60 protein-coding genes, 1 pseudogene and 1 riboswitch (2 of these 62 only partly in view) are annotated in these 57,671 nt (G+C 39.6%); of the genes and pseudogenes, 18 read left to right on the top strand and 43 right to left on the bottom strand.

The genetic code is table 11. The annotated features are described in order from the left end of the window. From BMZ04_RS08330 to speE, 17 genes are all read right to left on the bottom strand, one after another. A protein-coding gene (locus tag BMZ04_RS08330; protein WP_093267793.1) for a hypothetical protein crosses the window boundary here: on the bottom strand, positions 1 to 329 show its 5' end (the start). It extends 334 nt beyond the left edge of the window; 329 of the gene's 663 nt are visible here — the first part of the coding sequence; its start codon is at positions 327 to 329; its stop codon lies beyond the left edge, outside the window. Further along, the gene (locus BMZ04_RS08325) at positions 322 to 804 is read right to left on the bottom strand and encodes an ECF transporter S component (RefSeq protein WP_255367854.1); all 483 of its coding nucleotides are present in this window, start codon (positions 802 to 804) and stop codon (positions 322 to 324) included. Before BMZ04_RS08325 ends, BMZ04_RS08330 begins: the two co-directional genes overlap by 8 nt. A gap of 5 nt (positions 805 to 809) precedes the next feature. Further along, positions 810 to 1,400, bottom strand: a complete 591-nt coding sequence (locus tag BMZ04_RS08320) for a cob(I)yrinic acid a,c-diamide adenosyltransferase (RefSeq protein WP_093267790.1) — start codon at positions 1,398 to 1,400, stop codon at positions 810 to 812. After that, a complete protein-coding gene (locus tag BMZ04_RS08315; protein ID WP_093267787.1) occupies positions 1,397 to 1,786 on the bottom strand; it encodes a bifunctional adenosylcobinamide kinase/adenosylcobinamide-phosphate guanylyltransferase in 390 nt (129 codons plus the stop codon). Before BMZ04_RS08315 ends, BMZ04_RS08320 begins: the two co-directional genes overlap by 4 nt. Next, positions 1,738 to 2,337 (bottom strand): histidine phosphatase family protein, encoded by a 600-nt coding sequence (locus tag BMZ04_RS08310; protein ID WP_093267784.1) that lies wholly within the window; start codon positions 2,335 to 2,337, stop codon positions 1,738 to 1,740. Before BMZ04_RS08310 ends, BMZ04_RS08315 begins: the two co-directional genes overlap by 49 nt. Continuing rightward, on the bottom strand, positions 2,307 to 3,056 hold the full coding sequence (gene cobS / locus BMZ04_RS08305; protein WP_177184379.1) for an adenosylcobinamide-GDP ribazoletransferase: 750 nt from the start codon (positions 3,054 to 3,056) through the stop codon (positions 2,307 to 2,309). The genes BMZ04_RS08310 and cobS overlap by 31 nt, the downstream gene beginning before the upstream one ends. Then, on the bottom strand, positions 3,053 to 3,877 hold the full coding sequence (locus tag BMZ04_RS08300) for a cobyric acid synthase (RefSeq protein WP_093267778.1): 825 nt from the start codon (positions 3,875 to 3,877) through the stop codon (positions 3,053 to 3,055). The genes cobS and BMZ04_RS08300 overlap by 4 nt, the downstream gene beginning before the upstream one ends. A gap of 9 nt (positions 3,878 to 3,886) precedes the next feature. Then, complete coding sequence (locus BMZ04_RS08295; RefSeq protein ID WP_093267775.1) at positions 3,887 to 4,417, bottom strand: bifunctional adenosylcobinamide kinase/adenosylcobinamide-phosphate guanylyltransferase; 531 nt, start codon at positions 4,415 to 4,417, stop codon at positions 3,887 to 3,889. Continuing rightward, positions 4,390 to 5,466 (bottom strand): pyridoxal phosphate-dependent aminotransferase, encoded by a 1,077-nt coding sequence (locus BMZ04_RS08290; RefSeq protein WP_093267772.1) that lies wholly within the window; start codon positions 5,464 to 5,466, stop codon positions 4,390 to 4,392. Before BMZ04_RS08290 ends, BMZ04_RS08295 begins: the two co-directional genes overlap by 28 nt. Further along, positions 5,453 to 6,412, bottom strand: a complete 960-nt coding sequence (cbiB, locus tag BMZ04_RS08285; protein ID WP_093267770.1) for an adenosylcobinamide-phosphate synthase CbiB — start codon at positions 6,410 to 6,412, stop codon at positions 5,453 to 5,455. The genes BMZ04_RS08290 and cbiB overlap by 14 nt, the downstream gene beginning before the upstream one ends. Positions 6,413 to 6,414: 2 nt before the next feature. After that, positions 6,415 to 7,884: an adenosylcobinamide amidohydrolase gene (locus BMZ04_RS08280; RefSeq protein WP_093267767.1), complete on the bottom strand. Its 1,470-nt coding sequence runs from the start codon at positions 7,882 to 7,884 to the stop codon at positions 6,415 to 6,417. A gap of 1 nt (position 7,885) precedes the next feature. Then, positions 7,886 to 8,869 (bottom strand): FecCD family ABC transporter permease, encoded by a 984-nt coding sequence (locus BMZ04_RS08275; RefSeq protein WP_093268123.1) that lies wholly within the window; start codon positions 8,867 to 8,869, stop codon positions 7,886 to 7,888. A 4-nt stretch (positions 8,870 to 8,873) separates the two neighbouring features. Next, the gene (locus BMZ04_RS08270; protein ID WP_093267764.1) at positions 8,874 to 9,848 is read right to left on the bottom strand and encodes an ABC transporter substrate-binding protein; all 975 of its coding nucleotides are present in this window, start codon (positions 9,846 to 9,848) and stop codon (positions 8,874 to 8,876) included. 128 nt (positions 9,849 to 9,976) lie between these two features. Continuing rightward, positions 9,977 to 10,117: riboswitch (cobalamin riboswitch) on the bottom strand. A gap of 1,156 nt (positions 10,118 to 11,273) precedes the next feature. Next, positions 11,274 to 12,941 (bottom strand): arginine--tRNA ligase, encoded by a 1,668-nt coding sequence (gene argS / locus BMZ04_RS08265; RefSeq protein WP_093267761.1) that lies wholly within the window; start codon positions 12,939 to 12,941, stop codon positions 11,274 to 11,276. Further along, a complete protein-coding gene (locus BMZ04_RS08260; RefSeq protein ID WP_177184378.1) occupies positions 12,942 to 13,361 on the bottom strand; it encodes a YwiB family protein in 420 nt (139 codons plus the stop codon). Between the two features lie 814 nt (positions 13,362 to 14,175). Next, a complete protein-coding gene (speB, locus tag BMZ04_RS08255; protein WP_093267751.1) occupies positions 14,176 to 15,048 on the bottom strand; it encodes an agmatinase in 873 nt (290 codons plus the stop codon). Positions 15,049 to 15,052: 4 nt separating this feature from the next. Continuing rightward, entirely contained in the window at positions 15,053 to 15,886 is an 834-nt protein-coding gene (gene speE, locus BMZ04_RS08250; protein WP_093267749.1) for a spermidine synthase, read from the bottom strand. A gap of 216 nt (positions 15,887 to 16,102) precedes the next feature. Here speE and BMZ04_RS08245 point away from each other — a divergent pair, with 216 nt between their 5' ends. Beyond that, positions 16,103 to 18,130, top strand: coding sequence for a transglycosylase domain-containing protein (locus tag BMZ04_RS08245; protein WP_255367853.1), 2,028 nt, complete (start codon positions 16,103 to 16,105; stop codon positions 18,128 to 18,130). Between the two features lie 286 nt (positions 18,131 to 18,416). Here the strand turns inward: BMZ04_RS08245 and BMZ04_RS08240 are convergent, their stop codons facing one another. Continuing rightward, the gene (locus BMZ04_RS08240; protein WP_093267745.1) at positions 18,417 to 18,941 is read right to left on the bottom strand and encodes a YwhD family protein; all 525 of its coding nucleotides are present in this window, start codon (positions 18,939 to 18,941) and stop codon (positions 18,417 to 18,419) included. Between the two features lie 67 nt (positions 18,942 to 19,008). Between BMZ04_RS08240 and BMZ04_RS08235 the strand changes: the two genes are divergently transcribed. Further along, entirely contained in the window at positions 19,009 to 19,194 is a 186-nt protein-coding gene (locus BMZ04_RS08235) for a 2-hydroxymuconate tautomerase (RefSeq protein WP_093267743.1), read from the top strand. A 601-nt stretch (positions 19,195 to 19,795) separates the two neighbouring features. Here BMZ04_RS08235 and BMZ04_RS08230 read toward each other — a convergent pair. From BMZ04_RS08230 to BMZ04_RS08220, 3 genes are all read right to left on the bottom strand, one after another. After that, on the bottom strand, positions 19,796 to 20,311 hold the full coding sequence (locus tag BMZ04_RS08230) for a YwgA family protein (protein ID WP_093267741.1): 516 nt from the start codon (positions 20,309 to 20,311) through the stop codon (positions 19,796 to 19,798). A 210-nt stretch (positions 20,312 to 20,521) separates the two neighbouring features. Continuing rightward, entirely contained in the window at positions 20,522 to 21,817 is a 1,296-nt protein-coding gene (locus BMZ04_RS08225) for an HD domain-containing protein (RefSeq protein WP_093267738.1), read from the bottom strand. Between the two features lie 84 nt (positions 21,818 to 21,901). Beyond that, a complete protein-coding gene (locus BMZ04_RS08220; protein ID WP_093267736.1) occupies positions 21,902 to 22,129 on the bottom strand; it encodes a YuzB family protein in 228 nt (75 codons plus the stop codon). A 332-nt stretch (positions 22,130 to 22,461) separates the two neighbouring features. On the opposite strand from BMZ04_RS08220, the gene BMZ04_RS08215 reads away from it, so the two are divergent. Beyond that, complete coding sequence (locus BMZ04_RS08215) at positions 22,462 to 23,085, top strand: RsfA family transcriptional regulator (protein WP_093267733.1); 624 nt, start codon at positions 22,462 to 22,464, stop codon at positions 23,083 to 23,085. 324 nt (positions 23,086 to 23,409) lie between these two features. On the opposite strand, the gene BMZ04_RS08210 is transcribed toward BMZ04_RS08215, so the two are convergent. Beyond that, positions 23,410 to 24,249 carry an octanoyl-[GcvH]:protein N-octanoyltransferase gene (locus tag BMZ04_RS08210; RefSeq protein ID WP_093267726.1) on the bottom strand — a complete coding sequence of 280 codons (840 nt, stop codon included), beginning with the start codon at positions 24,247 to 24,249 and terminating at the stop codon, positions 23,410 to 23,412. Positions 24,250 to 24,416: 167 nt separating this feature from the next. On the opposite strand from BMZ04_RS08210, the gene hemQ reads away from it, so the two are divergent. From hemQ to gerQ, 3 genes and pseudogenes are all read left to right on the top strand, one after another. Continuing rightward, a complete protein-coding gene (gene hemQ, locus BMZ04_RS08205) occupies positions 24,417 to 25,166 on the top strand; it encodes a hydrogen peroxide-dependent heme synthase (protein ID WP_093267723.1) in 750 nt (249 codons plus the stop codon). Between the two features lie 750 nt (positions 25,167 to 25,916). Continuing rightward, positions 25,917 to 26,302, top strand: a pseudogene (locus BMZ04_RS08195) (cell wall hydrolase). Between the two features lie 25 nt (positions 26,303 to 26,327). Continuing rightward, positions 26,328 to 26,660 (top strand): spore coat protein GerQ, encoded by a 333-nt coding sequence (gene gerQ, locus BMZ04_RS08190; protein WP_093267716.1) that lies wholly within the window; start codon positions 26,328 to 26,330, stop codon positions 26,658 to 26,660. A 65-nt stretch (positions 26,661 to 26,725) separates the two neighbouring features. On the opposite strand, the gene BMZ04_RS08185 is transcribed toward gerQ, so the two are convergent. The 4 genes from BMZ04_RS08185 to BMZ04_RS08165 form a co-directional block, all read right to left on the bottom strand. Beyond that, positions 26,726 to 27,106: a DUF423 domain-containing protein gene (locus tag BMZ04_RS08185; RefSeq protein WP_093267714.1), complete on the bottom strand. Its 381-nt coding sequence runs from the start codon at positions 27,104 to 27,106 to the stop codon at positions 26,726 to 26,728. A gap of 27 nt (positions 27,107 to 27,133) precedes the next feature. Beyond that, positions 27,134 to 27,388 (bottom strand): YwdI family protein, encoded by a 255-nt coding sequence (locus BMZ04_RS08180; protein ID WP_093267712.1) that lies wholly within the window; start codon positions 27,386 to 27,388, stop codon positions 27,134 to 27,136. Positions 27,389 to 27,601: 213 nt separating this feature from the next. Continuing rightward, positions 27,602 to 28,255 (bottom strand): uracil-DNA glycosylase, encoded by a 654-nt coding sequence (locus BMZ04_RS08170; protein ID WP_093267707.1) that lies wholly within the window; start codon positions 28,253 to 28,255, stop codon positions 27,602 to 27,604. Positions 28,256 to 28,261: 6 nt separating this feature from the next. Further along, positions 28,262 to 29,014, bottom strand: coding sequence for a DUF4230 domain-containing protein (locus BMZ04_RS08165; RefSeq protein ID WP_093267705.1), 753 nt, complete (start codon positions 29,012 to 29,014; stop codon positions 28,262 to 28,264). Positions 29,015 to 29,118: 104 nt separating this feature from the next. Here BMZ04_RS08165 and BMZ04_RS08160 point away from each other — a divergent pair, with 104 nt between their 5' ends. From BMZ04_RS08160 to BMZ04_RS08140, 5 genes are all read left to right on the top strand, one after another. After that, positions 29,119 to 29,376 (top strand): hypothetical protein, encoded by a 258-nt coding sequence (locus tag BMZ04_RS08160; protein ID WP_093267703.1) that lies wholly within the window; start codon positions 29,119 to 29,121, stop codon positions 29,374 to 29,376. A gap of 68 nt (positions 29,377 to 29,444) precedes the next feature. Further along, a complete protein-coding gene (thiD, locus tag BMZ04_RS08155) occupies positions 29,445 to 30,278 on the top strand; it encodes a bifunctional hydroxymethylpyrimidine kinase/phosphomethylpyrimidine kinase (protein ID WP_093267700.1) in 834 nt (277 codons plus the stop codon). A 117-nt stretch (positions 30,279 to 30,395) separates the two neighbouring features. Then, on the top strand, positions 30,396 to 30,746 hold the full coding sequence (locus BMZ04_RS08150; protein WP_093267698.1) for a YojF family protein: 351 nt from the start codon (positions 30,396 to 30,398) through the stop codon (positions 30,744 to 30,746). 13 nt (positions 30,747 to 30,759) lie between these two features. Beyond that, positions 30,760 to 31,446, top strand: a complete 687-nt coding sequence (gene bshB2 / locus BMZ04_RS08145) for a bacillithiol biosynthesis deacetylase BshB2 (protein ID WP_093267694.1) — start codon at positions 30,760 to 30,762, stop codon at positions 31,444 to 31,446. 107 nt (positions 31,447 to 31,553) lie between these two features. Next, on the top strand, positions 31,554 to 32,894 hold the full coding sequence (locus BMZ04_RS08140; RefSeq protein WP_093267691.1) for a YjiH family protein: 1,341 nt from the start codon (positions 31,554 to 31,556) through the stop codon (positions 32,892 to 32,894). 20 nt (positions 32,895 to 32,914) lie between these two features. Here BMZ04_RS08140 and BMZ04_RS08135 read toward each other — a convergent pair whose 3' ends face one another. Continuing rightward, positions 32,915 to 33,874 (bottom strand): L-threonine 3-dehydrogenase, encoded by a 960-nt coding sequence (locus BMZ04_RS08135; RefSeq protein WP_093267689.1) that lies wholly within the window; start codon positions 33,872 to 33,874, stop codon positions 32,915 to 32,917. A gap of 168 nt (positions 33,875 to 34,042) precedes the next feature. Between BMZ04_RS08135 and BMZ04_RS08130 the strand changes: the two genes are divergently transcribed. Further along, on the top strand, positions 34,043 to 34,678 hold the full coding sequence (locus tag BMZ04_RS08130) for a hypothetical protein (protein ID WP_093267687.1): 636 nt from the start codon (positions 34,043 to 34,045) through the stop codon (positions 34,676 to 34,678). 95 nt (positions 34,679 to 34,773) lie between these two features. On the opposite strand, the gene BMZ04_RS08125 is transcribed toward BMZ04_RS08130, so the two are convergent. The 10 genes from BMZ04_RS08125 to BMZ04_RS08080 form a co-directional block, all read right to left on the bottom strand. Beyond that, entirely contained in the window at positions 34,774 to 35,970 is a 1,197-nt protein-coding gene (locus BMZ04_RS08125) for a glycine C-acetyltransferase (RefSeq protein WP_369802640.1), read from the bottom strand. Between the two features lie 84 nt (positions 35,971 to 36,054). Further along, positions 36,055 to 37,116, bottom strand: a complete 1,062-nt coding sequence (locus BMZ04_RS08120) for a hypothetical protein (protein WP_093267683.1) — start codon at positions 37,114 to 37,116, stop codon at positions 36,055 to 36,057. A gap of 82 nt (positions 37,117 to 37,198) precedes the next feature. Further along, positions 37,199 to 37,849 (bottom strand): YczE/YyaS/YitT family protein, encoded by a 651-nt coding sequence (locus BMZ04_RS08115; RefSeq protein WP_093267682.1) that lies wholly within the window; start codon positions 37,847 to 37,849, stop codon positions 37,199 to 37,201. Positions 37,850 to 38,067: 218 nt separating this feature from the next. Continuing rightward, the gene (ybaK, locus tag BMZ04_RS08110; protein ID WP_093267680.1) at positions 38,068 to 38,547 is read right to left on the bottom strand and encodes a Cys-tRNA(Pro) deacylase; all 480 of its coding nucleotides are present in this window, start codon (positions 38,545 to 38,547) and stop codon (positions 38,068 to 38,070) included. Positions 38,548 to 38,559: 12 nt separating this feature from the next. Further along, positions 38,560 to 39,195 (bottom strand): hypothetical protein, encoded by a 636-nt coding sequence (locus BMZ04_RS08105; protein ID WP_093267679.1) that lies wholly within the window; start codon positions 39,193 to 39,195, stop codon positions 38,560 to 38,562. An 888-nt stretch (positions 39,196 to 40,083) separates the two neighbouring features. Continuing rightward, positions 40,084 to 40,617, bottom strand: coding sequence for a thiol-disulfide oxidoreductase ResA (resA, locus tag BMZ04_RS08100; RefSeq protein WP_093267677.1), 534 nt, complete (start codon positions 40,615 to 40,617; stop codon positions 40,084 to 40,086). A gap of 18 nt (positions 40,618 to 40,635) precedes the next feature. Then, the gene (locus BMZ04_RS08095; RefSeq protein WP_093267675.1) at positions 40,636 to 41,040 is read right to left on the bottom strand and encodes a disulfide oxidoreductase; all 405 of its coding nucleotides are present in this window, start codon (positions 41,038 to 41,040) and stop codon (positions 40,636 to 40,638) included. Then, positions 41,030 to 41,671, bottom strand: coding sequence for a DsbA family protein (locus tag BMZ04_RS08090; RefSeq protein ID WP_093267673.1), 642 nt, complete (start codon positions 41,669 to 41,671; stop codon positions 41,030 to 41,032). Before BMZ04_RS08090 ends, BMZ04_RS08095 begins: the two co-directional genes overlap by 11 nt. A gap of 264 nt (positions 41,672 to 41,935) precedes the next feature. Continuing rightward, positions 41,936 to 42,784, bottom strand: a complete 849-nt coding sequence (locus BMZ04_RS08085) for a M56 family metallopeptidase (protein WP_093267671.1) — start codon at positions 42,782 to 42,784, stop codon at positions 41,936 to 41,938. Positions 42,785 to 42,787: 3 nt separating this feature from the next. After that, positions 42,788 to 43,201, bottom strand: coding sequence for a BlaI/MecI/CopY family transcriptional regulator (locus BMZ04_RS08080; protein WP_093267669.1), 414 nt, complete (start codon positions 43,199 to 43,201; stop codon positions 42,788 to 42,790). 156 nt (positions 43,202 to 43,357) lie between these two features. On the opposite strand from BMZ04_RS08080, the gene BMZ04_RS08075 reads away from it, so the two are divergent. Next, a complete protein-coding gene (locus tag BMZ04_RS08075; RefSeq protein WP_177184377.1) occupies positions 43,358 to 44,299 on the top strand; it encodes a VOC family protein in 942 nt (313 codons plus the stop codon). A 60-nt stretch (positions 44,300 to 44,359) separates the two neighbouring features. Here the strand turns inward: BMZ04_RS08075 and BMZ04_RS08070 are convergent, their stop codons facing one another. Both BMZ04_RS08070 and BMZ04_RS08065 read right to left on the bottom strand, forming a co-directional pair. Beyond that, a complete protein-coding gene (locus BMZ04_RS08070; RefSeq protein WP_093267664.1) occupies positions 44,360 to 46,549 on the bottom strand; it encodes a DNA topoisomerase III in 2,190 nt (729 codons plus the stop codon). A gap of 450 nt (positions 46,550 to 46,999) precedes the next feature. Continuing rightward, entirely contained in the window at positions 47,000 to 47,392 is a 393-nt protein-coding gene (locus BMZ04_RS08065; protein WP_093267662.1) for a DoxX family protein, read from the bottom strand. A gap of 230 nt (positions 47,393 to 47,622) precedes the next feature. Here BMZ04_RS08065 and BMZ04_RS08060 point away from each other — a divergent pair, with 230 nt between their 5' ends. Continuing rightward, entirely contained in the window at positions 47,623 to 48,150 is a 528-nt protein-coding gene (locus BMZ04_RS08060; protein WP_093267660.1) for a helix-turn-helix domain-containing protein, read from the top strand. Between the two features lie 261 nt (positions 48,151 to 48,411). Here the strand turns inward: BMZ04_RS08060 and BMZ04_RS08055 are convergent, their stop codons facing one another. Next, entirely contained in the window at positions 48,412 to 48,975 is a 564-nt protein-coding gene (locus tag BMZ04_RS08055) for an NADPH-dependent FMN reductase (protein ID WP_093267658.1), read from the bottom strand. Between the two features lie 91 nt (positions 48,976 to 49,066). After that, positions 49,067 to 49,852 (bottom strand): NAD(P)H-binding protein, encoded by a 786-nt coding sequence (locus tag BMZ04_RS08050; protein WP_093267656.1) that lies wholly within the window; start codon positions 49,850 to 49,852, stop codon positions 49,067 to 49,069. Positions 49,853 to 50,630: 778 nt separating this feature from the next. On the opposite strand from BMZ04_RS08050, the gene BMZ04_RS08045 reads away from it, so the two are divergent. The 3 genes from BMZ04_RS08045 to abc-f all read left to right on the top strand — a co-directional run bounded on the left by BMZ04_RS08045 (position 50,631) and on the right by abc-f (position 53,566). Next, positions 50,631 to 51,635, top strand: coding sequence for a hypothetical protein (locus BMZ04_RS08045; protein WP_093267654.1), 1,005 nt, complete (start codon positions 50,631 to 50,633; stop codon positions 51,633 to 51,635). 47 nt (positions 51,636 to 51,682) lie between these two features. Continuing rightward, positions 51,683 to 51,865 (top strand): SE1832 family protein, encoded by a 183-nt coding sequence (locus BMZ04_RS08040; RefSeq protein WP_093267652.1) that lies wholly within the window; start codon positions 51,683 to 51,685, stop codon positions 51,863 to 51,865. 132 nt (positions 51,866 to 51,997) lie between these two features. Further along, positions 51,998 to 53,566, top strand: a complete 1,569-nt coding sequence (abc-f, locus tag BMZ04_RS08035) for a ribosomal protection-like ABC-F family protein (protein ID WP_093267650.1) — start codon at positions 51,998 to 52,000, stop codon at positions 53,564 to 53,566. A 715-nt stretch (positions 53,567 to 54,281) separates the two neighbouring features. On the opposite strand, the gene BMZ04_RS08030 is transcribed toward abc-f, so the two are convergent. Together BMZ04_RS08030 and BMZ04_RS08025 are read right to left on the bottom strand one after the other, a co-directional pair. Beyond that, positions 54,282 to 54,830 carry an RNA polymerase sigma factor gene (locus tag BMZ04_RS08030; RefSeq protein WP_093267648.1) on the bottom strand — a complete coding sequence of 183 codons (549 nt, stop codon included), beginning with the start codon at positions 54,828 to 54,830 and terminating at the stop codon, positions 54,282 to 54,284. A 275-nt stretch (positions 54,831 to 55,105) separates the two neighbouring features. Further along, positions 55,106 to 56,371, bottom strand: coding sequence for a hemolysin family protein (locus BMZ04_RS08025; protein ID WP_369802639.1), 1,266 nt, complete (start codon positions 56,369 to 56,371; stop codon positions 55,106 to 55,108). A gap of 133 nt (positions 56,372 to 56,504) precedes the next feature. On the opposite strand from BMZ04_RS08025, the gene BMZ04_RS08020 reads away from it, so the two are divergent. After that, positions 56,505 to 57,671: the 5' portion of a dipeptidase gene (locus tag BMZ04_RS08020; protein WP_093267646.1), read on the top strand. It continues 231 nt past the right edge of the window; 1,167 of the gene's 1,398 nt are visible here — the first part of the coding sequence; it begins with the start codon at positions 56,505 to 56,507; its stop codon lies off the right edge, out of view.

Genomic DNA, 57,671 nt, shown 5'->3' with positions numbered 1-57,671 from the left:
ATCATCGTAACGGCGATTGCGGATTGTAGCGTTTCCATATTTGATTCGGTGCTGCCTGTTATGACTGGACAAGGCCGATCTATTTCCACAAACAATATCTCTATGCCATCTACATATTTATTCCAACTTTTATTGCCAGAAAAGTTATGCACCACAATCGAAATTGGATGCGCTCCTGCTGCCCATTGTTCCATCAGCGCAACTCTCGCTGCAAAATAACCAACGACTTCGTCAGTCACTTGAACAACATCTGCTTCTTTTTCACCGATCCCAGCAGAATTATCGGTTGTTAATACTAAATCATTTGGCAATAAAACCGCATTACGCATGTGTTCTCACTCTTTCCATTACTCGCTCCACAACCGGAGAAACGACTATCGCGATTCCAGCGTTTAATACGGTCGCAATCGTTATCCCCGGTAATGCCATCGCAAAAAATGCAGGTGAAATGATCCAGTAAAACGGAAGTGTTGCAAGCACGCTATTCGCAAAGATAAAAAATACCCATTTCCATACATGTCGCCCTGCTTGATGGAGCTTCGTGAATACAAATAAAATCAAAAACATTTCCGCTGCAATGATTATATGCAGTGGTCCAAAAGGAAATCCGGCATATAAAGATGATGATAAATGTCCAATTAAAGACGCTGCCCCTGCATAAACAGGTGGTAAAAATGCAGCCGATATAAGCGCTGGCACTGTATCGAGTGCCGCACTATTAATTCCTACTGGAATTTTAATAAATGCTCCAACTGCCGATAAAGCTGCGAACATTGCTGCAAGTGTTAGTAAACGAAGCTTCACTCTACTTACTCCCCCTCTTTTTTAACACTTCCTACGTTCTTGAATACTTTTGCACTGCGGATATATTCTACATCCGAAACATTCATTCGTGCATTAGCAACTCGAGCTGCGGAAAATAAATAATCGGACAAACGGTTCAGATAACGTTGCACAACTGTTGGAACATCTTCTTCCGCCTTCGTCAATGTGACTACTTGTCGTTCTGCACGTCTTGTAATGGTGCGTGCAATATGAAGTGTTGCAGCTGCTGGTGTTCCGCCTGGTAATATGAAACGTTCTAACGCTGGACTTTCTTCCACAAGTACATCAATTCGTTTTTCCATTGCTTCGATTGGTTCGTCTGTCATTTTATATACTCGACGATTCGATACATTAGCAAGATCTCCGCCACAATCGAATAGCTCATGTTGAATTGTTTCTAAATCTTCTAGAATATCCGCAAATATAGCTGGGTCTAGTTCTGTCACAGCTTTTCCGATGAATGAATTTAACTCATCGATTGTTCCGTACGCTTCTACACGTACATTATCCTTATCAGTTCTTCCTCCGATTAATCCTGTTTGCCCTTTATCGCCTGTTTTTGTATAAATTTTCATCTCCACACATCTCCCTTTATTGTTTGTGAAATTCCGTACCAAATTCGCGTAACACTTTCTGCCTTTGTGAAAAGTTGTTGATAAAATCGACCGACGTCATCTCTCAATTTGCGAGTGCTTGCTTCCATCGGTACAATTCCTCTACCAATTTCAGTTGCGATTACAATAACTTCGATTTCTTCATTCCATCGTTCCAAACATTCGAGCCATTTTTCTAACTTAGTTTGTAACAAATTTTCTATCCCAAAAACGACGATCACTTCTGTATTTGACAAAAATACTGGAATATCCTCCTCGGCATTCACCCATTGCACGCTTCGTCCTTGAATTCTTTGCTCTACGTATGCTCGTTTTCCATTAAATGCTCCACCGAAAATGACGTGCATCGCTTTCCCTCCAGTACGTCTCTTTTATCCGTCCACTTCAACTGGTAGCTACACCCATGCGGTACTTCCCAATCCCAAAAACTTTTTTCGACGTTTGCATATTTTGTCAGTAAATAGCGAATTGGACCACCATGCGTAATAATAATCGGATGCTCTACTTCTTCCACCACTTCATAAAAAGCTTGCAACACTCGCTTTTCCATTTGATCCAGCGACTCACCTTTTGGAGGAGCATTTTGTCGAGGATTGTCGAGCCACTTTCTATATAAGGCATCTTCTTTTAATTCATTATATGTTTTTTGCTCCCAATCACCAAAGGAGCATTCCCTGAAGTTTGCATTTGCCGTATAAGGAATTCCACTAAAAACTTTCGCTGCTGTTTGTTTGCAGCGCACTAAATCGCTGCCGACCACTTGATTGATCGGGCTAGAGAATTTTTTCGAATTGATTCCACCAATAATCGGTTCATCCGTCCAGCCGATATATTTTCTTTCCCGGTTTCCTTGTGTTGGCAAATGCCTTATGAGAGTAATAGTAAAAGCGTCAGCCATAACACCACCTCCGAAACTTCTACACTCGCCCCAAGCAAATCACCGGTAACCCCGCCAAAATTCTTTAGAGCCCAATTGCGAAATAAGCAAATAAAACCAACCAACACAACTGCAAATGTTACGGCAATTAGCCAATCCGTCAGCCATCCTAGAACAGCAAGGCCAATAAAAAAGTGACATGCAGACGCAATTAAGACGACATTCCCATTCATTTTTTGCTTAAAAAAGTATGCAAGCCCACTCGTTTTGGCACTATTTGTGCAAGAAAACAGCAGTGTAAGTACCGTCCTAGATAAATAAGGAATAAGTATAACCAAAATCCAATGAAAGGCCGGTACCGAAAGGACTTCGGATACAATAATTACTTTACCAATGACGAGTAAAACAACAGCCATTACTCCAAATGCACCGACTCTTGGATCGTCTAATATTTCGAATCGTTTTATTCGATCTTTATAAGAAAAAAATGCATCTGATGTATCGATAAACCCGTCCATATGAAGGCCCCCGGAAAATATAATGCCAAGTAGTACAATACTAAAACCCGTCATTAATGGACTCCATTCAAAGTAGAGCATTAGACAAGCAATTGCCCCAATAACAGCACCTATCCACGGGAAGATACTATACATACCAGTAATCGGGCGTCTTTCCATCGGTAAATTTTTGCTTACTGGGATAATCGAGAAAAATTGAAGTGCTAATAATAAGCTATTCAATTCTTCACCCCATTTAAAATAGAGATGATCATTTCCCATTTCACATGCTTTTTAAAATGGTTCGCCCAATCCTCTATTTGTTCATCGGATGCATTCCCGCCACTTTTCGCTTCGCCGTCTTCTTCCTCTAATTCATTTGGAAAATAAGGAATGACCCCAATAACATCGATTCCTGTATGCGATTCGATGAAGTTAATTCCATCTTGGAATAAAGAAACGTCCCCTCGAAACTTATTTATAATGATCCCTTTTACACGTGCTCTATGCGCCTCTGGCAATAGCGCTAGTGTGCCAACTATAGAAGCAAACACCCCACCATACTCGATATTTGCAACTAATAAAACCGGGACATCTACTAAATCGGCAATCCGCATATTTACTAATTCCCGATCCGTTAAGTTCACTTCCACAGGGCTGCCGGCACCTTCTAGAATTAAGTAGTCATAGGATGTGGAAAGGCTTTTTAAGCTATTTTCAATAAGTTTCTGTCCTTCTTCAAAAAATCGCTCTCGATAATGTATTCCGTTCATTTTACTCAACTTTTTCCCTAGAATAATGATGTCGGATTCCATATTCCCCGAAGGTTTTAGCAGTATTGGATTCATTTCCGCTACATAAGGGGTTCTTGCCGCTCTTGCTTGTAATGCTTGAGAGATACTAATTTCCAAACCTTCCTCTGTTTGAGTGCTTAAAGAAGACATGTTTTGTGATTTAAAAGGGGCCACGTGTTTTCCTTCATTTGCAAGGAGTCGGCAAATAGCTGTGCATACTAAACTTTTCCCTACGCTAGAAGCGGTACCTTGCACCATTAAGCCTTTCACATCCATCCCTCATTTCCACTGATGACTTATGCCATATTCCATTTCGAAGGCATGATCTGCTTTTGCTACAAGCTTTTGGTGGAGCCTTCCAATCCACTCTTGATATAGAGCTGTAAATTCATATTTGGATACTGGTTCATCCAGCACTTCATTTGAAACAACGACTAGTACTTGTACTTTTTCTAATAACTGATCAATTGCCGCGAATAATGTCTTTTCTACTTCATCCATTTGACTTTCGTACAGCTCATTTGCAAGCCAAGTCGTGACACAATCCCAAAGGATGGCATCCCCTTCTTTGATTTGCGGAACTATTCTCTCCATATGCCTTGGCTGCTCGATCGTCACCCATTCGACTGGATAATTTCTACGGTCGTTTCGATGTCTATTGATGCGCTCCTGCATTTCCTCGTCTACTGCAATGCCAGAAGCAACGTACACGTTTCGTTTTGCTTGCTCGTTCATGACATACCGTTCGGCAAAGTTACTTTTTCCACTTCGCACGCCACCTGTTATAAAGACAAGTTTTCCTCGAACCATTCGGTCATCTCCTTTTGCAAATGCTCCATATGCGCCTTTTCTTTCATGCCTACTCGAAACCATTTTCCATCGAGACCTTTAAAGTTTTCTGTATGGCGAAGGACGCACCCTTTTGCCAATAAATACTCGAAGAATGCTTTTGAACGTGTAGCCTCTGGCAGTTGGAAACAAATAAAGTTCGTCGAAGAAGGCAATACAACGCAGTTCCACTTTTCGAGAAAATCGGTAAACCACTGCCGTATTTCCGTTGCATAAGCAATTGCTTTCATACGATATGCCTCTTCTTTTAAACATTCAGCCCCAATTGTAGTGGCAATTGCATTACTATTCCAATGCGACAACCGGGAGCGAATATCTTTTATGAAGCCTTCGCTACCTACTGCATATCCGAGACGTAAACCTGGAATTGCATACATTTTCGTCATGGAACGTACGACGATAACGTTCGGAAAATCCTTTAAATATGGGATAAATGATTCTTTTTCATCGATAAAATCGAGAAACGCTTCGTCTAAAATCACTTCACATTTATATCTTTTCGCGTATTCGGCTATTTGCATTATTTCTTTTAATGGAATCAAATGGCCGGTTGGATTATTTGGTCTGCAAATATAAATGACTTCTGCAAATTCGATTTCATCTAGCACTTCGTCTAAAGGTAACTCTCCTGTTGCAATTATTTCTTTTATGTACACATTATAAGGGGCTAGAGTCGCTTCATATTCTGAAAAAGTCGGATGAATCAACACTGCACGTTTATTCTCATATCGTTTGGCGAGACTTGCGAATAGTTCTGCTGCTCCATTTCCAACGATGATGTTATCCACAGATATATTATGATATTTTGCAGCAGCAGATAAAAAAGGCTCTCCATGCGGATCAGGGTATTTTGTGATTAACCCAGCATAGGTCGACCATTTTTCCATGACAAATGCCGGTGGTCCTAATGGGTTTACATTTTCACTAAAGTCTATTACCGTTTTCGGTATTTCGATTCCTAGTCGTTCATATACATGATGTGCATTTGCCCCATGATTAGGTAATGCCATATAAAATTCCTCCAATAACCATCATCCAAAGCCAAAATAGAAATACAGCTGTATTCAAATGCGAAATGGTGCTTAGTATATGATTTGGCGTTAAAGGAACCTCTCCAATTCCCATGCGAGCCCGGTTAGAAATGATTCCTTTATATGTATTTATTCCTCCGAGTTGAATGCCAAGCTGATAAGCAGTCGCAGCTTCTAAATAGCCACTATTTGGACTTGGATGCTTTTTCGCGTCAAGCCACCATCCCCGCATTCGTTTTCGAAAAGATAACGCACTTTCTTTTTTGCCCCATAGCATAATGAGATAGCCCGTCAAACGACTTGGTATATAGTTCGCTATGTCATCCAGCTTTGCAGATGCATATCCAAAATCTTCGTATTGCTCATTTTTATAACCGACCATTGAATCGAGCGTATTGATTGCTTTGTATACCCAAAGTCCAGGTGCACCTGCAAATAGAAAAGCATAAAAAAGTGGAGCCGTAATTCCATCGCTAATATTTTCTGAGACAGTTTCTACAACGCCACGTGTAATTTCTTGTTCATCTAGCTTGTCTGTGTCTCTTCCAACAATCCACGATAATTTTTCTCTAGCAGAAGGTAAATCATTTGCAACTAGTGGTTTATACACATCCATCGCTGCTTCCTTTAAGCTTTTTTGTGCTAGTCCCGATGCGATCAACACACTTTCTACTGCAATTCCAACCGCAAGATGGATGGAATATGCACCGAGTAAAATCGCTATTGTAATGGAAAATGTTATTCCAACAACAATAAAAACGAGTAGATATCCTTTCGCTTTCTTCGCGTTTCCTTTATTCAACCAAGTTGTTAGCTTTGAAATGAGCGCACCGATCAATCGAACGGGATGTGGCCAATTCGGTGGGTCTCCGATTATCCTATCGAGTAAGAGCCCTACCGCGATGGCGATTATATGTGGACCCATCCCTATTCCCAGCCTTTTGCTTTTTTATAAATTTGGATTGCTTCGACTGTGCATTCATAGACGCCAAGCCCGATTTTTTTCCCAACTTCCGTAATTGGACCCGCATATGGAATATGCGCTCCTTGTTGTGTTGCTGCAACTAGTACGCTATCCGTTGATGTTCCAGTAGCAATTGTGCCAGTACGAGAATCTTTGACTTGTTCAAATGCAAGTGCTTTCGTTTTTGCTTCGGTTGCAGTAATAACCGCTTGTATAAAAGCTTCCTCTGCTAATTCCCCGTTTATAATTATCCATGTATTTATCGTGCCAATTGCGGGTAATGCCTCAACTTCATAAGCTTTTGCCACATCTACTGCATTCCCAACCCCTGCTGTCACCATAACGATGACGGAGCCGAAATCGCCGTCGTATTGTTTAATGACTGCGTCTTTCGTATAAACAGCTGTCATCATTCCTACTGTTTCTGTTTCAGAATACCCGCGACTAACAAGGAATTGCTGCATTTCTGTTTGTGCATTGTCAATATTATAGTGGGCATCTACTCTTCTATTCACAAATGTTCGGTACCATCCAGTCCCAGCGTTTATTACTGCAGATGACCATGTTTTTAATTGATGCTCCGCTTGGAATACGACTAATTCATCCGTCACTTGAAAGTTTTCTATCGTAATAAGTTTCTCATGACGTTCCTCTTTTATATCCGGTAGTATCGTGATTTGAGGCTTTGGACGTTCCGGGTGCGGATTTGTGCTTATCCTCGCTTTATACACTGTTTCGATTTGGCTTTTCATAACTACTTCATGCGGTTCTCCGATGGCTTTTACTTCGCCTTGATCCATTAATAGAAGCCGATCACAGTAAAGTGCTGCGAGATTTATATCATGAAATATACTGATGATCGTCATTTCGTTTTCATTTGCTTGTGTTTTGATCGTATCAAGCAATTGTTTTTGATGAGCGATATCTAAATGATTTGTCGGTTCATCGAGTAATAGTATTGGAGCTTGTTGCGCAAGTGCTTGTGCTACAAATACACGCTGTTGCTCCCCCCCGGACAATAGATCTAACAAGTGATGCTCGTATCTCTCTATTCCCATTTGTTTCATTGCCAAGGCAACAGCTGCTTCATCTTCGTTCGACCAAGAAGAAAACAAGCCACTTTGATGGGGATAGCGACCAAGTGCAATCGTATCTCTCACAGTATGGGAAAACGCATGACTATGTAGTTGAGGAAGAACCGCCATTTTTTTCGCCAACTCTTTCGATGAATAGGAATTTAACGGTTTCCCATTTATTAATACATCACCGGACTGCTTATGTAGTATTCCACTAATTACTTTTAACAAGGTGGATTTCCCACTCCCGTTTGGTCCAAGGATTCCAAGCATTTCTCCTTTTCCGACATGAAAGGAGACATTTTTAACAATCAATTGGTGATCATATCCACCCGATATATTTTCCACTTGTAACATATTAAATGCCTCCTTTTTTCCGTTGTCTAAAGAAAATAAATGCAAAAACTGGCGCCCCAATAAACGCTGTTATCACACCAATCGGCAGTTCCGTTGGTGCAATAATCGTACGAGACACTAAATCACAAATGATTAATAACGATGCTCCATTTATAAAGCTAAGGGGTAATACATGCCGATTGTCCGAGCCAAATAAAAGCCTCGTCATATGTGGTACGACAAGTCCTACAAATCCAATCGTTCCCGACACCGCAACCGCCGTTCCAGTAAGCATAGAGCCACCGATCAAAATCATCATTTTTCTTTTTTTCACATTGACTCCTAAATGCTGTGCCCGTTCTTCTCCAAACAGCATCGCATTTAGCTCTCTTCTGTTAACCCATAATAAAAGCGTCCCAATAAACACAAACGGTAAAGCCATTTGTACAAAGCTCCAGCCGCGCATCGATACACTTCCTAGAAGCCAACTAATAATTTGACGTAGTTCTTCCCCGGTAAGTGCAATCATAAGTGAAATAACCGAGCCTAAAAAAGAACTAAAAATAATACCAGTTAAAATAATCGTTTCCATTTTCATCGCTCGATCAACTAGCTTTGCAAATGAAATAACAGCTAGCATTGTCACTAATGCACCGATCATACTGAAAACAGGCAACGTGAATATTCCTAAAAATGGTACCGAAATACCGAAAAAGAGCGTAGTCACGGCACCTACTGAGGCACCGGACGACACTCCTAACGTATAAGGATCGGCAAGCGGATTTTTTAACAACCCTTGAAACGCAGCACCTGCAATAGCTAGTGATGCACCAACTAGTCCTGCAAGTACAACACGCGGCATGCGAATTTTCCAAACGATATTCGATGCGATTGCATCTGCTCCCGTATCCCATAATGTGCTGATCGGTACCTTAACGGATCCGACCGATACACCAAGCCAAATTGCTACTAACAGAGCAGCAATCGACAAGATGTAGCCGATCATGGCTTTACTCACTAAATACCTCTGGGTAAATTGCCTTCGCGATCTCTTCTAATCCTTCTGCAAGACGTGGACCTGTACGACTCGTTAAGTTTTCATCTACTTGTACAACTGCATCATTTTTCACAGCAGTAACCGTATCGAATCCATCACGAGCTTTTACGCTATCTACAATTCCATCTACATAGCTATACATAACAATAATCACATCTGGGTTACGGCTAACGATTTCTTCCGGCGATATCATAAACCAGCCTTCTTGATCTGCCGCGATATTTTCCGCATTCACCATATCTAAAAACTCTTGCATGAACGTCCCTTTACCAGGTGTGTAAATTTCCGGAACATCTGATGTTTCAACGAATACAGTTTTCTTTGTTTCCACTTTTGCTACTTTTTCTTTAACTTCTTCTACTTTTGCTTTCATATCTTCAACAATATTTTCTGCTTCTGCTAATTTTCCAGTAGCACGACCGATTTGTTCAATAGTAGTGTATGTTTGGTCGAAGTCCCCTGCATTTTTGACAACGAAAACTTTCACACCAGCATCACGGATTTGTTGTAGACCTGCTTCTCCCATACCAAGACCGGATTCATGTGCGAAAACGATTTCCGGATTCATTGCTACGATTTTTTCCACATTGAATTCTTGCCCACCGATTTTCTCTTTTTCGAGTGCTTCTGCTGGGTAATTATCATAATCATTAACTCCAACGATTTCCTCATTTAATCCTAAAGCAAATAAAATTTCTGTATTACTTGGCATCATCGACACAATTGTTTTTGGCGCTGCTTCTAGGGTAATTTCATTACCAACTGCATCTGTCATTGTTATCGGGAATTCTGTTTCTGTTTCTACTACTGCTTCTTCTTGTTGGGCATTGTCGTTATTTTCGACAGGTGTTTCTTCTTTTTGTCCGCATCCTACTAAAAGTAGTACCGCTAAAGCGATTGTCATCCATAATTGCCATAATTTCTTCATGTTACTTCCCCCATTTTCTGTGCAAATAAAAAACTCTCGTCCACTGTACGAGAGATAGAATAGGTATAAATCTGCTAGGTTTGCCATATGCCAAGCTGACTCACACGTTACCTATCCTCGTAGGCATTAAAGTGTTTACTCATAAAGGCAGGTTTTCTGACTCATGATAGAACTCTATCACATACAGTGGCGGGACCGCGCTGGATTTGAACTAGCTTCCCTTTTAACTTGCTAGTTTCATAGCAAGCACCTTTATTTTCGAAATATTTCGTATGCATCGACTTAATTATACATGAAATAGATTGGTTGTCGACAGGATTTTTCGTGAGCAGATGTGTTTGTCTGTTTTAATAGGATAATTGCAATATATGTGCGGATAATGACGGATCGGCTCGATTAGCGAGCAGATATGCGCGGATAAGCTGAGCATTTGCTCGGATGACCAGGGGGATTGCTCGGATGGGGCTCTGATTTAGCCTGTCCTCGGCGGTAGGGGCGGATGCCGGGCTTTTAGGAGCACATAGCCGAGATTTAGGGGCGGATAAACCTCCACTAGGGGCGGTCGCGGACGGTAGGAGCGGATGCCGGGCTTTTAGGTGCGCATAGCCGAGACTTAGGGGCGGATAAACCTCCACTAGGGGTGGTCATGCGCGGTAGGAGCGGTTGCCGGGCTTTTAGGAGCGCATAGCCGAGACTTAGGGGCGGATAAACCTCCACTAGGGGCGGTCGCGGACGGTAGGAGCGGATGCCGGGCTTTTAGGTGCGGATAGCTGATACTTTGGAGCGGATAAACCTCCACTAGGGGCGGTCGCGGACGGTAGGAGCGGTTGCCGGGCTTTTAGGAGCGCATAGCCGAGACTTAGGGGCGGATAAACCTCCACTAGGGGCGGTCGCGGACGGTAGGAGCGGATGCCGGGCTTTTAGGTGCGGATAGCTGATACTTTGGAGCGGATAAACCTCCACTAGGGGCGGTCGCGGACGGTAGGAGCGGTTGCCGGGCTTTTAGGAGCGCATAGCCGAGACTTAGGGGCGGATAAACCTCCACTAGGGGCGGTCGCGGACGGTAGGAGCGGATGCCGGGCTTTTAGGTGCGCATAGCTGATACTTAGGAGCGGATAGACCTCCACTAGGGGCGATCATGCGCGGTAGGAGCGGATGCCGGGCTTTTAGGAGCGCATAGCCGAGACTTAGGGGCGGATAAACCTCCACTAGGGGCGGTCGCGGACGGTAGGAGAGGATGCCGGGCTTTTAGGAGCGCATAGCTGATACTTAGGAGCGGATAGACATCCACTAGGGGCGGTCGCGGGCGGTAGGAGCGGATACCAGACTTTTTAGGAGCGCATAGACATTATTTAGGAGCGAATCCCCCCTTAAAACGTCGCCAAGCACAAAAAAACACTCCGACCGAGGTCGAAGTGTTACATATTACATCTTTTCTGGAGCGGCTACGCCGATTAAGCGTAGTGCGTTCGCAATTGTTTGGCGAGCAGAGGTTACTAGTGCAAGACGAGCGCCAGTAAGTGCTACGTTTTCTGCATCGAGTACTTTATCCGCATTGTAGAAACTGTGGAATGTTGCTGCAAGCTCTTGTATATAAGTAGCGATTCGGTGTGGTGCACGAAGTTTTGCAGAGTCTGCTACTACTTGTGGGAAGTCACCGATTTTTTTCAATAAGTCTAATTCTTTTTCACTTTGCAATAACTCAAGTGAATCTGTTGAAGCTTTCAAGCCTTGTGTTTCAGCTGCTCGTAAGATCGAGGAAATACGAGCATGTGCATATTGTGCATAGTATACTGGGTTTTCATTCGATTGGGAAACAGCTAAATCTAAGTCGAAATCCATATGTGAATCGCCAGAACGCATACCGAAGAAGTAACGAACTGCGTCTAGCCCTACTTCTTCTACTAGCTCGCGCATCGTAACTGCTTTACCAGTACGTTTACTCATTTTCATTTTTTCGCCGTCTTTATACAGCTGCACCATTTGAATAACCGATACTTCTAGTTTTTCACGCTCGTATCCAAGCGCTTCAATTGCCGCTTTCATACGAGGGATGTATCCGTGGTGATCCGCTCCCCAAATATTAATCAGTTGGTCGAAGCCACGAACTAATTTGTCTTCATGGTACGCGATGTCTGGTAATAAATACGTGAATGAACCATCACTTTTGATCAACACACGGTCTTTATCGTCACCAAATGTTGTAGAACGGAACCAAGTCGCTCCTTCTTCTTCGAAAATATGGCCGTTTGCTTTTAATTTATCAAGTGCGACTTCGATTTTTCCATCTTCATATAACGATGTTTCAGAGAACCAGTTATCGAAACCTACACGGAAGTCCGCTAAGTCTTTTTGTAATTTAGCAAGCTCTACTTTTAATCCATGTGAACGGAACGCTTTATAACGTTCTTCGTCTGACATTTGAACAAACTTATCTCCATGCTCTTTTACAAGATCTGCTGCGATATCGATAATATCTTGACCGCGATATCCGTCTTCCGGCATTTCTTTTTCTAACCCTAAAGCTTCAAAATAGCGCACTTCAATGGAAACAGCTAAGTTATGGATTTGATTTCCAGCGTCATTAATATAATATTCACGAGCTACATCGTATCCAGCGAAATCAAGTACATTACATAATGAATCCCCGACAGAAGCACCACGCGCATGCCCTAAATGTAAGTCACCTGTTGGGTTCGCAGATACAAACTCGACTTGAATTTTTTCCCCTGCACCAGTTTTTGTGCGGCCATAATCGGCTTGTTCCGTAAGTACAGCTTTAATTACTTCTTGTAAATAATCTTTACGCACGGTAATATTCATAAATCCTGGACCGGCGATATCGATTTTGTCCATCATTGTACCTGACATATCTAGGTTTTCTACAATAGCGTCCGCAATTTGACGTGGATTCTTTTTCGCTAGTTTAGTTAATTGCATCGCGATATTTGTTGCATAATCCCCATTTGCTTTATCTTTCGGTGTTTCTAAATGAATAGCTGGAATCTGATCTTCCGCTACTAATTCTGCTTTTACAATTGCTTGTTGCAATGCTGTTTTAATCGATTGTTGCACTTTTTCTACTGCGTTCATTTAATTCGCCTCCGTATAAATTAGTTCTAATGTATATGTACCTGCGATTTCTTCATTTATTAATAGCTCATATTCTACTCGAAAATGACCATTTTCAAAATTGAGCTGCTTCGTATTTGTTGTAATCATCATAGAGCCATATCCAGAATCATAGCTTCCATTTTGAAGTTCTCCTTTTACGAATGGCAGTCTCATTTTTACGCCGCCACTTCTAAGAATTAATGCAGAATCGTTACTTAACTTGACCGTTGTTTTGATCGCTTTTTCATTTTGCGTTTCTTCGTAAACTATATAAGGTTGAGCTCCTTTGATTGTTAGCTCACCTGTTGTTTGTATGTCAAATGTTTCCGCTGCAACATCTGGATGTTGAATCGTAGATAATAAGCGGACATTTACTGATTTTTTTATTGGTTGAGACATTGCGTTCATCCTTTGAAGCATTTTTTACTGTAACCTTTTTATTATAATGCTAAAAGCATGGGAATGACAACTAAACATAAGCTAAATTAAAAAAGCTATCATTACAAATAGGCTGCTCACACAGTATAGAGATAATGCATCTTAGAGAGTCACTGCAAGTGCAGTTGATTTCCGCTCCAGGCGGACGCTTTCCGCGGGCACGGCTTCAGCCGCTTCCCTCGCTTCGCTCAGTCCAGGGTCTTCAGCTCGCGCTGTTCCCGCAGGAGTCGCCGCCTTGCGCTACAATCAACAAAAATACGCTGACTAATTAGCATCAACATTTGATGAATCACTAACAATGCAATTTTCCATACCAATAATTGTCGTTTCCTATTAGTAATTTCTTCAATATGAGAATTGGTTGCTTATGTTAGCAAATTGGTTGCTTTCAATGATCAGTTGACTGTTCTTAGCCTTATATTGGATTTTTAATTGCTTTTCTAATAAACCTTTTTGTTTTAAAGCTAGAAATTAAATAGTCAGCAAGCTCCTTTGATTTTCGCGGAAGGGCGGCGACTCCTGCGGGATGAGTGAGACAGATGAGACATCACAACGTACGCGTAGCGTCGGTGATGGCTCATCGCTCACCCCGCGGAAAGCGTCCGCCCTGCAGCGGAAATCCTGGCGGTAACTTCCTTAAGACACATTACTTCTATATCGCGTTTAATAAAGTGATATAGCTTTAGTTTGGAAAGAGTTATACGTATAACACAAATTTTGTGATTTCCTAGAAACAAAAAAACGTGTGCCCTAAAAAGGACATCACGTTTCTAAATTATTTAACCCAACCTAAAATCATTTCTCTTAATAACTTCGAAGCAGTATTAGCGGTTTGTTCAGATGAGTCGTAAATCGGGGCAACTTCTACTAAGTCGAAACCAACTACGTTTACGCCTGAGTTTGCGATTGCATGGATAGAAGCTAGTAGCTCGCGGCTAGTGATTCCACCGCAGTCTACTGTTCCAGTGCCAGGTGCGTGTGCAGGGTCCAATACGTCGATATCAATCGTTACATAAACTGGACGACCTTCAAGCGTTGGTAGCACTTCTTTCAAAGGCTCTAATACGTCGAACTTCGAAATATGCATGCCATTTTCTTTTGCCCAATCGAACTCTTCTTTCATTCCAGAACGGATTCCAAATGAATAAACGTTTTCCGGTCCGATATATTCGGCAATTTTACGAATCGGTGTTGAGTGAGAAAGTGGCTCTCCTTCGTATTCCACACGTAAATCGGTATGCGCATCCATATGGATAATCGCAAGGTCTTTGTAGTTGTCTGCCACTGTTTTCATAACCGGCCATGACACTAAATGCTCGCCACCCATGCCGACTGGGATTTTCCCGTCTTGCATTAACTGGCGAATAAAACCTGCTATTAACTCAATACTTTTCGATGCATTTCCAAAAGGAAGTGGAATATCTCCTGCATCGAAATAATTTACATCATCTAGCTCGCGGTCCAAATAGGGGCTGTATTCCTCTAGTCCAATCGATACTTCACGAATACGTTGCGGGCCAAAGCGTGAGCCCGGGCGGAAACTTACCGTCCAGTCCATTGGCATGCCGTAAATAACGGCTTGTGCTTCGTCGTAATTTTGCTTGCTTTTAATAAATACATTTCCTGAATAAGCTTCGTCAAATCGCATCGGCTTACTCTCCAGCTAAGTCTTTCACAAATTTCGGCAATACGAATGCTGCTTTGTGAAGCTCTTTTGTATAGTATTTTGTGTCAATTTCATGGAATTGCTCGTCTGGAACTTGAAGTGGATCGTATTTTTTAGAACCAATTGTAAAGCACCATAGTCCACTTGGGTACGTCGGAATATTTGCCAAATACATATTCGTAATTGGGAAAATTTCTTTTACGTCTTTTTGAACTTGGCGAATTAAATCTGCTTTGAACCAAGGGTTGTCCGATTGTGCAACGAATAATCCATCTTCTTTCAACGCTTTTGAAATTCCAGCATAGAATCCTTTAGTAAATAAGTTTACTGCAGGTCCTACAGGTTCAGTAGAATCTACCATGATAACATCGTATTCGTTTTCAGATTCTGCAATATGCATGAAACCGTCGCCTACTTGTACATCTACACGTGGGTTTTCTAATTCACATGCAATTTCCGGTAAATAGATCTTCGAATACTCAATAACTTTTCCATCTATATCAACAAGTGTTGCTTTCTTTACTTTCGGGTGCTTCATAATTTCACGAATTACGCCACCGTCTCCGCCACCAACAACTAATACATTTTCCGGGTTTGGATGAGTAAATAAAGGAACGTGTGCAACCATTTCATGGTATACAAACTCATCTTTTTGAGACGTCATAACCATGCCGTCTAAAAAGAGCATATTCCCCCACTCTTCTGTTTCTGCCATTTCTAACAGTTGAAAATCTGTTTGCTCTGTATGAAGTGTTCGTTTTACCTTCATTGTAATTCCAAAATTCTCTGTTTGTTTTTCTGTAAACCAAAATCCAGCCATCTATCTATCTCCTTTGTGTATACGTTATGTATATAGTGTATCAAAAAAATAATACAAAGAAAGTATAGAGCTTTTTGACAAAAGTGCAATACTTTTTTCTTTTTCCGTTTAATTTGAATCTATTGTTCTCATACTAATAAAAACATCCAACAAGAGACGGAGGAGATTTTTATGGGGCGTGTACAATACCGGAAAAAAGCCACTCGATCTAAACGCATGAAAAGAGTTTTTTTACTTAGTATCGTTGCTAGCTTCGCATTTATTGGTGCACTTGTTACGCTCCGAGTTTACGCTCAAATCGTTGGTGCACCTATTATTCAAGTACCTATTTCCTCCGTCTTTCTAGATGACCAAGGAAATGTAATTGGGGATCGATTTGAAGATCAGAGGCGCTATTGGGTTTCACTCGAGGACATTTCTCCATTCGTATCACAAGCGATTATTGCAGTAGAGGATCAGGAATTTTATGAGCATCACGGGTTTGATTATACTCGAATTGCTTCTGCACTTTTAAAGGATATAAAGGCAATGCGAAAAGTAGAAGGTGCAAGCACGATTACCCAACAATATGCTAGAAATCTATTTTTGACGCATGACAAGACTTGGACTCGAAAGATTAACGAAGCATTATATGCTTACCGTCTCGAAATTTTTTATGAAAAAGATGAATTGCTCGAAGGATTTTTGAATACCGTTTATTTTGGCCATGGCATGTATGGTGTGGAGGCCGCAAGTCGATATTATTTCGGAAAAAGCGCAAAGGATTTAACGCTTGCAGAATCTGCACTATTAATGGGAATTCCAAAAGGCCCTACTTATTATTCCCCGTTAGTTGATGAAGAAAAAGCGGTGAACCGACAACAACTCATTTTAGCACTAATGGAAAACCAGCAATTTATTACTGCCGAGCAACGAGAACGTGCTACCCAAGAGCAATATGTGTTGAAAACGGAAGATTCGCTAATGAAGAAAAAAGCAGCTCCTTACTTTTTAGAAGAAGTTTGGAAAGAGGCGACAGGAATCCTTCAGAAAAAGGGTCGACGAATTGAAGAAGGTGGATGGACCATCGAGACTACTTTGAACAGAAATCATCAACAAGTAGCAGAAGAGGTCATCGAAAAGTGGATGCCAGAAGGTGAGTTACAAATTGGATTTGTTAGCCTTGAACCGAAAACGGGATATGTTACAGCAATGGTTGGCGGACGTAATTTTAGTGAAAGTCCATTTAACCGAGTAACTCAAGCAAAAAGGCAACCTGGTTCTACGATTAAACCTTTATTATTTGCTTCGGCGTTAGAAAATGGATTCACTCCCCTTACGTATATGAAAAGTGAACGAACTATTTTCACGTATGATAATGGTCGACAAGAATATGAGCCGAAAAATGTGAATGGTGAATTTGCAGAACATCCTATATCAATGGCACAAGCACTTGCCATTTCTGATAATATTTATGCGGTAAAAACACTTGAACAAATTGGGTATAAACCATTCGAGCAACTGATTGAACGATTCAATGTTCATATGAATGTCGACGATACGCCTGCAACAGCGCTCGGCACATCGGAAGCTTCTTTAATGGACATGACAAAAGCGTATAACACGATCTCTGGAAAGGGAATCCTGAGAGAACCAACCTATATTACGAAAATCACAGATAATAATGGCAAGGTTATTTATGATTTGGAGAAAGATAAAAGGAAAGATAAAAAAGTATTGCTCGAACAAGATGCATTTATGCTGGCTCATTTACTAACTGGTATGTTCGATCCCATTTTTAATGATTACTCCCCTGCAACTGGCATTAGTATTCGTGCAAAACAAACGAGACCATATGCTGCAAAATCAGGGACGACAATTTCTGATCAATATTTAATCGGGTTCACCCCACAATTAACTGCGGGTGTTTGGAATGGTTATGATCAAGGAAAACAGGTGAGTGAAGCGGAGGCAAGACAAGTAACGAAGCAAGTGTGGATTGAATTTATGGAAAAAGCACATCAAGGTTTACCATCCGAACCATTCATCGCTCCTCCTGGGGTTCGCGGAGTTATTGTGGATATTGAGACAGGAGGAATCGCTACTTCCGCTTGTGAGAAACAAAGACTTGTTTATTTAAAAGAGGAAGACGTTCCCACTAAATTATGTACCGATCCAACTTTGAAGCAGCAAACCTTCGAGGCATCAGATGACGAAGATACAGAACCATGGTCGATTTTCCCGTTTTCGTTTTTTGGAGAATAAATGGTGATAGAAGGCTTAGGGCCAATTCCCCAACGAAAGCAAACCAAAACAAAAATAAAAAGCTTTCTACTACCTAATAAAGGTAATAGAAAGCTTTTTCTTAGTTGTTGCGTTCCGCCAAAATTATGTAATTACTGGATTGGGTTGTCACAATGATTACATTTCTCTAGCCTACTTACGACTACTAAGTGTCCTAGCATTACTGTGAAGTAAGCTTTAAGTAAATTGTACTGTCTTTTCGATTCGAATTCAACCTCATAACGCAATTATGCCAAATTGTTACTGTTTAATTGGAAGTTACAGACAACTCATTATGCAACTGTCCCTTACTACGCTCCCACATTTCAAGGTTATGCGTTTGTAAAAAATCACGCAAAATATTTTTGGAACGATCATCCATAAAATCTACCATAATATGGCGTTTCATCGATTTGTCCATTCGATTTACATGGTCTGCAAGTAGTTTGTAACCACGGCGTTTTTCTCGGTTTACAACCATTTCGCACGCAGTAACTCCTGCGTAATACGGTCCTTCCGCTTTATAATCGATTGTTACCCAAACTAGCCAATATGGTTTTCCGCCTTCCGAGTCTTCTCGGTTCGTCGTAAACTTGATACCTTTTTCTATTTCGCTTCTAGCATGCATTGCGCCAATTTCGATTGATGCAACTCCTTCTTGTACGTCGATAATAACTGGTGACACATTTTCCAAAGATAGTGAACCGATCCCAAATCCTTTGTGTCCATCAGTTGGATCATTTTTTATAATGGTGAAGCCAATTTTTTGTTTTGGTTTTTCTTCATTTGCCATTCGAAAGTTCCCTCCGTTCTGTTATGATATCTAGTATACAGAAAATTTTATGAAAGGAGGAAATTAAATGCCATATGTAACAGTAAAAATGCTAGAAGGTCGTACGGAAGAACAAAAAAGAGCTTTAGTAGAAAAAGTAACAGCTGCAGTATCAGAAACTGTAAACGCACCAGTTGAGAATGTTGTCGTGTTTATCGAGGACATGCCGAAGAATCATTACGGTGTTGCTGGGAAATTATTTAGCGATAAATAATGCTAGCTAGTATGGCTCTTTACCTTGGTAAAGAGCTTTTTTGGTTTTGTTGCTTTGGACTAGTGGTTTGTCGTGTTCAGTGTGTGTTATGTCTCGCTTAGGATTTTTTTGGAAAATTACACACTTAAAGATTGCTCGTTGCCTTGGCGAAGGGCTTTTTTTTGGTTTTTTTGCTTTGGACTAGTGGTTTGTCGCTTTCACAGTGGGTTTTGTCGCGTTCGATGAGTAGTTTGTCGCGTTCAGTGTGTGTTATGTCTCGCTTAGGATTTTTTTGGAAAATTACACACTTAAAGATTGCTCGTTGCCTTGGCGAAGGGCTTTTTTTGGTTTTGTCGCTTTGGACTAGTGGTTTGTCGTGTTCATGGTGGGTTTTGTCGCGTTCACTGTGTGTTATGTCTCACTTAGGATTATTTTGGAAAATTTCACACTTAAAGATTGCTCGTTACCCTGGCGAAGGGTTTTCTTTTTTGGTTTTGTCGCTTTGGACTAGTGGTTTGTCGTGTTCATGGTGGGTTTTGTCGCGTTCGAAGAGTAGTTTGTCGCGTTCACTGTGTGTTATGTCTCGCTTAGGATTATTTTTCCAACAAAAAAAAGAACTACCCTAGTGGATAGTTCTCATGTTCATTAAATTCATGACGAATTCATATGCATCTGCGATTTCTTCTTCTGTGAAATTCAACTTTCCTTTCACAGCATGAAGCTTTTCAATTTGATCTTCTTTTGGAAGATGGTCAAAAAATAATAGTGTCGAAACTAGTTCTAAGAATCGGGAGCTCTTCCCTTTCATTTGATCAATGCATGCGACAAGCGCTGGAGTTGCTTCTTCCACTTGCGCCATTTGTGTGAAATGCTCGCCTGCATCCGTCATTTGATATTTGTACTGGACGTATGATCCCTTATCTTGTCTTTCTTCTTGTAAAAATCCCATATTGCAAAGTTCTTCCACTCGTAATGTGAGCTCATGAGAATATGGACCATATACATGAAACTCGTATTTTTCTTTGTATGGATAGTCTAATTTTTTAGCAATGTAAACCATTTTTTGCAGCTTTTTTCTGCCAGTTATTCCGTCTGCTGCTCCGATAAATTGTATAATTTTTGCATGTTCTTCTAGCAATTCAAGCCCACCTCTTATAATCAAATTCACCTTGGCGTATTTGCTTCCACTTCACTTTGTTCAGCTCCGCAGGAAAAACAGTGCTCCTGCGCACAGCTCGTCGCAGAAAACAGTGCGTCCAGATTTCGCACCTGGCTTGCCAGGTGAACTCCTTACGAAAGCTGGACATCCGCCGGAGGCAATATAATTCAGCAACAATTTTCTGCTGAATTACTTCAACAATTCTAATATTTGCTTTTTCAATGCTTTTTTCTTCCCGTCTTCCGTTAAAAAGTCTTCTGGAAAATATAATTTATGATCGGTTCGACGTTTCCCTGAAATCGCTTCTACAACATCAGATTCACGAGAAAGTTCTCTAATTTCACCTGATGGCATGAGTAAATGGATAGGAATTCGTTCTCCTTCTTCTCCAGGTCGATAAAAATCATACGGCAAGTCCGATGACGAATCAAAAACTAAATAGTATTCTGGATCTATACCCGCTTTTTTAAATAATAATTCTAACTCTTTCATCTTCACATAATCTTTTGCCAGATCAAACTCGATGTATTGAAATAACTTGCGATTGACAAAACGATAACTCAAATCAGCTAAGATTGGATCTTTCTCTGTTATCCAAAGCTGGAAATATGTCAATAAAACACCTTCATCTAACGCTAAATACTCATTTAACGTAAATGTACCATCGAAAAAACCTTGAAAATGAGTAGGTTGCTGTGCAAAATCATACCCACTTTCGCTTAATGCCTTTGCTCGATGTAAAATCTTCGTTAAAATCACTTCTGCACTTCTCGAAACAGGATGAAAATACACTTGCCAGTACATTTGGTATCGACTCATTATATAGTCCTCCACCGCATGCATACCGCTCGATTTTATAACGATTTGATCTTCTCTTGGGCGCATAACACGTAAAATTCGTTCCATATCAAAATGCCCGTAGCTTACCCCTGTAAAGTACGCATCTCGTTGTAAATAATCCATACGATCCGCATCGATTTGACTGGATATTAAGCTAACAACTTGTTTGTTTGTATATGTTTTCCCTATTACGTCTGCTACTTTTTGCGGAAAATCCTTGCTTACTCTTTTTAATATTTCATTTACTTCGGTATCCCCAAGTAATATTTTTCCTGTAAATTCCTCATGGTCCAGATTAAACACATTTTCAAAAGCATGTGAAAATGGCCCATGTCCCAGATCATGTAAAAGTGCCGCACATAAAACTAATAGTCTTTCGGAGGCATCCCATTCTGGTCGACCATCGAAACTATCATCCACAATTCGGCGAACAATTTCGTAAACTCCTAGAGAGTGACTGAAACGGCTGTGTTCTGCACCGTGAAAAACTAGATACGTAGTACCAAGCTGTTTAATGCGGCGAAGTCTTTGAAATTCCTTCGAACCGATGACATCCCAAATTACTTGATCTCGAACATGGATATACCGGTGAACCGGATCTTTGAACACTTTCTCTTCTGATAGTTTTTGCGTTGCATAGCTCATTCGCCCACCTCCGTGAAGTTAGATGTTATTTACCCTTCATTATAACGAAAAAAACCGCTTCATGTAAGGCGGCAAAAGTTCTGTTTAGTCTTCTATCTTAGCGCGTACTTTTTCCATTAATTCGTCTTCGGTTAAAGCAGCAACTGGACGATTATTCACAAATGCGAATGTCTTTTTTCGTCCAGGTCCACAGTAAGATTGACATTCTTTTATTTCAATTTCTGCTTCTGGATCTATCGTCTTTAGCTTTGGAATTAATGTTTTTAAATTGACGGCCTGACACTCATCGCAAACTCGGAAATGGTTTGCCATTCGTCCACAACCCCTTTCATCAATTAAGACCCGACGTAAGTGCTTCCAGATTTTAAAATTATACTCATCAGTTAGCCGTTATTCCATGGATGCGACGTATTTAGGCTAACATCCTTTCAACCCTTTCAAAATCTGTGAAATCCGCCGTAGATTAACATGATTCAGTGGGCGTTTTGGACACCCACTGAATCATGTTAATAGTAATAGTCTACAGGCCATTGTATCTTAAAAGATATATTGCTATCAAGTGTATTTTACGTGAATAAAAGAGCGCTATGTTGTCCATGATGTTAATAGAGTAACGAAACTATGAACATGGTAGGAGGAGCAATATGGTAAAAATAAGACAAGACGCATGGATGACGGAAAATGATGAAATGTTAGCAGAGATGGTGTTACGACACGTCCGTGAAGGAAGTACGCAACTAAACGCATTTGAAGAAGCAGGTGATGAATTAAATCGAACTGCAGCTGCATGCGGATTTCGTTGGAATGCAGTTGTTCGCCATCAGTATGAGGCTGAACTGAAAGAAGCAAAAAAAGAACGGAAAGAAAAGCTACGTATATTAGGAAAAGATTATCGCCGAAGAGGAAACGGTATTTATCTTGCCAAACCTCAGGAAGAAGGCGAACGCACAACATCGGTTCCGGTTTCTGCTTTATCGATTGATATTATTATTGCATATCTCGTTCGTTTACAGCATAGCGATTCGGACATATCCAGATATCGCCATTTGGCTTCTATATCAAACGAGAAAATTCGCAAACTAGAAAGTGAACTTGCAAAACTAGAAAAAGAAAATGCGGCTATTAAACAAGATTACGAGCAGTTTGTACAAATCATGAACCGTGCGCGACGACTCGTTACATTGAATGATGAAGAAATGCCTGCAGTACCTGTTTTCCAAATGGAGAAGAACGGTAACCTTGTTTCAAAAGAACCACCAACTATGTAAGCAGTTGGTGGTTTTTCTTATTAGTAAGTATAATCTTTTTATACTAAGTATCGATCCAGCTCCGTGCGTTGCAAGGGCACTGAAAAAGTGATATCCGCTAATTGGATTTAGCACGGCTCTGTTCGCTTTCCGTGGGCGAGCGCCAAGCCTCCTCCTACGCTACGCTTCGTGCGGGGTCTCGGCTGTCTCGCTTTCCCACAGGAGTCTCACGCCGCCGTGCTAAATCCTATAGAATGTAATATTACTAAATCAAATATTTTAAATAAAAAAATCGCCAATAGACCTATTCAGCGCCGTCTGGGCAGACATAATCGCTTACTTCCCTTATTTCTCCAGCATCTTTTTGTTTCGATCGACAACGCGTTGCATATAAAACTGGTATAGTTCCATTTCATCTTGTGTGACGGATTGCGATGCTATTTTTGTAGATAGCTGCTGTAGAACCTGTTGAACCCGAATCACGATGTCCTGAACCGTAAAGGATGCGTTTAATAGTTCATTTAGTGAAGCCATTACTTCTGGCTTTATGACCGGGTAGCTGAATTTTGTTTCTTCCCCTTGCACGCCGATGTCATAAAACTCGCGGATTAAGTCTGCGCGCTCACTTCCACTACCTTCTACACATAAGTATATTTGTACAGCAATGCCTTGACGGAGTCTCCGCTGTGATATTCCAGCAAATTTCTTTCCATCAATACTCAAATCATATGAACCTGGGCAATATGAACCGACAATTTCATAAGCTTCTATTTTTCCTTCTGCTTCTGGAAATAGAAGCCGGATGAAAGTCAGCATTACGTCGTAACCTGTGGAAATATCAATCGTTTGCGCTTGCTCTGATAATACGATTGAAATATTTAGCACCCCATCATCTAATACAACCGCAAGTCCTCCCGAATTACGCACAATCGGTATGTATCCTTGCGTACGTAGAAAATCTTGTGCATCTTCTACGAATGGTAATCGGTGATCTTGAATACCTAAAACAACAGTTTGATCATGTACCCATGTTCGAACAGTTGACGGTGATAAACCTTGTCCAACTAAATGACAAAGCAGGTCATCCGCTGCAAATGATTCTAATGCGGAGCGACTTTTTCCACTAAGTGATTGATCCCAAAATCGCCAAACTTTTTGCTGTAATAATGATTCTATTTCTGACATATTTCTTACTCCTTAATCTAACGCTTATGCTACTGTTTTCCTTTGTTCAAGCATACACGACTTTGTCACATATTGTCATGTAATATCGAAGTCATTACGAGATAAGAATCTTTTCTTATGATAAACTAAAGATGTAAATTTCTTATATAAAAGGAGTGTCTGATAAAATGAATGAAGCAGCAATTACATTAGACGGTTGGTACGTTTTACATGATTTTCGCCAAATGGACTGGGCGTCTTGGAAACAAGTTGACCCAGAACTTCGCAAACAAGCAACAGATGAATTTATCGCATTTTTAGACGAACTTCAACAAGCAGATGACGCAAAAACAGGCGCACATGCTTTTTACACAATTGTCGGTCAAAAAGCAGATTTCATGTTAATGACTTTACGTCCAACAATAGACGAACTTCAAGAAATCGAAGCGAAATTCAATAAATTAACGATTGCAGACTTTACAATTCCTGCGTATTCTTACGTATCAGTTGTAGAATTGTCTAACTACCTAGCTGGAGAATCTACGGAAGATCCATATCAAAATCCACATGTACGTGCTCGTTTATATCCAGAACTTCAACGTTCACAATATATTTGTTTCTATCCAATGGACAAGCGTCGCGACGGTGATGACAACTGGTATATGCTTCCAATGCAAGAACGTAAAGATTTAATGCGCAGCCATGGTTTAATCGGTCGCAGCTACGCTGGTAAAGTTAAACAAATCATCTCTGGATCAGTAGGCTTTGACGATTTCGAATGGGGCGTAACACTATTCTCAGACGATGTTCTTCAATTTAAAAAGTTAATATACGAAATGCGTTTTGATGAAGTAAGCGCTCGTTATGCGGAATTCGGTTCATTCTTTATCGGTACAATTTTAGCAGGTGAAAAACGAGTAGAATTTTTCAACATCTAAATAGTTAATAAGAAAAGCACAAGCGCCCTTTAAGATCAATACCTATTTCTATTGTTTGCGGGGGGCTTTGGACAGACTTGTATAGTATTACAATTTGATTTTTTAGAGAGGCTGGTCCGTGACAACGTCACGACCAGCCTCTCTTTTTTCGGTAATCTTTATGGGTATAATGAGTGTAGAGATGCTTTCTAGCTCATAAAGCTTCAGAGGAGGAAAGTTCACATTCCAATAAATGTTAACTTTTTTTGGTCGTATACTCTTTTACCAGTAGTAGAAAATTAGATGAATGCCTTTTTAAAGATTCTTTCTAGCTAACAAGTCCATCCCCTCTTCCTTACTTTATGTACAACCACTTCATTTTTCTATCGTTCAAAGTACCAGTGACTTTATGCATTCAAAAAGTGTATACTCCCTTATCTTTTTAGTTGCACTTTCTTTTATGATTAATTTGAAAACATTTAATTGATTGTAGTGGAAGGCGGCGACTCCAGCGGAGGCCGACAGGATGTGGGTCACGAAGGCGTTGCCACACGATGTGGCGCTCTTAGCCTTCGCTCCTCTGTTGAGACAGATTAGACATCACAATGTAAACGTAAGCGGCGGTGATGGCTCATCGCTCACCCGCGGAAAGCGTCCGCCTGGAACGGAAATCAGCAGTTATATTGAATCGATCTTTTTTCTTTCCACCTCTTTTATCGATATGTATTATTTCTCTTTTTCCAACATAGTGTATATATAGGAGGTGGTGCATTGGCAGCAATTCAATCCAATTCCAAACAACTAGATCTACTTGCGAGGCTAATGTGTGCAGAAGCAGAGGGTGACGGTCAGCTTGGCATGCTATTAGTTGGTAATGTTGGAGTGAACCGAGTGCTTGCCGATTGCCTAGATTTTCGTGATACGTAATTTAGAAGAGATGGTATTCGAAAAACAGGTGGCTTTGTGGCAACAACCAAACCGTATTTTTCAACTAGCTCGAGAATCTGATAGAAAGTTAGCAAGACGCGTTATTAATGGGGAACGTTTTGATCCAGGTGGCGACTGTCCTCCTCAGGTGGTATAACCAGTGGAACACCGGACGTTTTAAAACGCATTATTTTTACTCCCCAACCGTTGCCGATTGCCCAAGCGTGTAATTTCATTTATGGAAAGGATGTATGAATGGTTCAATATTACTGGCACCCTGGAGGTTATCCACCACAACCGCAACAGCATCAACAGCATATGACTCCTCCTGCTCAACCACCAAGCCCAGGCCGACAAGAAGAATCTTATATCGAGAACATTTTAAGAATGAATAGAGGAAAGCTAGGTACATTCTATTTCACGTTCGAAAATAACAAAGAATGGAACGCAAAAGTGATTAAAGGCTATGTCGAAGCAGCGGGTCGCGATCACCTCATCATTAGTGATCCAAATGGGAAAAGATACTTAATGTTATTGATTTATTTAGATTATGTAACATTCGATGAAGAAATTAAATATAACTTATAAACAAAGAGACTTATCCGAATTTAAAGGATAAGTCTCTTTGTTGTACTACTTCACTATTCACTTCATTAACTTGCAAACTTCGCTGCAGCAACGATAATCAAAATCCATCCGACTAAAAACGCTACACCGCCGATTGGTGTAATTGCTCCCAACACACCGATACCCGTCAAACTTAATACATACAAACTTCCAGAGAATAAAATAATCCCCGCTAGTATTAAATAGCCAGCTGTATTCAATGATGAAACAGATCCTATTAATTTGCTACTCATTAAAATGCCGATCGCGATTAGTGCAAGCGCATGGAACATTTGATATTGAACAGCTGTTTCCCAAATTGCTAAATACTTTTCAGATAGTTTTTCTTTTAAAGCATGTGCCCCAAAAGCTCCAAATGCTACCGCTAAAAATGCGTTGATAGCCCCTGCAATGATAAATAATTTCACAATCATTCCTACTTTCTATCTTTCTATTTAGAAATCAAATAATGACTCTCCGTTTGCATCGTCTTCCTTCAGCGCTACTGGCTGTTGTATAGTCGGTGCTATTGACACAGCTTGTACAACTGACGAAGCTTGCGGTGAAGTTGAAGGCACAGACTCTAGCGCTAAATCGCATAATGCCCGAATAGCAGCGAGTGCTTCTCTTTTTGTTTGTTCATTGCCAGTTATTTTTGCTTGTTGTAATTGTTTATCTATTTGCATGAAGATATGTTCATATGAAATCATCGTCTTTGCCCCTCTACTTGCTTTTGTTCAAATTTCAAGCATTCCATGCCAGAGGTACGCTTTACTAATGCCGATGGGAGCTCTTTCGTTTTAAACCCGTAAGCTTTGCACCCACGTGGATGCCGGGCATCCCATGTAGTAAAAAAATGGCGGCATTTAAAACAGTTTACTGCCAAATTACTCCCTCGCTTTCCATTCCATATAATAGCATAATTATAAGCAGAAATCGATTGGCGCCTCTCCCCATGCTTCGAGTTTTGCATTTATTTCGGAATACGGTTTACTGCCAAAAAACCCTCGATGTGCACTAAGAGGACTTGGGTGTGGAGCTTCTAAAATAGTATGTTTTTTCGTGTCAATTAGCTTTTTCTTCATTTGTGCTGGTCTTCCCCAAAGCACAAAAATAATCGGCTTTTCTCTATTAGATAAACGCTTGATCACTTCATCCGTAAACGTTTCCCAGCCCATTCCTTTATGTGAATTTGCTGCTCCTGCTCGAACGGTTAAAACCGTGTTAAGCAATAAAACCCCTTGCTCTGCCCATTTTAATAAATACCCGCTAGTAGGAATTTGGCAACCTAAATCATCCGCAAGTTCCTTATACATATTACGTAAACTTGGTGGTACTCGAACTCCAGGGTTTACCGAAAAACTCATCCCATGCGCTTGTCCTTCTCCGTGATAAGGGTCTTGTCCTAAAATTACTACTTTAACCTCGTCAAAAGGCGTTGTGCGAAATGCATTCCCAATATCCTCTCGCACTGGATAAATCGTTTGTTCTGCATATTCTTTATCTAAAAAAGATTGGAGTTCTACAAAATATGGCTTTTCCCATTCATCTGCTAAAACTTCTTTCCAGTTTGGCAAGGCGCATCACTCCTTAAATTCCACTTGCACGTCATAATCTACTAATTGGAACATCTCATTCACAGATTTCGCCGCATTTTCTTCTGCTAACTGTAAAATACCTTGTCCCATCGTTTCTTCGATCATCATTTTTTTCGCTGTTTCCGCTAGCTCATAAGCCTCTGTAATATCTGCGTTATCGCGAAATAATCCTTCATAAGAAAATACTTCTACTTGATCGAAGAAAATTTCCGGTCCTCCTAGAAATTGTGGCATTGGTAATGTAAGTGTCGCCGTCTTATTCTCTTCATCTACTTTTATATCCGATTCCGTCACTTGTGAAAAATCAATTCCTGCTCGAACAGCTCCAGGCACCACTACAAGAAGCTGTCTTTTTGTTCCTGGTAAATCTATACCGATTTCTTTGCCGAATAATTGATTATCTTGTCTTTCGATAATTACTTTTGTATAGGCTTCAGCAGTCGACAACTCATTTAGTGCTTGTACACGTTCGACTATTGAACCTTTGCTCTCCGTAAACGTGCTACCCTGAATAGCCCAATAAGCAGCTAATGGTAACGCAGCTAATAATAGAAGAACAATTATTGCAATAATGATAAATGATTTCGTTCTTAATCTATATAAAGCACGTGGCATTTTTCTAAAGCCAAACCCTCGTCTAGAAGGATTTTCTGCAATCGTTGCAGTTGTTTCGTTTTTTTGCGCTTTTAATTCTTCTAGTAGTTTTTCCATTTCACGAATTTTGTCATCTTTTCGCATATCTTCCCTCTTTTCCTCTTAATCTATTACGTTAACAGTACAAAAAAATTGCCCGTTTCACAACTATTCTATATCTGTTACGATGAAAAAAAGGGGTTGCGCTTATGGCTGATTTTCAATATCGGGATAAACTAAGAAAAATTGAACAAGCTGCTAGTACGAATGAAGTGCCAAATTCCGCTAAAAACTTTGGGCTCGGCTGTTTTACTTTGGGAATGCTTCTATTCATCGGCTTTCTTCTATTTTTAGCAATCTCCTTATTTATACATCATATTATAATCGGTTCCGTTATCACTTTTATCGTAGCTGCTCTTTTCATTTTCATTCTGATAAAATTATTAACTGCACCGAAACTTCCTTAATGCAAGATTCGACTATTGTCTGATATAATAAATAAAATTAACTATTTTTCAAAAGGGGACACGCTAAAATGTCGATTAAAAAAACACTAACAATTGCAGGCTCTGACACTTCAGGCGGAGCTGGGATACAAGCAGATTTAAAAACATTCCAAGAGCACGGTACATATGGCATGAACGTTTTAACGGTTGTTGCTACAATGGATCCTGATAACGGATGGAGCCACGGCGTCTTTTCTCTTCCAGTAGACGAGATTAAACGACAAGCTAAAACAGCTTTATCGACAAATGTCGACGCGATTAAAACAGGTATGTTAAGTACAGAAGAAATTATCGAAACAGCTGGAAATATTATCGAAGAGTCAGGTATTCAAAGCGTTGTAATCGATCCTGTTATGGTTTGCAAAGGCGAAGATGAAGTATTAAATCCTGGTACAGTAGATGCTATGATTACATATTTACTTCCACGTGCTTTAGTTGTTACTCCGAACCTTTTCGAAGCTGGACAACTTTCAGGTTTAGGAGCACTTAAAACGATTGACGATATGAAGGCCGCTGCAGAGAAAATTTATGCACTTGGCGCAAAAAATGTCGTAATCAAAGGCGGTAAACAATTAGCACATGAAAAAGCGGTTGACCTTTTCTATGACGGACAAACGCACACTCTTTTGGAAACCGAAAAAACGGATACTACTTATAACCACGGAGCTGGCTGTACATTCGCAGCGGCTATTACTGCTAACTTAGCAAACGGATTTTCGGTTGCAGATTCCGTATTCGAAGCAAAAGAATTCGTTTCAGCCGCTATTGCACATGGTTGGAAACTAAACCAATATGTAGGACCAGTTCTTCACGGAGCAAAAGGTAAATTCGGTGCACCAGAAATTACAACAACAACTGTATAAGAAATCTTCTACTCGTAGAGTCACTTCGACTTTACGAGTTTTTTCATCTCAATCATTCGCTTCCAAAACTTATTTTCATTATACTAATGAAAGACAGTATGTTAGGAGGCTATAAAAATGGAACTTGTTAACGTAGAGCAATTACAAGTGCTTTTGAATAAATTTGCAAACGAAGATGTGTATATACATTTAGAAACAACGAATGGTGCATACGCATCTCATTTTGATGAAAAGGTATTCAATGCAGGAGCTTTTATCCGCAATGTCATGCTTCAATATGAACTAGGAAAAGTAGCTGGGGAAGCACCACATCGTGTTGGTCTTAAATTACCGCATGGTTGGGTTTATGCACAAGGCATTACCCATTTCGAATTAGACGAACATGATCGTTTACTTATGGCAGGCCACGACCAAAGTGGAAAACTTGCAGTAGCATTACAAATTAGTAAAACACCATTTACTTATTAAGGAGGACAAACAAATGACTTTACCAATGGAACGACATGTACTTGTTGTATTTCCTCACCCAGATGACGAAGCTTTCGGAGTTTCTGGTACGATTGCAACGTACGTAAAACAAGGAATTCCAGTTACATATGCATGCCTAACTTTAGGAGAAATGGGAAGAAACCTAGGAAACCCTCCTTTTGCAACACGTGAAACACTTCCACAAATTCGAAAAGAAGAGCTACTAGCTTCTGCCAAAGCAATGGGCGTAACGGATCTTCGAATGATGGGGCTCCGTGATAAAACCGTGGAGTTTGAAGACGATGAAAAAATGGTAAAAATGATGGAAAACCTAATTGCGGATACGAATCCATCGCTTGTCATAACGTTCTATCCAAACTACGCAGTACATCCTGACCATGATGCGACCGGACGTGCAATGATTCGTGCGATTCGCCGCATGCCAGAAGTGGCTAGACCGACTATTTATGCACTTGCTTTTTCAAATGATTCGAAAGAAGTTTTGGGAGAGCCTGATGTAGTGCATAATATTAAGGAATCAAGAGAAGAAAAAATGGGTGCAATGCGCGCACATATTTCGCAAACTGCATGGATGCTAGAAGAAATGGATAAACGCTTAGCGGATGGTGAGCCAGAAGCGGAAAATTGGCTACATTACGAACGTTTCTACACGTACAACTTCAACAAAGATTTCGAATAATAGAACATCACGCCATACTATGGACTTACGTATGTAAATGAATTATTATGTATAAATACTTTTAAGATACGTATAATTATTCATTTACAGAAAGTTGGTCAATACTTTTGAAGAAGTTCTCTTTATCTACATGGCTTTTGTTCCTGCTTCCATCAATTGCAGGTATTATATTGTTTATGATTCCCCTTCCCACTTCGGAAGGTTTTAAAATTCCGATTGCCCTATTCTCGAATATATTATCTGCTGCACTCTCTCCATACATTCAATGGATCGCACTTGTGGTGATATGGATTGCGGCAATTGGATCGGTTGTGTTCTTATTTTTACCTAAGCAAAACACGTTTATCAACCAATTATTTAAAGTATCGTTATTTTGGACCATTACACGTGTAGTTGGTGCTGTGTTTGCTGTATTAATCATCTTTCAAATAGGACCTGAAGCGGTTTGGAATGAGAATACTGGTGGAATGCTACTTAGTCCAGACGGTTTAGTATCGTTCTTATTCACGATTTTCTTATTTGCAGGCTTATTACTACCGTTTTTGTTGAACTTCGGATTACTAGAGTTTTTCGGTACAATGGCAGTAAAAGTTATGCGTCCAGTTTTCAAACTTCCAGGTCGTTCTGCAGTTGATGCACTCACTTCTTGGGTTGGTGACGGAACAATCGGTGTGTTACTGACAGCAAGACAATATGAAGAAGGCTACTATACGAAAAAAGAAGCAGCGATTATTGGATCTACGTTTTCCGTAGTATCTATCACATTCTGTATCGTTGTCCTAGATGAGGTTGGTCTTTCTAACTATTTCTTGCCATTTTATCTTACCGTATTGATTTGCGGACTTGTATTAGCATTCATCATGCCTCGTATTTACCCACTTAAAGGGAAACCCGAGGAACATATTGATGGACGTCCACTTGACTTAAATTCAGAGGATTTCCCAGAAGGCTATAATGCTTTTACACACGGTTTAGAAAACGCATTGACGAAGGCAAATGATAACCGCTCCATCAAGAAATTCTTTTCAGATGGATTTAAAAATGTAATTGACTTATACATCGGTGTTGCGCCAGTCGTACTTGCATTTGGGACGGTCGCATTAATGCTTGCAGAGTTTACACCTGTTTTCACTATTTTAGGAAAACCATTTGAACCATTATTAATGCTATTCGGTATTCCAGAAGCAGCAGAAGCAGCTCAAACGATGGTTGTAGGATTTGCGGATATGTTCCTTCCTACGCTACTTAGCGGTGGCATCGAGTCAGAAGTTACACGATTCTTTATCGCAACTATGTCTGTAACGCAGTTAATTTATATGTCCGAAGTTGGCGGATTACTACTTGGTTCGAAAATACCGGTTAACTTCAAAGATTTAATCTTTATTTTCCTACTACGTACGCTTATAGCATTTCCGATTATTGCAGCAGCAGCACATATTTTATTCTAATAAAAAAACAGCGAACCCTTTTAAAAGGAGTTCGCTGTTTTTTTAGTTGCTAGTTTTTCTAGCATATCTTTCGTCATTGCGTCTAAATCATACTGATATGTGAAGCCCCACTCTTCTTTCGCAGCAGTTGCGTCAATTGAATCCGGCCAGCTATTTGCTATCGCTTGACGTACTGGATCCACATCGTAATCCATAGTAAATGTTGGAATTACTTTTTTGATAGATGCCGCGATTTGCTCTGGCTCAAAACTCATCGCTGTTACATTAAATGCATTTCGGTGAATTAGTTTCGAAGCATCTGCTTCCATTAAGTCTACAATCGCTTGCAGGGCGTCTGGCATATACATCATATCCATATACGTTCCCTCTGCAATGTATGAAGTATATTTCCCTTCAGCTAGGGCTTTGTAATAAATATCCACTGCATAATCGGTTGTTCCCCCACCAGGTAATGTCTCGTTCGAGATTAAACCTGGAAAGCGTACACCACGAGTATCTATACCAAACTTGTGGAAGTAATAATCGCAAAGAAGCTCCCCTGCTACTTTGTTTACACCATACATCGTAGTCGGACGCTGCAAAGTATCTTGCGGCGTATTTTGTTTAGGAGTAGAAGGTCCGAATGCTCCAATTGAGCTTGGCGTGAAAAATTGCAAGTTCAATTCACGTGAAGTCTCAAGTGCGTTCATGAGTCCACCCATGTTTAAATTCCATGCAAATAGCGGTTTCGCTTCTGCAGTTGCTGATAAAAGTGCCGCCATATGCATCATCGTGTCTGCGCCAAAGTTTTTGGCAATTTGATGCATTTTTTCTCCATCCGTTACATCAAGAATTTCGAAAGGACCGCCTTTTGATACTTCTGAAGACACATTTCTTATATCTGTTGCAAGTACATTTTCTGCACCATATTCTTTGCGTAATTTTGTAATTAGTTCTGAACCAATTTGCCCTAAAGCTCCGGTGACCATAATTTTTTTCATGCTTCCTACTCCCTCTCAAAAAACAAATGTATTTATGGGAAGAACACATTATTTTTCATAACCTTGTTTTAATAGCGTTTATTTTTTTCTATTATATGCTGTTCTTTTGGAAAACACAATGAGAGATTTGTATAAGGTTTTGATATAATAGAAATAAAAGAGGTAAACATGAAAATTCTACGATATGTTTTTATTATTTTACTTGGGATTGCACTGACAGTTGTAATGAGCTTTTTGGAACTTCCGTTTTGGCTCATTTATTTGAGTATCGTTGTTGTGTATATTCTTTTATTAGTTGTCCCACAGATGTATATTGTGTACAAATCGAATAACCTAGCACGTATCGAACGCTATTTAGAAGAGAATAAAAAGAAACCTCTTTTTGCATACACACTTGCAGTAAAAACGGACGATCGTGATGCAATTATTCAAAGTATTAATAAAATCTTGAAGAAATATAAACAACCATTTATGCAAGAAGTGTACAAAACGAATTTAGCGTTATATGAAAACAATGTTTCTTCTTTCGTTATACTCGCTAAACAAATAAGCAAGGAGCCACTCCGTACATATTACAGAGCGTATTCCGAAGCACTGCAAGGAAACTTTGAGGAGGCACGTACTTTAATAGGGAATTTGCCGGAGGGGTGGATGTCGCATGCGATTGAAGCAATTATTGCGAAGGAAAATAGAGATGCGGAGAGATTTCGGGAAAAAGCAGAAAGTAGTGTAACGTGTGCGAGAGGTGTTCAGAAGTTTAATTTGTTTTATGCGTTTCAACATATGGAAAGAGATTTTTCATAAAGAAAAGCAGCCATATTTGGCTGCTTTTTTGGTTAGGGTAATATATATTAATCATGAAACTACCCCGACACCATGTGCCGAGGTAGTTAATAAGTTTATGAAATTACTCCAAGCTCCCTACCAACCTTCTCATAAATCGCAATCGCTTCATCCAGCATCTCTTTCGTATGCGCAGCAGTTGGCATATTGCGGACGCGGCCTGTGCCTTTTGGTACAGTTGGGAAGACGATGGATTTTGCATAGACACCTTCTTCGAATAGTCGTTTCGAGAATGTTTGTGTAAGTTTTTCGTCTCCAATAATACATGGTGTGATTGGTGTTTCGGATGCACCTATGTCGAAGCCTAGTTTCGATAAGCCAGCTTTCAAATAGTCACCGTTTTCCCAAAGTTTATCATGTAGCTCTGTAGAGTCGATGATCATTTGAACAGCTGCAGTAATAGCTGCTACGTCCCCTGGTGGTAATGCTGTTGAGAATAGGAATGGACGTGAGCGGACTTTTAGCCAGTCGATTAAGTTCTTTTTCCCTGCAACGTATCCACCTACGACACCGATTGCCTTGGATAACGTACCGATTTGGAAGTCTATTTCTTTTTCTAATCCGAAGTGCTTCACTGTTCCTTTTCCTTTACCTGTAACGCCTGAACCGTGTGCGTCATCTACATAAGTGATAAGGTCAAACTCTTTTGCGATCTCTACAATTTCTGGTAGTTTGGCAATGTCGCCATCCATCGAGAATACGCCGTCTGTAATGACCATTACTTTATTGTATTGACCAGATTCTGTTGCTTGTTTTGCTTTTGCGCGTAAATCTTCCATGTCGGAGTGGTTGAATGGAATGATCTTTGCTTTAGAAAGTCGGCAACCGTCGATAATGGATGCGTGGTTTAATTGGTCCGATAAAATAGCATCGTTTTTGTCCATTACGGCTGAGATTGCTGCCATATTACAGTTGAATCCGGACTGATAGGAAATGGCTGCTTCTGTTCCTTTGAATTCTGCTAGTTTTTCTTCTAGTTTCACGTGTAGGTCTAGCGTTCCGTTAATTGTACGAACTGCTCCAGCTCCCACACCATACTTGTCCACTGCATCCTTTGCAATTTGTTTAAGCTCGGGATTGGTTGCCAGTCCTAAATAGTTATTAGAAGATAGGTTAATAAGTTCCGAACCGCGAACTTGGATCTTTGCACCATTTGCTCCCTCTACTGGATCAATTTCGTTATATAATCCTTGGTTTTTTAGTGCATCTAAGTTTTCTGTTAAAAAGTTGTTTAGTACGTTTGACAAGGTCATCTTCCTTTCAAGCCAAATATTCCTCTCTAGTTTACCATGTTCCCTGCAAAATACGAAAAAAAATAAGCAGGATGATATCCCTGCTCACTCGATTGTTGCAATTATTTCATTTTGGAAGTTTGTCCACTTCTCTTCATCTATTGTAGAATCATAGAGCATTCTGATCGTTCTGGACTCACCAGCGTACGTAGAAATATAGTCTTGAGCAAGCTCCATTTCGTTTGCGTATCGTTGTCTCACTTCAACAATCTTCTTCTCATCTAATAATTCTTGGTTAATATGCGGTAAGAAATCGACAATCTCGTCTCCTTCACGTTCAGGGTCGTATATATGAGGGCTCGTCGCATCTACCATGCATAGTTGCAATTCCGGGACGATGATTCCATCCACGCTATTTGCATCTAGCCCACACCATATGAAACGAATGTCTAATCCTTGTAACTTTGCTGCTTCTCCGAATTTTTTCATAAAGGAGGATTTTCCACTTCCAGGTAATCCTTTTATATATAATCTAGATTTTAAGTTTTTCGAGATAGATTTTAACGTATCTTGTGCGCCTGTAGGAGTGAGTGACCCCATTAATCGATGCGTCACGTCTGACTTTTTTTGAAGTTGCACATTACCAATACATCTCTTTTTGATCGACTCCAGCAATGCGTTAATGCCATCCCAATCGATTGCCGGATGGATTAGTTGCTCCCATTCATCATGGATAACTTTAGCTCTTGATAATGTTTGTAGCCCTTTCGTCAACCATACTTCATTCGCTATTTGTTTATCGCGTATTAAAGGAGCTAAATCGTGCAGTTTCCGATCATCATACGAGTCATAAAACGGAACCCATATATGTCCTGCCCCATAGTAAGTAGGATCGACGGTATCCGCTTGTAAATATAGCGTTTTCGAGTCAGTAATATATACCGCTTCTAAAACTTCCTCGTGTAATGGATCATAAAACCATTCCATATTTTTACCTCTGCGAATAGCAGCATAACCTATTTCCTTCAATACTTCTGTTAGTCGATAAGAAGTCGGTCCTTTAAAAAAATATACTTTTTTAGCTTCATGAATAAGTTCTTTATAAAAATTTTTTACGCCTTGTCCCGTATACGATTTCCCCATATAATGCGTAACTGTCCCGCCCAAATTATCACCCTTTCAATAATTGCATTCAATGGATAATGTATGCACTATTATATAATTATATGAATAATAAAAATGCCGAAAATCATTTCTGATCTTCAGCACTCAGTTTTGTAAAAGGCTGCGAATAGCCACTTATGTTCCATAAAATTTTTTGAGACATCGGTAGGGTATAATGAACAATTTGTCCAAGTAAAAGTGCTATTATAACTGTTCCGATACCTACTGGTCCTCCTAGTAACCACCCAACAAGTGCTACAATTACTTCGATGCCAGTGCGTACAGTTTTAATACTCCATCCCATCTTCCGTACTATTAAAAGCATTAGAGAATCCCGTGGTCCTGCCCCTACATTTGGAGATACATATACCCCTAACCCCACTGCCATAACGATTAGTCCCAATAAAAATATAATAAGTTGCCCAGCAAAACTCGTAAAATCTGGTAACATCCAGTTGAATACATCGATAAAACAACCGATGAACAGTATATTCAGCCACGTACCTAATTGTGGCCATCTTTTTGTGCCAATCATCGTAGCTGCAACTATGATAATTCCAGTTAATATAGCCCATATACCAATCGACAACCCTAAATGTTTATACAGTCCAACATGTAATACATCCCATGGACTAATCCCAAACCGCTGCCCTTTAATCGTCATTGAAATACCAAGAGACATTAAAAGAACTCCGCCTATAAAAAAAGTCCAACGCCAAACAAATTCTTTCCTCATACGATTCCTACTCTCTATAAGAAAACGCAAGCGCCGTTAGTGAAGTACAGTCTAAGTTTGCGACACCCGAGGTGTTCGTTGCAAAATAAAAAAACACATTTCACAACGAAAGTATGACCCGCATCGCAATGGAGTCTGGACATTTTTGTAAGTATATTTTTCTGTAATAAACAATTCCTTATTAGACTAAAACAATCAGCAATCAACTAATTATTTTCCTAATTACTAATCGCAGCAACTTGCCCTTTCGTCATTTTCAATAAATCTTCTAAAGCAAGCTTCACTTGGAGCCCTATTTTCCCACCACTCACGATGATGAAATCATTGTTTTCTGCACTCGCATCTACCACTGTTGGAAATAGCTTTTTCATCCCAATTGGAGAACATCCCCCGCGTATGTACCCGGTAGTTGGAAGCAAATCTTTAAGAGGCAATAATTCTACTTTTTTCTCTCCTACTACTTTTGCAATTGCTTTTAAATTCAATTCGTTGTCCACCGGGATAATACATACATAATATTTCCCTGCTCCAGCTGTTACGAGTAGTGTTTTATAAACGACAAAAACGGGGTAGCCAATTTTATTTGCTACAGTTACCCCGTCTACTTTATCACTAGACAATTCATATTCAATTAGCTCAAAATCTATTTTTTGCTGTTCTAATATTCGAACTGCATTGGTTTTTTGTTTTTTGGCCATTTTCTCTTACTCCTAAGCTATTCGAAAGAAACTTGGCTCTAAATCAGCAAAACCGTATCTCTTTAAGTGAACTTGATACGAATATTTTGCAATCGCTTGTTCTTTCAATCGTTTTTTCTGTAAATCTTCTTGTAACATTTTAGGCGATTGAAGATCTGATGGAACAGAGCGATTTGAAATAGATGCTTCATCTTCTAGCTGTTGTTTTACTTCTAGCGCAATTTGACGACTCGCTTCCATATTTAAAGTTATTTGTGCATTCACACGCTGAATTTTAGCGGATGCACTAGCAGCAACACGTAAGTCCTCAGGCGTTGGCTTTGCCGGAGCAAGCGCGGTGCTTCTTACTTTTTCTAATAACTCCACTGTTTTTTCAAGTGTCGGCCCACCGATTGTTTGCACCGGAATGCTTGGTCCTTTAATATCGAGCATATTCGTCTTTCCACTGCTGGGCATATCAAGTTCTCTTTCCTTTTTTCCAAGTAACAACTCCTCTAGTTCTGATTGAGTTGGTACTTTTGGTTGGAGATATTCGGCTGTTTTCCGATAAGCATTACCAGCATTCTGCCGTTGCAACATTCGTTTTCTTTGTTCAATGTCTGCCCATTTACCAAGCATGCCGTTACCAGTGGATCTCACTAAGCTCATACCATTCACCTCTTTCACGCATTTCTATTATAGAATATTTTATCACATTATCAGAATAATCAAACGAACTTTAGTCATAAGCATCTATATGAAAAATGATACAAAATGAAGTATAGCTTTTTGCGAATAAAATAGGTCTTAATAAATACCTGTTTGTAGTCAATTTAGAAATAATGCGTCATAAAGAAGTAATCGCTAGGATTTAATATGGAGGCAGTTGATTTCCGCTCCAGGCGGACGCTTTCCGCGGGCATGGCTTCAGCCGCTTCCCTCGCTACGCTCGGTCCAGGGTCTTCAGCTCATGCTATTCCCGCTGGAGTCGCCGCCTTCCGCTACAATCAATAGGAATTTCTTGCTTATTTGGTGACTGCAGTTATGAGATATTTAAATTGATCAGGTACACTTCACAATATTAAACCTATTTAGAAAATAGCTATCTCCAAAAGAGCTTTTACTAGGATAAAGCTCGTTTCATTCAACTATTTATTGGTATTGGAATAACTCCTCGTGTCCATCGTCGTCTCACTCCCAGTAAACTTTTTATTTTAAGAATTAAGTTGCTTTCACCAGCAATTTGGTTGCTCTCGTGCTAATTTGTTATATGCTTTATGCTATTTAATCGGCAAGTTCCATTGATTTTCGAAGTAGGCGGCGACTCCTGCGGGATGAGTGAGACAGATGAGACATCACAACGAACGCGATAGCGGCGGTGATGACTCATCGCTCACCCCGCGGAAAGCGTCCGCCTGCAGCGAAAATCGCAGCGGTAACTGTTTATTAATTATCTAAGGAAATTGACATTACTTATAGCCTATCTGTTTTGCACACTACCGTAAAAAAAAGTAGTACAAACCATTGTCTTGGTTTGTACTACTATTATAAACAGGTTTAGTTAGGCATAATTTGTGCCATATAGTTCTTAATTGCTTCATCACTCATTTCCCCAGTAATTATTTTCTCTATTTTACCTTCTGGGTTTACGAGCATCGTTGTTGGCAAGGGGTTAATATTGTATGTTTCCATGACACTTTTATTGTGGTCGATTAGAACTGGAAAAGTTAAGCTTTTTCTATCTACATATTTCTGAACAGAAAAATTGGATTCCCCAATATTTACTGCAAGTATTTGAACACCTTGATCTTTATAATCTTGATAGTGTTTGTCCATCAACGGGAATTCTCTTTCACATGGTTTACACCAAGTTCCCCAAAAGTTTAAAAAGACTCCTTGTCCTTTATAATCGGATAATTGATGCTTTTCCCCGTTCATATCAATAAGTGAAAAATCAGGTGCATTGTCCCCTACTTGCAATACAGCTGTTTTTTCTTTCGTTAAGTTGGAGTATATGGTGAAAACAATTGCTACAACTAATAGACTCAAAATGACGGTGCGAATGTAAAACCGTTTTTTCTTTTTTTCCATTGTTTCAATTCTCCTTTCTCACTTGCGTTTCCAAAGTATTATCATCATAACGGTAATAAATATAAAAGCAATGAGTGCTAGAAAAGGAATAGTCACAAATCCAAACCAGTTAATATATTGTCCAGAACATGGGACTCCACTTGTACAGCTACTGAACTCATGCATAGAAGGAATCTTTTGCAATGCATAATGATAACTAGAAGTCATGATACCAATAATGGAAATTGGCAAAATATACTTATAAATATCGCGATCATTCCGGTAAAAAGCGATGCCTAGAAAAATAACAAATGGATACATTAAAATCCGTTGGTACCAGCAAAGCGTGCATGGGATAAAATCCATACGTTCACTGAAAAACAAACTTCCTACCATCGCAATAATAGAGGTGATCCAGGCGAATAAAAGTGGCTTATTTACCATCGGCAGCCTCTTCTACCATCTTCGCAAAATCATTCATCGTTGCTCCTGTGAATTCCTTTCCACCTATGTAAATTGTTGGTGTGGAAGCTACTCCTAGAATGTTTGCTATATTCATATCTTTCTGCCATGCTTCTTTTCCTGCACTTTCAATATATGCAAGATTTACTTTTTCCACTTCCTCAGCCGTTGCAACTTCCGCTAAGACAGATTGTAAAAATGCTTCTGTCATGACATTTTCTTGTCCAGATTCGTTTGTTTGGTTAGCGAATAACAAGTGGTGAAATTCCCAAAACTTTTCATTGCCAAGTTCTTTGTACACTGATTCCGCAAATTGTGCAGAGGTCGTTGAATCTGGTGCGATGAATGAGTAGTTCATAAAGTAAAACTTCGCTTTTCCTGTTTCTACAAATTGTTCATTGATCATAGGAAATAGTGTGCTGTCAAAATCTCCACAATGCGGGCATTTATAATCCCCGAACTCGATAATTTCAACAGGTGCCGATTCCTCTCCAACGAATGGCTGTCCAGCATAATCAATTTCTACTGTTTCTTGTTTTGCGTCTGTTAGTACGATGATTCCTATTATACATACAGCGATTATTCCAATGATCCAAAATATTTTTTTTGACAATTAAAACACTCCTAATTAAGACTACATCATGTAGTGTAATGGGGTAAAAAAGCGCAAGCTAACTATAGCCGCTCGGGATTACCGCTTCAGGCGGACGCTTTTTCGCGGGCGTTGCATTAACCTCCAGCGCCAACACGATGTTGGTCATGCAATCGTTGCTGCGAAAGTTCTTTTGCGACGAGCTTTGCGCAGGAGCAGGATGCAGCGAACTTAGATTGCCTTCCGCTCCAATCATATGTAGCTCAGTCTTATGTTGTTAGATATCTACGCTAATGCGTAAATAAAAACGGCGCAAATCATGTTAAAAATAGCGAATGATATTAATGCTATTTTCAAAGGTATTTTCATTTGAATATTTTTTAATGGATTCAATATATATTCAATCCGATAGTTGACGGATGTATCCGCAAATGATGCATAGGCAAAGGGCATTTTTTCAGCCGTTCCCACTTTTAACATTTTCAACAGTGCACTACCTAAATGCACAGAAGTTTCTTGTTTTTTAATAGCAAATTCATCTGCCAAAATTTCTTGAATAATTCTATATTGCTTGTTAAAACATTTTAAAATTGGGATATACCCGATCGTTGATGCACAAAGTGATAATATAAATATCTTTAATGGGTCACGATTGGCCTTATGGTACATTTCATGTGCGATTACTGCTTTTAATTCGTCATTGGTTAATAGATTTATTAGACCAGTTGAAATAACGATTTTCGGTTGCACAAATCCCATTGTAATCGCCATTGGTGCAGGGTGTGAAATAATAATGAAATCTTCTTTTTCATTGTTATATGTTTGGTTTAACTCGTTCGTGAGCTTTTTCTCTCTATATTGCTCTAATCTTTTTTTCATACGTGCAGTATGTATCAATTGTGAACTAATATGCCAAATGGTAAAGAATAGCGTAAAGATTACAAGTGCATCTAAAGCAAACTCTAATGATGATAACCCAGCCGCCTTCAACCAGCTGTGGCAAACTACTACAAGGTTAAATTTGGCATTCCAACCTCCTAGCATAGAGACAGCGTATATCGCCATCTGAAGGAAGATAGTGCCCGAAATGACAAGTGCTGCGAAAAATAAAAACAATGATTGACGTTTGGACATAGGCTACTGTTCCTTTTTCAATTCTTTTATTTTCAGCTCTAGTTTTGCAACGAGGTCATCGTCTACGTCTTCTAGTGCATCCAACATATGACTGACGACAACATTTCCGAATTCATCCATGAGCTCGTTTGTCATTTCTTTGGATTGCGCACTTAAAAACTCGTCCCTCGTTTGAAGCGGTTTGTAAAGAGAGGATCTTCCTTCTGCTCTCTTTTGCAAAATTCCTTTTTCCACTAGTCTGTTCATGACGGTCATCACTGTGTTAAAATTCGTTAACTTTTCCTTATCAAGCACTTGCTGCACATCTTTAATCGTCATTTCCACGTCGTTCCATAAGATGTCCATAATTTTTGCTTCCAGAGGTCCAAAAAAGCGGTTCAATCCACTTTCATTCATTTTGAATTTTCGAATTTTCATAGCTTAACCCACCTCACATTACACATTGTAGTTTAAACAGGTTTTTCGGTCAAACATATTTGCTCGTAATACAAACTGTGAACAAAAAGCTGTATTTTATAAAGCTTTCTTGTTACACTACGATATGTAGTTTAAATGATAAAGGAGTATTATGCAATGAAAAATAAACGATTAATCATCATAGGTATCGTCTTAATAATAGTGCTCATTACACTATTTGTTTTATTTAAAAAGAATGATTCAACTTATGAATCATATAATACAGACTCTCCTACTAGAGTTGGAGAAGTGCACTTAGTTGTTTCTAATGTGGACACCCTCACTGAATTTTATCAACAAGTGATTGGTTTTGATATTTTAACTAAAGAACCAAAACGGGTAACACTTACTGCCGATGGGAATACTCCCCTACTCGTACTAGAGGAACAAGATGATTCTGTGGAAAGACCATTTCCCACGACGGGACTCTACCATTTTGCTATTTTGATGCCCGATCATGCTAGTTTAGGAAATGTATTGTTGCATTTAGCACAAACCGAATATCCAATGCAAGGTGCTGCCAATCATCAGTATAGTGATGCGCTTTATTTAGCAGATCCAGATGGCAATGGGATAGAAATTTATGCGGATCTTCCTCCTGATACTTGGGAAAGAGACAAGGACGGCGGTTATGTAGGTGGTTCTTACCCGATTGATTTCGAAAAATTAGTGGCTGACGCGACTCCTACTTGGAAGGGGCTTCCCGAAAATACACGTCTCGGACATATGCATTTGCAAGCTACAGAACTTGCTATTATGGAGAAGTTTTATGTGGATGGACTTGGACTTAATGTAACGAGCAAAGATAACGGTAGTTTGTTTTTATCCAAAGATAATTACCATCATCATGTAGCACTAAACACTTGGTCAGGTACTGGAATTCCTGCTCCACCAGATAATTCTAGGGGGCTTAAATACTTCACGCTTATTTTTTCAAAAGATGAATTAGATGAAGCAAAAGCGCGACTGACTGACTTGGATTTTCATTTTGAAGAGAAAGATAGCTCCATCATCGTTCAAGATCCTTCAAGAAATACGATTGAAATCATAAGCAAGTAATGAGTAGTTAAATAGAAAATGGGCTGGCCAAATATGGCACAACCCATTTTTCTATTCCCATTAATCAAACTTCATGCCTTTTAATAAATCGGCAAAGGCGTTATTAATTGGTTCTTCTTCTTTATCCTGCTGTTTCAAATACTTTTGCACAGAGCGTTTATCTACTTTACCATTACCTTCTTTTTTACGGCGAGCTTCAAAGGCAGATAACTTCTCACGATAGCCACACTTACAAGTAAAGATTTGACCATCACCTTCACCACGCAGTTCTAGCTTCTTTTTACATTGTGGGCAGCGAGCATTCGTTACACGTGCCACATTCTTACGGTGACCACATTCACGATCTTGACAAACTAGCATTTTTCCTTTTTTACCGTTCACTTCAAGCATCGGTTTGCCGCAATCTGGGCAAGACTTTGTCGAAATGTTATCGTGTTTATATTTCTTATCGCTGCTTTTAATTTCAGAAACGATCTCTTTCGTATACTTCTTCATCTCCGCAATGAAAACTTCTTTTTTCAGTTTGCCGTTTGCGATAGCTTCGAGCTTTTGTTCCCATTCACCTGTTAACGTAGGTGATTTTAATTCTTCCGGTACTAAATCAAGCAACTGGCGACCTTTTGAAGTGATGTGAATGTCTTTACCACGCTTTTCGATTAAGAATGAGTTGAATAACTTATCGATGATGTCAGCACGAGTTGCAACAGTACCTAATCCACCTGTCGATTTTAATGTGTCAGCAAGCTGTTTATTTTGCGTTTCCATATATTTTGTAGGATTTTCCATTGCCGTTAATAATGTTGCTTCATTAAAGCGTGCAGGTGGCTTTGTTTGTCCAGACGTTTGGGCAATCAATTTCACGTTTAAAGTATCGCCTTTTTCGATGCGTGGTAAAATCTGTTCTTTTAAATCATCTGCCGCCTCGTCATCTTCAAAGTGATTTTGGTATACCTCTTTCCAACCACTCACTAAAATCGTTTTTCCTCTTGCTACAAAGTTCTCATCACCAATTTTTGCACGTAACGTTAATTGTTCGTACTCAAAAGCTGGAAATAGGACTGCCAGAAAGCGTTTTACGACTAAGTCATAGATTTTACGTTCTTTATCATTGAAGGCAGAGAAGTTTACGTATCCTTCAGTCGGAATGATCGCATGGTGATCGGATACCTTGCTGTCGTCTACAAATGATTTAGATGTTTTTATAGGCTTAGTCAAGATTTTGTTTGCTAAAGAACGGAATTCACCTACCCCACAAGCTTTTAGACGCTCTGGGAGTGTTCCTACGATATCCGATGAGATGTAGCGTGAATCTGTACGTGGATATGTTAATACTTTGTGCTGCTCATACAGTTTTTGCATGATGTTCAATGTTTCTTTTGCGGAGTATCCAAAGATTTTATTTGCATCGCGTTGTAGTTCCGTTAAATCATACAGACCAGGTGCAAATGACTTCTTCGGCTTTTTCTCAATTTCTGTAACCGTTGCATTGCCATTACCTAGTTTTTTCACGGTAGTATCTATTTTTTCTTTATCGAAGCTACGACCATTTCCTTTTACATCTTGCCAAGTAAGTTTTAAATTTTCATTTGTTTGCGCTTCAATCCCATAGTAAGTTTGCGCTTTGAAATGCTTGATTTCATCTTCACGCTTAGCAATAATTGCAACTACTGGAGTCTGAACTCGTCCACAATTTAACTGGGCATTGAATTTTGTAGATAGTGCACGACTGGCATTTAGACCTATATACCAATCGGCCTCGGAACGAGCTACTGCGGATGCGAAAAGGTTTTCATAAGATTTACCAGGCTTTAAGTTGGCAAAGCCATCTTTAATTGCTTTATCCGTTACAGATGAAATCCACAGACGCTTAATCGGTTTATTTACTTTCGCTTTTGCGATAATCCAACGAGCAACAAGTTCTCCTTCACGACCAGCATCGGTTGCAATAATAATTTCATTAATATCGCCACGAGTAAGTTGCGATTTTACAGCATTATATTGTTTACCTGATTGTTTAATCACCGACAGTTTAAGATTTTCTGGAAGCATCGGTAAATCTTCTAAATTCCAGTTTTTATATTTAACATCATAGCTTTCTGGATCTGCTAACGTTACAAGGTGACCAAGAGCCCATGTCACTACATAATCTTTGCCTTCCAAATAGCCATTTCCTTTTTTATCACATTTAAGTACACGCGCAATATCGCGTGCAACTGATGGTTTTTCTGCTAAAACTAAGCTTTTTGCCATACTTAACATCCTTTCGTAAATCCATATGATTAATATAGCATACGTTTCGGTTAGATTCAGTTAGTAGGCAATGATGAAGACTAGGTGTCCTTACTAAGAAAATCACCTAATATTTAGTGGGGTTCAACTCTGAAGAAGAAACGGTTTGCCTTGTTGGCTCTTTTTTAAGAAGATGAATCCGGGCAGAAAATCGTAAGTCGCCCTTTAAGAGCAAAATCTGTTTTATTTCATTTTCAGGAGCACTTTGGACAGATCCAGTGAACTTGCGGACGCGCTGAAGAATTTGAACTGTAAAAAATGGTGAAATGGTTGCTCTGACACTTCATCTTGTCTTAGCCCAAATAAAAGACTCAAAAAGTTGTCTTTAAACACCTTTTTGAGTCTTCACACTATACTATTTAATTCGAAGCGAGTCTGTTCGTATAATACTAGAATCAGTCGTTCGATGTTTTATTTAAAAAATGCTTCGTCAATTGATAAATACTTACTTCCATTTATCACTAAGAATAGAGCGATTACTAAAAATGCAAGATCTAGTTCATAACCAGCCATCTCAGGTGTACCTAAAAATCCTACAGCAAATTTTACTTTTACGATTGCACCTAACATCAATACAATAAAAAATGCAGAAACTACACGAGTTCCAATTCCTAAAATAAGTGCAATACCGCCCACCAATTCCAATGTAGCCACTACGTATGCAAAGAACCCTAAAATTCCAATGCTATCAAACCATCCTACTGTATGTTCAATACCACCTTGAAACTTAACAAGTCCGTGTATAAAAAAGCTGACCCCTAACACAAGTCTTAATAATAATGTACTAACTCCTAATTTATCCATCTCTATTTCCTTCTTTCATCGTTGGTTTTTATTCACTTAAAAACATTTTATTCATATAGGTGAACAAACTGTGTAAAAAAATATTCATTGTTTTCATTTGGGCCCATTCAATGAAAAATAGTTTTCTATTAAGAATATTTATTTCCTATAAGATAACATCTAGTTATAGATATCGTCAACAAATATGTGTTACGATATATTCAATTAAAATTATTTTGGGAGGGTTGAACGTGGAAATCGGCTCCAAAATCCGGGATATACGTAAACGAAAAAAGATTACCATTGCACAAATGAGTGAACAAATCGGGTTGTCAAAAGGATTTATAAGTAACATTGAAAACGATAATACATCCCCTTCCCTAAATACGTTACAGACAATCGCAAACTATTTGGATGTTCCATTGCCTTATTTACTACTCGAAAAAGAGGAACATATGAAAGTAGTAAGGAAGTCCGAGCGAGTATATACGACACATAATAATATTAAAATAGAACATCTTACGTCCCAAAGTGGGCTACGAATGATGCATGTGGAATTAGCACCCGGTGCATCAACCGGTGAAGCAGTTGCGCACGAAGGAGAAGAAAGTCATATCGTCCTTAAGGGAACTATACTCGCAGAACAAGGCGAAGATTCCGTCATTGCAAATGAAGGCGACTCATTCAGTTGGAATGCTAGTGTACCGCACTTTGTAAAAAATATCGGAGAAGACGACGCTATTTTACTCATTGCTGTTTATAAGGAAAATGGTCGATAAGAATTTAATAAAAATGCCAAGGAAAAAGATTCCTTGGCATTTTTGGTTTAGGGATTTCTACTGATTTTAATTTTGAATAAAGCTTCATGATTATCCGATTATTAAGTCTCATTATCCGATTTTTCTTTTTGATTATCCGATTATCAGTATTCATTATCCGATTATGCACATCCATTATCCGATTCACCAATTCCTACACGCTTCTCATACTTAGATTAAAAAAAGGATATCTCCAACTGAATGGGATATCCTCTTACTTATTTAATGCGTATCAATTGGCTCTTTGCAAAGACTTTTGCTCATTTCCGCATATTGGACAAATACACGAGCTAGTTCACGTAGACGATTATGTACATCTTCGTCTACTATTTCGTTGTTCTCATCGAAATGGCTCATATGCGTGTATACATAATTGGGTGTAACCAGACATCTGAAGTAGTCCAAAATTGGCTTCAGCTGATTTTCGATGACTAAGTGATGTTGATATGTCCCACCGTTAGCAACAATCGACACCGGTTTGTATCGCATCGTTTTAGGATGTAAAAAGTCAAACGCATTTTTTAGAACACCTGGAATGGATCCTTGGAAAATTGGTGTTGCAATTATATAGCCGTCTGCTTGCTCGAACTTACTGACAAGTAGCTTCATATCGTCATTGTAATGATCAAAAGGTCTGCCATCTACAAATTGATGCTCATAATTGGCAAATTGAATAATCTCTAATGTATGTTCTGTGTTGATTTCCTCTATATAGTCTTTCACTTTTTCAAGAATGACACTTGTTTTCGTGCCGATAATTGTTCCGTCTACGAGTAGAATTTTCATTGTTGTAGAACCTCCTTTACCCGTACTTTATTGTATCAAAGAAGAGGCTCACTTGTGAGATAATTGGCATGGTTCTAAAAAAGTTCATTCTTTAGACTGAGAAGTCCTTTCCTTTAGTTTCTTCGTCCAGTTTTTCGGCTTCTACAAAAATATCTTTTCGCTTACTCCAATCAAATAATTCCTCTCTCGGAATCGGTTTTTCTTCGTTTTCTTCGATCACTCTAGCATTTTGGATGTCTATCGATTTATAAATACGGACATGATTCCTACTTCCTTGAACTGCATAACAATACATAGCAAATGCTAGTCGCTTCCCCTCAATTGCCCGCAACCTTCTAAATGGACCGACCAATATTGGATTAATTAATTGAAAAATGCCTTCAGCTAATCGCTCTCCTAATCGAAATTCTGCTCGTCCACCTGTCAATAACGAAGGACGAAAAATCGATAGATGGGGTAGTTTTAAGTCGATAAGTCCCTGCTCCATTTTTCCTTTTACACGACTGTAAAAGAAAGGTGATTTTTTATTGGAACCAGCTGCAGAAATGACATAAAAGTTATGGATACCACGCTTTTTAGCTAAAGAAGCAATTCTTAGTGGATATTCTAAATCAACTTTTTCGAAGTTTTCTCTTGTTTTTGCTCTTTTCATCGTCGTCCCTAAACAGCAAAATAAATCATCCGCAATTTCTAAATCTCTTTCTTCTAATTTATCGAATTCTCGAATCTTCACTTCTAGTTTTGCATGTGTGTATGTAATATTTCTTCTAGCAATAATCGTCACTGCAACATACTCTTCACTTTCGCATAATTGCTTGACTAAAAGTTGCCCAGTAAATCCTGTAGCTCCAATTACGATGGCAGTTCGTTTTGCCATTTCAATCCCCCTCACCTACTTCTAGTTTTCCCCATTTGCCTGTCGGAGTCCTGCACGATGCAGGTCATGCAGTCGTTGCGAAATGCTTTTTATTTTGCGACGAGCTTTGCGCAGGAGCACCACGATGTCGCGAACTTAGACTGTATTCCTCTTACATAGGTGCTTTCCCTTTTCTTGTTGTCCAGCTACAGCGCCTAGCCCCTCGGGGTCAAATAACCTTCCACAACGAAGTTAAAATGCAACTTCTTTTGTGGAAGAACATTTGCCTGTCGGAGGCCCGCACGATGCGGGTCATGCAGTCGTTGCGAAATGCTTTTTATTTTGCGACGAGCTTTGCGCAGGAGCACCACGATGTCGCGAACTTAGGCTGTATTCCTCTTACATAGGCGCTTCCGCATTTCTTGTTGTCCAGCTACAGCGCCTAGCCCCTCGGGGTCAAATAACCTCCCACAACGAAGTTAAAATGCAACTTCTTTTGTGGAAGAACATTTGCCTGTCGGAGGCCCGCACGATGCAGGTCATGCAGTCGTTGCGACACGATGTCGCGAACTTAGACTGTATTCCTCTTACATAGGCGCTTTCGCTTTTCTTGTTGTCCAGCTACAGCGCCTTGCCCCTCGGGGTCAAATGTGAAAAAGCTGTGGTGGCTGAAGAGCTGCCTCCTCGCTTTTCCCCATTTGCCTGTCGGGGCAGACATAGGCACTTCCGCTTTTCTTGTCATATACCCCTGTCCTTTTCCATACAATATTAAGAATATGCACTGGAAAGGAAGATGAAAATGAGACTAGCTTACCTTTTAAATACATTTCCACACCGTGGTTTATATCCTGCTGATCGAGCGAATGCGCTATTACCTGCTTTAGAAACGCCAGATTATAAAGTTTTTGTGCCCAGTATTAATACAAGCCTTCTAAACTATTTAGAAAAGCGGCATATTAAAACATTTGCATTTCATAATAATGCACATTTACTAGAAGAATTGAAATCTTTTAACCCAAATTGTATGATCCATGATTGCGGAAATTCTGAAAAAGATTTAATCCGCCGTTTAAAATCTTTTAACTGTCCTCTTATTCATTTTGACGATCATGGGGACGGTAGTGCTTTAGCTGATCTTGTTTTTCAAACATTATATGAAAATCCAAAAGATCTTTCCAAAGAGAATTTTGTTTACGGACTAACTGGATATATTCCAGCAGAGACCATTCATCCTAAAAATAATAACACGACACAGGATCCACCTCATATAGTTGTTGCTTTTCCTCATGAGGATCCGGAAAACTTAACGTATCGGACGCTAAGACATCTTGTTCAACTTCATATTCCCCTACAAATTAGTGTTCTTGTAGACGAACATTACAAACATGATATTCTGGATCTTAAACGGTTTGCACTGACTCGCAAATCAATTAAAATTATCTCGACATCTGAACAAGCACCTTTCATTACTAATAGTGATATCGTCATAACTTCCGGATCTTACATGCCTTTCTTAGTGGCTCAATTCCAAATCCCATGTATCATTCTTTGTGCACATGAAGAGGAAGTAAATTATGCTTTCCCGCAAGAAGGACACGGTTTCGCTAACTTAGGACTTGGTCGGAAAATAAAACAATCATACTTGCAAAATGCGGTGATGGAAATTATATTGCATGATAACAGAAGAAAAGCTTATATTCAGAAACAAAAAAACTTTGACTTTACTACTAGTTTAATAGAAGTAGTGAAACTAATCGAACAAACTATTGCAAATAAAAAAGCCGAAGAAGAAATCGTACGTTAAGCCCATTTTTATGCTACAATAATGCAAAAAGCTGAAGGTGATTATTCATGACAAAAGATCAACTACAAGCGGAAATTGCTGAGTTAAAAATGGACTATATCCGATTACAAGGTGACATGGAAAAACTAGAGTCCAATGGCCACCCCACTCAAGTAGAAAACGCCGAACGTAGATTAGCCAAAATGGAAGAAGACCTTGCAGAACTAAACAAACAGCTCGCGAAATTGTAACTTGAAACATAGGAAGTTTAAACTTCCTATGTTTCAAGTTAAGCCTCCGGCGGATGTTATAGACTTTGAATTAATTCAAAGTCTGGACGCAATTACGCCAAGGCAGAGCTTTCTTTTTGGAGGAAATAATAGATGAGCTTATTAAACGTAGAAAATTTGGGACATACATTCGGAGATCGTACGCTTTTTAAAGACGTTTCGTTTCGCTTAGTGGAAGGTGAACATGTTGGACTCGTTGGTGCAAACGGTGTTGGAAAATCTACTCTGATGAACATTTTAACAGGGGAAATCATTTACGATGAGGGCCGTGTCGAGTGGCTTCCCGGTACACATTACGGCTATTTAGATCAGCATACTCGTCTGCAACAAGGACGCTCGATGTTCGATACATTGCGTGATGCATTCTTACCCCTTTATAAAAAAGAGGAAGAATTGAATGAAATAATTGCTCAAATGGCAGATGCAACACCAGAAGAATTAGAAGTGTTATTAGAAAAAATGGCAGAAATACAAGATGTACTAGATGCTGGTGATTTTTATTCATTAGATATGAAAGTAGAAGAAGTTGCTCGTGGACTTGGGCTAGATGCGATTGGTTTAGATCGCCCCGTTGAAGCACTTTCTGGTGGTCAGCGTACGAAAGTTCTGCTGGCTAAGCTTTTATTAGAAAAACCAAAAGTTCTTTTATTGGATGAGCCTACCAACTATTTGGACGAAGAGCATGTTAATTGGTTATCCAATTATTTGAAGAACTATCCATATGCGTTTTTATTGATCTCGCACGATACAGAATTTATGAATGGCATTGTAGATGTTATCTTCCACTTGGAATTCTCTAAACTTACACGCTACACTGCGTCTTATGAGAAGTTTTTAGAGCTTGCCGAGTTGAATAAAAGACAGCATATCGACGCTTATGAGAAACAGCAAGATTTTATTAAAAAACAAGAAGATTTCATCGCAAAAAATAAAGCACGATACTCTACAACTGGTCGTGCAAAATCTCGTCAAAAACAACTGGACCGCATTGAACGAATTGACCGTCCGGAAACAGCTGCTAAACCGGAATTCAGTTTTAAAGAATCTCGTAGTTCAGGTCGCTATGTTGTGGAAGCAGAGCATTTGCAAATTGGTTATGATAACCCACTGCTCCCACCGCTTACATTCACCATTGAACGAGGAGAAAAAATAGCGCTTGTTGGCATGAATGGTATTGGTAAATCTACCTTGCTTAAAACGATGTTGGGCAAGATTCCTGCACTAGGTGGAAAAGTAATACGTGGAGATTTCTTATATCCTTCGTATTTCGAACAAGAAGTAAAAGCTGGTAATATTACACCAATTGAATCCATTTGGGAAACTTATCCTAGTATGGAACAAAACCAAGTACGGGCTGCACTAGCTCGCACTGGCTTAAAAAGCGAACATATCTCTCGTCCCCTTTCTTCTTTGAGCGGTGGCGAGCAAGCAAAAGTACGCTTATGTAAGCTGATGATGGAAGAAAGCAATTGGTTAATATTCGATGAGCCGACGAACCATTTAGACATTCACGCTAAAGAGGAATTGAAACGTGCAATGAAAGAATTCAAAGGGACCATTGTCCTCGTCAGCCATGAGCCTGAGTTTTATGAAGGTTTGGTAACGAAAGTATGGAACGTGGAAGAATGGTTCTCTACTGGTAAAGAGGTTGTTGAAGAATAATTTTGTGTAAGCCCTTGAGCATTTCAAAAGCTCGGGGGCTTTTTTTGTGGCAAATTAAGTAGTGAGCATAAATTATATCGGAACGTTATGAGCGGTTGCAACTTGTTTAGGGGCGGATGGAACCCTGGTACGAGCGGATAACTACACTTTACGGGCAAACCTCATCTCTAGGGGCGCTTGCATTCTATTTAGGGGAGGATGGAACCCTGGTACGAGCCGATAACTACAGTTTACGGGCAAACCTCATCTCTAGGGGCGCTTGCATTTTATTTAGGAGCGGATGGAACCCTGGTACGAGCGGATAACTACACTTTACGGGCAAACCTCATCTCTAGGGGCGCTTGCATTCTATTTAGGAGCGGATGGAACCCTGGTACGAGCGGATAACTACAGTTTACGGGCAAACCTCATCTCTAGGGGCGCTTGCATTCTATTTAGGGGCGGATGGAACCCTGGTACGAGCGGATAACCGCGAGAAATGAGCGGATAGGGCTCTTTTTTGCTTGCTTCTTAATTTTATGCGCGGATAGCAACCGGTTATGCTCGTATAATAACGCTGATTGATCGGATAGCGCTATTTTTTGCTCGTTCCCAATTTTATGTGCGGATGGCACCCGATTATGCTCTCATACCAACGAGTATTGATCGGATAGAGCTCTTCCCCAAAAATAAAAAAGCCTCCCCAGCCGTTTTCAACCGGGGAAGCTCTTACACATTATGCTAAAACTAATGAATCTTTCGCAATCTCATCATTCATAATAAGCTCTTTTAAACGTTGCTTTGCTCTAAATAGTCGTGATTTTACAGTACCAATCGAAACTTTCATCACTTCCGCAATTTCGATTAATGAAAACTGGTGCACATAGAAATACATAACTGTTTTTTGATAAATACCATCTAACTCAGCTACTTTCGAACGAATAATTTCTCCCACATCTTCTTTCTCCAACTGCTCTTCTACAGATAAAACATCTGCAGCGATTAGATCCAATAAGGAGATATCAAGTTGTTCTGGTTGATTTGCAACGTATTTGCTGCGTCTTACCTGTTTACGGTATCTATCACGGAATGTATTCATACAAATGGTCGTTAACCAAGCTTTTACATGGTCAACTTCTTTCATATACGATTCATATCGTACAACTTTCATCCATACCTCTTGCATTAAATCTTCTGCATCTATTTGATTTTTAGTTAGTTTCAAGCATAAGTAATATATGTAACGGTTATATTCTTCGTAAATATCTTCAATTTTAACTTGCATCATTTTTTCCTCCGCTCGGCTTTTCTTTATAACTCTATAATGCCAAACCTGAACCTTACCCTCCATCGTATTCTCTTTCAATATAATTACAAACGTGTAAGAAAGAAAAGCGCAAGCGCCTATGTCAATAGAATGCAGTCTAAGTTCGCGACGAGCTTGCGCAGGAGCAGCTTTTTCACATTTGACCCCGAGGGGCAACGTTCTTCTGCGACGAGCTGTGCGCAGGAGCAAGACGCTAGAGCTAGACAATAGAAAGAAAAGCGCTAGAGGAAATACTACTCCTCTTGCGCTTCACTAACTACCGGTTCTTCTCTTTTCGTAATCGTCAATGTCACAATTCGGCTACGATCCATTTCATTAATTTCAATGAATAAATTCTCGTATGTAAATTGCTCACCTTCTACTGGAACATGTCCCAGCTGGTCCAGTACAAATCCTCCGATTGTTTCATTTTCGTTTACTATAGACAGATTAAACAGTAGGTTTACTTCTTCTATTTCCACGCGTCCTGCGCAGATCAGACGATTTTCTGTCATTTCATGTATTAATATTTCTTCATCGTCATCTGTTTCATCTTCTATTTCTTGTCCAATCATTTCTTCGATTAAATCTTCATGGGTTACGATTCCAAGCGTACCGCCATATTCATCTAACACAATTGCCATATGCTTTTTATGTGTGAGCATCAGCTCAAATACTTTCTCCACACTCAGTGTTTGCACGACAAACAATGGCTCTATATCAATAAGCGTTTCGAGTTGTAGCGATGGATCCATGGACCATTCGATAAGCTTTTTCGAATAAAACATCCCAACAACCTTGTCTAAGTTTTCATCATACACAGGATATCTCGTATAGGAATGTTCAAGTATCGTATCCCGAACTTCTTCATATGTAGATTCTATAGATAATGCAACCATTTCGGTTCGATGCGTAAATAATACGTCCGATACGTCTTTATTAGGAAAATCCAATATACCTCTTATTCTTTCGGATTCTTCCTCTTCAAATGTGCCGTCATTAGATGCTATATCAACCATATTTAACAGTTCTTCTTTCGTAATGATTGTTTCCTTTACAGCACCCTTTGAACCTATGCGAATCAGCATATTGATAAATGCAGCTACTAAAAACGATAATGGTCTTAATAGCCCAATCAATAATCGAATCATCGGAGCAACGATATACACGATTCTTTCCGAAAAGGTTGCAGCGATTGTTTTTGGTAGTACTTCCGCAAATAATATAATGAATATGGTCAGTACGATAACAGACCAAACAATATTCCAGCCATAGTTTTCAGCGATGAGAATAACTAAAACAGTCATGCCAACATTCGCAATCGTGTTGCCTATTAATATAGTTACAATCATTCGGTCCGACTTTAATAAAAGAACGAGCAACCTTTCCGCAGCTCTGTCCCCTTGTTCTGCTTTCAGTCGGACCTTCATCCTATTTACTGTCATTAAAGCGGTTTCACTTCCCGATAAAAAGAATGAAACAAGTAATGCAAATGCTAAAAGTACAAATTCTATGTACAATTTTGTATCCTCCTAAAATAATAACATCGTTCAGTATTTCTTTTTACTACTATAGCATACTCGGATTTTAGTTGTCACAATTCTTATGCTATACTATTTCTATTCACGAAATTTTATGAAAAGAGGTATTCAAGTGAGCCATTTAAACTCGTTAAACAATTACTTTACAGAAAAAAGAGAGACACATTTAGATGAACTAAAACATTTTTTACGTATACCAAGTATCTCTTCCTTATCTGAACATAAAAATGATATGCAAAAGGGTGCTGAGTGGCTAGCAGAATCATGCATAAAAGCCGGCTTAGAAAACGTAATTATAGATAAAACGAACGGTCATCCCGTAGTATATGCGGACTGGCTACATGCTGATGACAAACCAACCATTCTTGTTTATGGCCATTATGATGTGCAGCCTGTTGATCCACTAAATCTTTGGGAGTCCGAACCGTTTGAACCAGAAGTTCGCGACAATAAGTTATTTGCACGTGGCGCAAGTGACGATAAAGGTCAAGTGTTCATGCATGTAAAAGCAGTAGAGGCTCTTCTTCAAACAGAAGGATCTCTTCCTGTTAACGTAAAGTTTTTAATCGAAGGTGAAGAAGAAATTGGTAGCCCAAACCTAGAAGCCTATATAGAAGAAAATAAAGAAAAGCTTGCTGCAGATGTAATCGTCATTTCCGATACTGGCATGCAAGGTCCAGGACAACCTGCTGTATGCTACGGGTTACGTGGTCTTTGTGGCGTTCAAATTGACGTAAAAGGGGCTAAAGGTGACCTACACTCAGGTTTATACGGAGGCGGGGTTCAAAACTCTATCCACGCACTCGTATCAGTGTTAGATTCTTTCCGTGATGCAGAAGGTACGATTCAAGTGGAAGGATTTTATGAAAATGTACGTCCCCTACTCGATGAAGAACGGGAAGCGTACAAAGCACTTGGCTTCGACGAAGAAGATTTGAAAAAAGAAGTTGGAGTCGAAGAGCTATTCGGTGAAAAAGGTTACTCTCATTTGGAGCGTGTTTGGGCTCGCCCGACGCTTGAAGTGAATGGTGTATTCGGAGGATTTTCTGGAGAAGGCATCAAAACAGTATTACCTAGTGAAGCCGGCGCCAAAATTACTTGCCGTTTAGTACCAGACCAAGATCCGGACGAAATCGTAGCAAAACTAAAAGCGCATATTGAAAAAAATAAACCGACTGGTGTTACAGTTACTGTTACTGAATTTGATAAAGGAAAACCTTTTATCACACCTTTTGACCATCCAGCGATTCAAGCGGCCGGTCGTAGTTATGAAAAAGTG

It is taken from the genome of Psychrobacillus sp. OK032, from assembly GCF_900111345.1.
Taxonomy (GTDB): Bacteria; Bacillota; Bacilli; order Bacillales_A; family Planococcaceae; genus Psychrobacillus.
Note: the sequence above shows the minus strand (reverse complement) of the source record. Positions and strands in the feature narration are given on the sequence as shown.

Bases quoted from the DNA above. Each gene is read 5' to 3' on its own strand.
- BMZ04_RS08030 (WP_093267648.1), bottom strand. From the start codon at position 54,830: ATGCAAGTTAAAATTGAAGATATTTACGAAGAATATAACCGTTACATA.
- BMZ04_RS08240 (WP_093267745.1), bottom strand. From the start codon at position 18,941: ATGGCAAATGAAGAAAAACCAAAACAAAAAATTGGCTTCACCATTATA.
- bshB2 (WP_093267694.1), top strand. From the start codon at position 30,760: ATGACTTTACCAATGGAACGACATGTACTTGTTGTATTTCCTCACCCA.
- BMZ04_RS08080 (WP_093267669.1), bottom strand. From the start codon at position 43,201: ATGAAAATTCGAAAATTCAAAATGAATGAAAGTGGATTGAACCGCTTT.
- BMZ04_RS08210 (WP_093267726.1), bottom strand. From the start codon at position 24,249: ATGTCAGAAATAGAATCATTATTACAGCAAAAAGTTTGGCGATTTTGG.
- BMZ04_RS08115 (WP_093267682.1), bottom strand. From the start codon at position 37,849: ATGAGGAAAGAATTTGTTTGGCGTTGGACTTTTTTTATAGGCGGAGTT.
- BMZ04_RS08075 (WP_177184377.1), top strand. From the start codon at position 43,358: ATGAAAAATAAACGATTAATCATCATAGGTATCGTCTTAATAATAGTG.
- BMZ04_RS08135 (WP_093267689.1), bottom strand. From the start codon at position 33,874: ATGAAAAAAATTATGGTCACCGGAGCTTTAGGGCAAATTGGTTCAGAA.
- BMZ04_RS08095 (WP_093267675.1), bottom strand. From the start codon at position 41,040: ATGGTAAATAAGCCACTTTTATTCGCCTGGATCACCTCTATTATTGCG.
- resA (WP_093267677.1), bottom strand. From the start codon at position 40,617: ATGGAAAAAAAGAAAAAACGGTTTTACATTCGCACCGTCATTTTGAGT.
- cbiB (WP_093267770.1), bottom strand. From the start codon at position 6,412: ATGGGTCCACATATAATCGCCATCGCGGTAGGGCTCTTACTCGATAGG.
- BMZ04_RS08165 (WP_093267705.1), bottom strand. From the start codon at position 29,014: ATGCGAAAAGATGACAAAATTCGTGAAATGGAAAAACTACTAGAAGAA.
- abc-f (WP_093267650.1), top strand. From the start codon at position 51,998: ATGAGCTTATTAAACGTAGAAAATTTGGGACATACATTCGGAGATCGT.
- BMZ04_RS08065 (WP_093267662.1), bottom strand. From the start codon at position 47,392: ATGGATAAATTAGGAGTTAGTACATTATTATTAAGACTTGTGTTAGGG.
- speE (WP_093267749.1), bottom strand. From the start codon at position 15,886: ATGGCTGGATTTTGGTTTACAGAAAAACAAACAGAGAATTTTGGAATT.
- BMZ04_RS08245 (WP_255367853.1), top strand. From the start codon at position 16,103: ATGAAAAGAGTTTTTTTACTTAGTATCGTTGCTAGCTTCGCATTTATT.
- BMZ04_RS08235 (WP_093267743.1), top strand. From the start codon at position 19,009: ATGCCATATGTAACAGTAAAAATGCTAGAAGGTCGTACGGAAGAACAA.
- argS (WP_093267761.1), bottom strand. From the start codon at position 12,941: ATGAACGCAGTAGAAAAAGTGCAACAATCGATTAAAACAGCATTGCAA.
- BMZ04_RS08055 (WP_093267658.1), bottom strand. From the start codon at position 48,975: ATGAAAATTCTACTCGTAGACGGAACAATTATCGGCACGAAAACAAGT.
- BMZ04_RS08295 (WP_093267775.1), bottom strand. From the start codon at position 4,417: ATGGTTCGAGGAAAACTTGTCTTTATAACAGGTGGCGTGCGAAGTGGA.
- BMZ04_RS08105 (WP_093267679.1), bottom strand. From the start codon at position 39,195: ATGAGCTTAGTGAGATCCACTGGTAACGGCATGCTTGGTAAATGGGCA.
- BMZ04_RS08280 (WP_093267767.1), bottom strand. From the start codon at position 7,884: ATGTTACAAGTGGAAAATATATCGGGTGGATATGATCACCAATTGATT.
- BMZ04_RS08315 (WP_093267787.1), bottom strand. From the start codon at position 1,786: ATGCACGTCATTTTCGGTGGAGCATTTAATGGAAAACGAGCATACGTA.
- BMZ04_RS08160 (WP_093267703.1), top strand. From the start codon at position 29,119: ATGGCTGATTTTCAATATCGGGATAAACTAAGAAAAATTGAACAAGCT.
- BMZ04_RS08070 (WP_093267664.1), bottom strand. From the start codon at position 46,549: ATGGCAAAAAGCTTAGTTTTAGCAGAAAAACCATCAGTTGCACGCGAT.
- BMZ04_RS08050 (WP_093267656.1), bottom strand. From the start codon at position 49,852: ATGGCAAAACGAACTGCCATCGTAATTGGAGCTACAGGATTTACTGGG.
- BMZ04_RS08125 (WP_369802640.1), bottom strand. From the start codon at position 35,970: ATGACCTTGTCAAACGTACTAAACAACTTTTTAACAGAAAACTTAGAT.
- BMZ04_RS08270 (WP_093267764.1), bottom strand. From the start codon at position 9,848: ATGAAGAAATTATGGCAATTATGGATGACAATCGCTTTAGCGGTACTA.
- BMZ04_RS08215 (WP_093267733.1), top strand. From the start codon at position 22,462: ATGGTAAAAATAAGACAAGACGCATGGATGACGGAAAATGATGAAATG.
- BMZ04_RS08085 (WP_093267671.1), bottom strand. From the start codon at position 42,784: ATGTCCAAACGTCAATCATTGTTTTTATTTTTCGCAGCACTTGTCATT.
- BMZ04_RS08320 (WP_093267790.1), bottom strand. From the start codon at position 1,400: ATGAAAATTTATACAAAAACAGGCGATAAAGGGCAAACAGGATTAATC.
- hemQ (WP_093267723.1), top strand. From the start codon at position 24,417: ATGAATGAAGCAGCAATTACATTAGACGGTTGGTACGTTTTACATGAT.
- BMZ04_RS08180 (WP_093267712.1), bottom strand. From the start codon at position 27,388: ATGATTTCATATGAACATATCTTCATGCAAATAGATAAACAATTACAA.
- BMZ04_RS08220 (WP_093267736.1), bottom strand. From the start codon at position 22,129: ATGGCAAACCATTTCCGAGTTTGCGATGAGTGTCAGGCCGTCAATTTA.
- BMZ04_RS08040 (WP_093267652.1), top strand. From the start codon at position 51,683: ATGACAAAAGATCAACTACAAGCGGAAATTGCTGAGTTAAAAATGGAC.
- BMZ04_RS08045 (WP_093267654.1), top strand. From the start codon at position 50,631: ATGAGACTAGCTTACCTTTTAAATACATTTCCACACCGTGGTTTATAT.
- BMZ04_RS08275 (WP_093268123.1), bottom strand. From the start codon at position 8,869: ATGATCGGCTACATCTTGTCGATTGCTGCTCTGTTAGTAGCAATTTGG.
- ybaK (WP_093267680.1), bottom strand. From the start codon at position 38,547: ATGGCCAAAAAACAAAAAACCAATGCAGTTCGAATATTAGAACAGCAA.
- gerQ (WP_093267716.1), top strand. From the start codon at position 26,328: ATGGTTCAATATTACTGGCACCCTGGAGGTTATCCACCACAACCGCAA.
- BMZ04_RS08150 (WP_093267698.1), top strand. From the start codon at position 30,396: ATGGAACTTGTTAACGTAGAGCAATTACAAGTGCTTTTGAATAAATTT.
- BMZ04_RS08260 (WP_177184378.1), bottom strand. From the start codon at position 13,361: ATGTCTCAACCAATAAAAAAATCAGTAAATGTCCGCTTATTATCTACG.
- BMZ04_RS08130 (WP_093267687.1), top strand. From the start codon at position 34,043: ATGAAAATTCTACGATATGTTTTTATTATTTTACTTGGGATTGCACTG.
- BMZ04_RS08310 (WP_093267784.1), bottom strand. From the start codon at position 2,337: ATGGCTGACGCTTTTACTATTACTCTCATAAGGCATTTGCCAACACAA.
- thiD (WP_093267700.1), top strand. From the start codon at position 29,445: ATGTCGATTAAAAAAACACTAACAATTGCAGGCTCTGACACTTCAGGC.
- BMZ04_RS08225 (WP_093267738.1), bottom strand. From the start codon at position 21,817: ATGAGCTATGCAACGCAAAAACTATCAGAAGAGAAAGTGTTCAAAGAT.
- BMZ04_RS08290 (WP_093267772.1), bottom strand. From the start codon at position 5,466: ATGGCATTACCTAATCATGGGGCAAATGCACATCATGTATATGAACGA.
- speB (WP_093267751.1), bottom strand. From the start codon at position 15,048: ATGCGATTTGACGAAGCTTATTCAGGAAATGTATTTATTAAAAGCAAG.